Source organism: Providencia sp. PROV261 (assembly GCF_028477945.1).
Classification (GTDB): domain Bacteria; phylum Pseudomonadota; class Gammaproteobacteria; order Enterobacterales; family Enterobacteriaceae; genus Providencia; species Providencia stuartii.
Genome location: NZ_JAMPMC010000035.1, coordinates 1 through 49,426, shown reverse-complemented (window position 1 = coordinate 49,426; position 49,426 = coordinate 1). Strand labels below are relative to the sequence as shown.

The 49,426-nt window shown below is 41.0% G+C and carries 51 protein-coding genes; 26 read left to right on the top strand and 25 right to left on the bottom strand.

What is annotated here, in order from left to right:
• Positions 1–91: 91 nt before the first annotated feature.
• From PR675_RS17240 to PR675_RS17185, 12 genes are all read left to right on the top strand, one after another.
• Entirely contained in the window at positions 92–838 is a 747-nt protein-coding gene (locus PR675_RS17240) for a glycosyltransferase family 2 protein (protein ID WP_032202912.1), read from the top strand.
• Between the two features lie 15 nt (positions 839–853).
• Positions 854–1,801 (top strand): NAD-dependent epimerase/dehydratase family protein, encoded by a 948-nt coding sequence (locus tag PR675_RS17235; RefSeq protein WP_272582822.1) that lies wholly within the window; start codon positions 854–856, stop codon positions 1,799–1,801.
• Positions 1,802–1,845: 44 nt separating this feature from the next.
• Positions 1,846–2,991: a polysaccharide export protein gene (locus PR675_RS17230; protein WP_193450906.1), complete on the top strand. Its 1,146-nt coding sequence runs from the start codon at positions 1,846–1,848 to the stop codon at positions 2,989–2,991.
• A 5-nt stretch (positions 2,992–2,996) separates the two neighbouring features.
• Positions 2,997–3,425, top strand: coding sequence for an arsenate reductase/protein-tyrosine-phosphatase family protein (locus tag PR675_RS17225; protein WP_014657219.1), 429 nt, complete (start codon positions 2,997–2,999; stop codon positions 3,423–3,425).
• A 33-nt stretch (positions 3,426–3,458) separates the two neighbouring features.
• Positions 3,459–5,537, top strand: a complete 2,079-nt coding sequence (locus PR675_RS17220) for a polysaccharide biosynthesis tyrosine autokinase (RefSeq protein ID WP_272582821.1) — start codon at positions 3,459–3,461, stop codon at positions 5,535–5,537.
• A gap of 17 nt (positions 5,538–5,554) precedes the next feature.
• Entirely contained in the window at positions 5,555–6,583 is a 1,029-nt protein-coding gene (galE, locus tag PR675_RS17215) for a UDP-glucose 4-epimerase GalE (protein WP_004924333.1), read from the top strand.
• A gap of 153 nt (positions 6,584–6,736) precedes the next feature.
• Positions 6,737–7,240: a tRNA (uridine(34)/cytosine(34)/5-carboxymethylaminomethyluridine(34)-2'-O)-methyltransferase TrmL gene (gene trmL / locus PR675_RS17210; protein WP_014657216.1), complete on the top strand. Its 504-nt coding sequence runs from the start codon at positions 6,737–6,739 to the stop codon at positions 7,238–7,240.
• A gap of 80 nt (positions 7,241–7,320) precedes the next feature.
• Positions 7,321–7,509 carry a type II toxin-antitoxin system Phd/YefM family antitoxin gene (locus PR675_RS17205; RefSeq protein WP_442959613.1) on the top strand — a complete coding sequence of 63 codons (189 nt, stop codon included), beginning with the start codon at positions 7,321–7,323 and terminating at the stop codon, positions 7,507–7,509.
• A 132-nt stretch (positions 7,510–7,641) separates the two neighbouring features.
• A complete protein-coding gene (tnpA, locus tag PR675_RS17200; protein WP_008914069.1) occupies positions 7,642–7,938 on the top strand; it encodes an IS66 family insertion sequence element accessory protein TnpA in 297 nt (98 codons plus the stop codon).
• The gene (gene tnpB, locus PR675_RS17195; RefSeq protein WP_034167512.1) at positions 7,935–8,279 is read left to right on the top strand and encodes an IS66 family insertion sequence element accessory protein TnpB; all 345 of its coding nucleotides are present in this window, start codon (positions 7,935–7,937) and stop codon (positions 8,277–8,279) included. Before tnpA ends, tnpB begins: the two co-directional genes overlap by 4 nt.
• An 84-nt stretch (positions 8,280–8,363) precedes the next feature.
• Positions 8,364–9,887: an IS66 family transposase gene (gene tnpC / locus PR675_RS17190; RefSeq protein ID WP_272582820.1), complete on the top strand. Its 1,524-nt coding sequence runs from the start codon at positions 8,364–8,366 to the stop codon at positions 9,885–9,887.
• Between the two features lie 14 nt (positions 9,888–9,901).
• Positions 9,902–10,102: a Txe/YoeB family addiction module toxin gene (locus PR675_RS17185; protein ID WP_272582823.1), complete on the top strand. Its 201-nt coding sequence runs from the start codon at positions 9,902–9,904 to the stop codon at positions 10,100–10,102.
• Between the two features lie 108 nt (positions 10,103–10,210).
• Here the strand turns inward: PR675_RS17185 and cysE are convergent, their stop codons facing one another.
• The 4 genes from cysE to PR675_RS17165 form a co-directional block, all read right to left on the bottom strand.
• A complete protein-coding gene (cysE, locus tag PR675_RS17180; protein WP_004924317.1) occupies positions 10,211–11,032 on the bottom strand; it encodes a serine O-acetyltransferase in 822 nt (273 codons plus the stop codon).
• Between the two features lie 23 nt (positions 11,033–11,055).
• Positions 11,056–12,084, bottom strand: a complete 1,029-nt coding sequence (gpsA, locus tag PR675_RS17175; protein ID WP_272582819.1) for an NAD(P)H-dependent glycerol-3-phosphate dehydrogenase — start codon at positions 12,082–12,084, stop codon at positions 11,056–11,058.
• A complete protein-coding gene (secB, locus tag PR675_RS17170) occupies positions 12,084–12,560 on the bottom strand; it encodes a protein-export chaperone SecB (protein ID WP_014657213.1) in 477 nt (158 codons plus the stop codon). The genes gpsA and secB overlap by 1 nt, the downstream gene beginning before the upstream one ends.
• Before the next feature lie 116 nt (positions 12,561–12,676).
• On the bottom strand, positions 12,677–13,114 hold the full coding sequence (locus PR675_RS17165; protein WP_004924305.1) for a rhodanese-like domain-containing protein: 438 nt from the start codon (positions 13,112–13,114) through the stop codon (positions 12,677–12,679).
• Between the two features lie 495 nt (positions 13,115–13,609).
• Between PR675_RS17165 and envC the strand changes: the two genes are divergently transcribed.
• Both envC and PR675_RS17155 read left to right on the top strand, forming a co-directional pair.
• Positions 13,610–14,902: a murein hydrolase activator EnvC gene (gene envC, locus PR675_RS17160; RefSeq protein WP_154625771.1), complete on the top strand. Its 1,293-nt coding sequence runs from the start codon at positions 13,610–13,612 to the stop codon at positions 14,900–14,902.
• A gap of 26 nt (positions 14,903–14,928) precedes the next feature.
• The gene (locus tag PR675_RS17155; protein ID WP_272582818.1) at positions 14,929–15,888 is read left to right on the top strand and encodes a divergent polysaccharide deacetylase family protein; all 960 of its coding nucleotides are present in this window, start codon (positions 14,929–14,931) and stop codon (positions 15,886–15,888) included.
• A 75-nt stretch (positions 15,889–15,963) separates the two neighbouring features.
• On the opposite strand, the gene tdh is transcribed toward PR675_RS17155, so the two are convergent.
• Both tdh and PR675_RS17145 read right to left on the bottom strand, forming a co-directional pair.
• Positions 15,964–16,989 (bottom strand): L-threonine 3-dehydrogenase, encoded by a 1,026-nt coding sequence (gene tdh / locus PR675_RS17150; RefSeq protein WP_036942514.1) that lies wholly within the window; start codon positions 16,987–16,989, stop codon positions 15,964–15,966.
• A 23-nt stretch (positions 16,990–17,012) separates the two neighbouring features.
• Positions 17,013–18,209, bottom strand: a complete 1,197-nt coding sequence (locus PR675_RS17145) for a glycine C-acetyltransferase (protein WP_036942512.1) — start codon at positions 18,207–18,209, stop codon at positions 17,013–17,015.
• Positions 18,210–18,440: 231 nt separating this feature from the next.
• On the opposite strand from PR675_RS17145, the gene rfaD reads away from it, so the two are divergent.
• From rfaD to PR675_RS17125, 4 genes are read left to right on the top strand one after another with little or no spacing between them, the layout of a single operon-like run.
• Entirely contained in the window at positions 18,441–19,379 is a 939-nt protein-coding gene (gene rfaD, locus PR675_RS17140) for an ADP-glyceromanno-heptose 6-epimerase (protein WP_004924289.1), read from the top strand.
• Positions 19,380–19,388: 9 nt separating this feature from the next.
• Positions 19,389–20,435 carry an ADP-heptose--LPS heptosyltransferase RfaF gene (gene rfaF, locus PR675_RS17135; RefSeq protein ID WP_004924285.1) on the top strand — a complete coding sequence of 349 codons (1,047 nt, stop codon included), beginning with the start codon at positions 19,389–19,391 and terminating at the stop codon, positions 20,433–20,435.
• Positions 20,435–21,400, top strand: a complete 966-nt coding sequence (gene rfaC / locus PR675_RS17130) for a lipopolysaccharide heptosyltransferase RfaC (RefSeq protein ID WP_076914814.1) — start codon at positions 20,435–20,437, stop codon at positions 21,398–21,400. Before rfaF ends, rfaC begins: the two co-directional genes overlap by 1 nt.
• Before the next feature lie 60 nt (positions 21,401–21,460).
• On the top strand, positions 21,461–22,321 hold the full coding sequence (locus PR675_RS17125; RefSeq protein WP_004924278.1) for a WlaTC/HtrL family glycosyltransferase: 861 nt from the start codon (positions 21,461–21,463) through the stop codon (positions 22,319–22,321).
• 50 nt (positions 22,322–22,371) lie between these two features.
• On the opposite strand, the gene PR675_RS17120 is transcribed toward PR675_RS17125, so the two are convergent.
• Entirely contained in the window at positions 22,372–23,832 is a 1,461-nt protein-coding gene (locus PR675_RS17120; protein WP_072502666.1) for an ArnT family glycosyltransferase, read from the bottom strand.
• Between the two features lie 207 nt (positions 23,833–24,039).
• A complete protein-coding gene (gene waaA / locus PR675_RS17115) occupies positions 24,040–25,317 on the bottom strand; it encodes a lipid IV(A) 3-deoxy-D-manno-octulosonic acid transferase (protein WP_014657204.1) in 1,278 nt (425 codons plus the stop codon).
• A 215-nt stretch (positions 25,318–25,532) separates the two neighbouring features.
• Between waaA and coaD the strand changes: the two genes are divergently transcribed.
• Positions 25,533–26,018, top strand: a complete 486-nt coding sequence (gene coaD / locus PR675_RS17110) for a pantetheine-phosphate adenylyltransferase (RefSeq protein ID WP_004924268.1) — start codon at positions 25,533–25,535, stop codon at positions 26,016–26,018.
• 2 nt (positions 26,019–26,020) lie between these two features.
• Here coaD and mutM read toward each other — a convergent pair whose 3' ends face one another.
• The 11 genes from mutM to radC form a co-directional block, all read right to left on the bottom strand.
• Entirely contained in the window at positions 26,021–26,830 is an 810-nt protein-coding gene (gene mutM / locus PR675_RS17105) for a bifunctional DNA-formamidopyrimidine glycosylase/DNA-(apurinic or apyrimidinic site) lyase (RefSeq protein WP_004924264.1), read from the bottom strand.
• 18 nt (positions 26,831–26,848) lie between these two features.
• Entirely contained in the window at positions 26,849–27,991 is a 1,143-nt protein-coding gene (locus PR675_RS17100) for a glycosyltransferase (RefSeq protein WP_213537826.1), read from the bottom strand.
• A complete protein-coding gene (locus PR675_RS17095; RefSeq protein WP_213537828.1) occupies positions 27,984–29,012 on the bottom strand; it encodes a glycosyltransferase family 8 protein in 1,029 nt (342 codons plus the stop codon). The genes PR675_RS17100 and PR675_RS17095 overlap by 8 nt, the downstream gene beginning before the upstream one ends.
• Complete coding sequence (gene rfaL / locus PR675_RS17090; RefSeq protein WP_272582817.1) at positions 29,005–30,243, bottom strand: O-antigen ligase RfaL; 1,239 nt, start codon at positions 30,241–30,243, stop codon at positions 29,005–29,007. Before rfaL ends, PR675_RS17095 begins: the two co-directional genes overlap by 8 nt.
• Positions 30,244–30,261: 18 nt before the next feature.
• On the bottom strand, positions 30,262–31,275 hold the full coding sequence (gene waaO, locus PR675_RS17085; RefSeq protein WP_213537467.1) for a lipopolysaccharide 3-alpha-galactosyltransferase: 1,014 nt from the start codon (positions 31,273–31,275) through the stop codon (positions 30,262–30,264).
• A gap of 29 nt (positions 31,276–31,304) precedes the next feature.
• On the bottom strand, positions 31,305–32,102 hold the full coding sequence (rfaP, locus tag PR675_RS17080) for a lipopolysaccharide core heptose(I) kinase RfaP (protein WP_004924252.1): 798 nt from the start codon (positions 32,100–32,102) through the stop codon (positions 31,305–31,307).
• Positions 32,095–33,219 (bottom strand): glycosyltransferase family 4 protein, encoded by a 1,125-nt coding sequence (locus PR675_RS17075; RefSeq protein ID WP_040132603.1) that lies wholly within the window; start codon positions 33,217–33,219, stop codon positions 32,095–32,097. The genes rfaP and PR675_RS17075 overlap by 8 nt, the downstream gene beginning before the upstream one ends.
• A gap of 1 nt (position 33,220) precedes the next feature.
• The gene (gene rfaQ / locus PR675_RS17070) at positions 33,221–34,285 is read right to left on the bottom strand and encodes a lipopolysaccharide core heptosyltransferase RfaQ (RefSeq protein ID WP_004924247.1); all 1,065 of its coding nucleotides are present in this window, start codon (positions 34,283–34,285) and stop codon (positions 33,221–33,223) included.
• Between the two features lie 197 nt (positions 34,286–34,482).
• Positions 34,483–34,650, bottom strand: coding sequence for a 50S ribosomal protein L33 (gene rpmG, locus PR675_RS17065; protein WP_004924244.1), 168 nt, complete (start codon positions 34,648–34,650; stop codon positions 34,483–34,485).
• Between the two features lie 11 nt (positions 34,651–34,661).
• Positions 34,662–34,898 (bottom strand): 50S ribosomal protein L28, encoded by a 237-nt coding sequence (rpmB, locus tag PR675_RS17060; RefSeq protein WP_004924239.1) that lies wholly within the window; start codon positions 34,896–34,898, stop codon positions 34,662–34,664.
• 252 nt (positions 34,899–35,150) lie between these two features.
• On the bottom strand, positions 35,151–35,819 hold the full coding sequence (gene radC, locus PR675_RS17055) for a RadC family protein (RefSeq protein WP_004924233.1): 669 nt from the start codon (positions 35,817–35,819) through the stop codon (positions 35,151–35,153).
• A 181-nt stretch (positions 35,820–36,000) separates the two neighbouring features.
• Between radC and coaBC the strand changes: the two genes are divergently transcribed.
• The 3 genes from coaBC to slmA all read left to right on the top strand — a co-directional run bounded on the left by coaBC (position 36,001) and on the right by slmA (position 38,781).
• Positions 36,001–37,206, top strand: coding sequence for a bifunctional phosphopantothenoylcysteine decarboxylase/phosphopantothenate--cysteine ligase CoaBC (gene coaBC, locus PR675_RS17050; protein ID WP_154625711.1), 1,206 nt, complete (start codon positions 36,001–36,003; stop codon positions 37,204–37,206).
• Positions 37,193–37,648: a dUTP diphosphatase gene (dut, locus tag PR675_RS17045; protein WP_004924226.1), complete on the top strand. Its 456-nt coding sequence runs from the start codon at positions 37,193–37,195 to the stop codon at positions 37,646–37,648. Before coaBC ends, dut begins: the two co-directional genes overlap by 14 nt.
• A 533-nt stretch (positions 37,649–38,181) precedes the next feature.
• Positions 38,182–38,781 (top strand): nucleoid occlusion factor SlmA, encoded by a 600-nt coding sequence (gene slmA / locus PR675_RS17040; RefSeq protein ID WP_004924223.1) that lies wholly within the window; start codon positions 38,182–38,184, stop codon positions 38,779–38,781.
• Positions 38,782–38,994: 213 nt separating this feature from the next.
• Here the strand turns inward: slmA and pyrE are convergent, their stop codons facing one another.
• Positions 38,995–39,636: an orotate phosphoribosyltransferase gene (gene pyrE / locus PR675_RS17035; RefSeq protein WP_004924221.1), complete on the bottom strand. Its 642-nt coding sequence runs from the start codon at positions 39,634–39,636 to the stop codon at positions 38,995–38,997.
• A gap of 116 nt (positions 39,637–39,752) precedes the next feature.
• The gene (gene rph / locus PR675_RS17030; protein ID WP_061064528.1) at positions 39,753–40,466 is read right to left on the bottom strand and encodes a ribonuclease PH; all 714 of its coding nucleotides are present in this window, start codon (positions 40,464–40,466) and stop codon (positions 39,753–39,755) included.
• 122 nt (positions 40,467–40,588) lie between these two features.
• Here rph and PR675_RS17025 point away from each other — a divergent pair, with 122 nt between their 5' ends.
• Positions 40,589–41,452 carry a YicC/YloC family endoribonuclease gene (locus PR675_RS17025; RefSeq protein ID WP_014657191.1) on the top strand — a complete coding sequence of 288 codons (864 nt, stop codon included), beginning with the start codon at positions 40,589–40,591 and terminating at the stop codon, positions 41,450–41,452.
• A 438-nt stretch (positions 41,453–41,890) separates the two neighbouring features.
• Positions 41,891–43,021 (top strand): ABC transporter substrate-binding protein, encoded by a 1,131-nt coding sequence (locus PR675_RS17020; protein WP_014657190.1) that lies wholly within the window; start codon positions 41,891–41,893, stop codon positions 43,019–43,021.
• A 61-nt stretch (positions 43,022–43,082) separates the two neighbouring features.
• Here PR675_RS17020 and PR675_RS17015 read toward each other — a convergent pair whose 3' ends face one another.
• The 3 genes from PR675_RS17015 to PR675_RS17005 all read right to left on the bottom strand — a co-directional run bounded on the left by PR675_RS17015 (position 43,083) and on the right by PR675_RS17005 (position 46,245).
• Complete coding sequence (locus tag PR675_RS17015; RefSeq protein WP_061064529.1) at positions 43,083–44,336, bottom strand: nucleoside permease; 1,254 nt, start codon at positions 44,334–44,336, stop codon at positions 43,083–43,085.
• Between the two features lie 98 nt (positions 44,337–44,434).
• Positions 44,435–45,370 carry an EamA family transporter gene (locus PR675_RS17010; protein WP_061064530.1) on the bottom strand — a complete coding sequence of 312 codons (936 nt, stop codon included), beginning with the start codon at positions 45,368–45,370 and terminating at the stop codon, positions 44,435–44,437.
• Positions 45,371–45,426: 56 nt separating this feature from the next.
• Complete coding sequence (locus PR675_RS17005; protein WP_061064531.1) at positions 45,427–46,245, bottom strand: purine-nucleoside phosphorylase; 819 nt, start codon at positions 46,243–46,245, stop codon at positions 45,427–45,429.
• A gap of 187 nt (positions 46,246–46,432) precedes the next feature.
• On the opposite strand from PR675_RS17005, the gene PR675_RS17000 reads away from it, so the two are divergent.
• Positions 46,433–47,635, top strand: coding sequence for an ROK family protein (locus PR675_RS17000; RefSeq protein ID WP_061064532.1), 1,203 nt, complete (start codon positions 46,433–46,435; stop codon positions 47,633–47,635).
• A gap of 48 nt (positions 47,636–47,683) precedes the next feature.
• Positions 47,684–48,454, top strand: a complete 771-nt coding sequence (gene thiM, locus PR675_RS16995; RefSeq protein ID WP_061064533.1) for a hydroxyethylthiazole kinase — start codon at positions 47,684–47,686, stop codon at positions 48,452–48,454.
• A gap of 29 nt (positions 48,455–48,483) precedes the next feature.
• Here the strand turns inward: thiM and PR675_RS16990 are convergent, their stop codons facing one another.
• A complete protein-coding gene (locus PR675_RS16990) occupies positions 48,484–49,188 on the bottom strand; it encodes a lipopolysaccharide core heptose(II) kinase RfaY (RefSeq protein ID WP_230085198.1) in 705 nt (234 codons plus the stop codon).
• Between the last annotated feature and the right edge of the window lie 238 nt (positions 49,189–49,426).

The window sequence follows — 49,426 nt, the reverse complement described above, 5'->3', positions numbered from 1 at the left end:
AGCTAACCGGATGGTACCTGAAATCGAAGATGTGGCGGATAAAGTGTATACCCGCGACCTATTTGGTAATGACTAATTTGGTAATAAATATATGTCTGAAGCCTCTACTCAAGAATTAGTTTCTATTATTATGCCTTGCTATAATGCAGAGCAATATATTAAAGAATCTATTAATTCTGTAATAAATCAAACTTATAAAAATTTTGAACTGATTATTGTTGATGATTTATCTACAGATAACTCTATTAATATTATCAATTCATTTCATGATAACCGAATAAAATTAATCCAATTAGCTCAAAATGGTGGGGCTGGTGTAGCGAGAAATACAGGTATAGAGGCTGCACAAGGCAGGTTTATTGCTTTCTTAGATAGTGATGACTTATGGCGACCAAATAAACTAGAAGTACAATTAGAGCATATGGTTTCAGGTGGTTATCCTCTTTCTTATACGCAATATCAGAAATTTACTCAAGAAGGGAAAGGTAAAATTGTCATTCCACCAAATACCGTAACATATAATGAATTGCTCTACTGTAATGTGATCGGATGCCTCACTGCCATTTATGACACTAAAATATTAGGTAAACAATTTATGCCCCTCATCCGAAAAAGGCAAGATATGGGTCTATGGCTAAAAATATTATCACAAGGTCATACCGCTTACTGTTGTCCTCATGTACTTGCTGACTATAGAACCGATTCAGGTATGACGCAAAATAAACTTGATGCAGCAAAGTATCAGTGGAAATTTTATCGTCAAGAATTAAATTTTAATTTTATAAAATCAACAAAATACTTTATTGGTTATGCCATTAAAGGCATTATCAGAAAATAAGCGTTAGGACAAAATATGTTAACAATCATCGGTGGCTCTGGTTTTATAGGTACTCGCCTATCTAACCAACTAAAATCCCAAAATATTGATTTTAAAATCGTCGACATTCAAAAAAGTGAAGCTCATCCTGAAAAGTGGGAGTTTGGAGATGTGACTAAACCTGAAACACTTGTTGAGCCATTAAAAGGAAGTGATGTAATCATTAACCTTTCCGCCCAACATAAAGATAACGTTCATCCTATTAGCCTATACTACGAAGTAAACGTGGATGGAGCGAAAAATGTCTGTGATGTTGCTGAACAACTTGGTATTAAACATATCGTATTTACCTCCTCTGTTGCTGTTTATGGATTTGTAGAAAAAGAGACTGGTGAAGATGGTGAATATCATCCATTTAATGATTATGGAAAATCAAAATTACAAGCCGAACATGTGTATGATGCTTGGCAAGCTAAATCAAGTGACAATATACTAGTTACTATTCGTCCAACGGTGGTATTTGGCGAGAATAATCGTGGAAATGTTTATAATCTATTCCGTCAAATTGCTTCCGGTCGTTTTTTAATGATTGGTGGTGGTAATAACCAAAAATCGATGGCATATGTTGAAAACGTTGCAGCATTTATCCATTTCGCTACTACCTTCACTGAAGGTAAACACGTTTTTAACTATATTGATAAGCCAGATTTTACGATGGATGAGCTAACTACCGTCATTTGTAATGCTTTAGGTAAGTCCAAATCTAATATTCGTATTCCTTATTCTATCGGTATTATGGGCGGGTATTGTTTCGATATCTTATCTAAACTGACAGGTAAAGAATTTCCAGTAAGCAGTATTCGAGTGAAAAAATTTTGTGCTAGAACACAGTTTAAGTCAAACTATATTGCTGACACCTCTTTCACACCGCCAGTCACACTGGAGAAAGGGATTGCTAATACTGTTCAGTATGAATTTAAATAAATAAAATATTTTTAATCATCTTGCCAAAGGGATCGCGAGTATTTATGAAACGTCTTTCTGTTATTGCAATCATGCTCACTGCATTAACTGGCTGTACTGTTACCCCTGGTGTCTATATGTCTACCTCGGGGAAAAATGTCGTCGACACTGGCGATCGTGATATTTCTAAATTTGTCGATATCTACCCGATCTCACCAAAACTGTTAGATGAGATGTATACCCCACAGGTTATCGCAAAACCCAACCCAACCCTGGAGAAGCAACTGGCAACCTATGAGTACCGTGTTGGTGTGGGTGATGTATTAACCATTACGGTATGGGATCACCCTGAGTTAACCATTCCTGCCGGCTCTTACCGTAGCGCCGCGGATTCAGGCAACTGGGTACACTCAGACGGCACTATCTACTATCCGTATATCGGTAAAGTGAAAGTCATAGGCAAAACGGTCACTGAAATCCGTAATCTAGTGAGTAACCGTCTATCGACTTATATCGAATCACCACAAGTGGATGTCAGCATTGCCGCCTTCCGCTCACAGAAAATGTATGTGTCAGGTGAAGTGGCTAAACCGGGTACATTACCGATTACTAACGTACCGCTAACGGTTTTAGAGGCCTTTAATAATGCAGGCGGCCTGACTGAAAAAGCCGATTGGGACAATGTCGTACTCACCCGAAATGGCAAAGAGATAAAAATCTCACTGCAAGCATTAGTTCAGTATGGCGACCTAACCCAAAACCATCTGATGCTACCGGGTGATGTACTATATGTACCACGTAATGATGGGCAGAAAGTGTTTGTGATGGGCGAAGTGGGTCAGCCAAACACCCTAACCATTGACCGTGCTGGCATGAGTATTACTGAGGCACTGAGTAAAGCAGGCGGTACAGATCAAAATACTGCTAATGCAACTGGCGTATTTGTCATCCGTCCAATTAAAAACCAAACCTCAGGTGATAAAGAGCTGGATGCCCTACTGCCGAAAAAAATGGCGGCGGTCTATCAGTTAGATTTATCCGATGCCACTGCCATGGTGATGGGAACGGAATTTAAACTGCAACCTTATGACTTAGTTTATGTCACTGCCGCTCCAGTTGTACGTTGGAACCGCCTAATCACCCAATTGCTACCAACCATCGCGTCATATAATCAGTTAACCGAAGGTACTAAACGTATTCATGACTGGTAATCCATATGTTTAATAATATTCTCGTTGTCTGTATGGGGAATATTTGCCGCTCCCCTACGGGGGAGCGCCTATTACAAACCCATTTCCCCGATAAAAAAGTGCACTCCGCAGGCATTATCGCCAAAGAGGATCGCCCCGCTTATGATAGCGCCATCCGTATTGCACAAAACCACAATCTCTCTTTAGATGGCCATCAATCACGTCGTTTAACCAGTGAATTATGTAAAGAAGCAGACTTAATCCTAGTGATGGAAAACGACCATATTGATAGAATCCATCAACAATTCCCCGAGACGCGTGGCAAAGTCATGCTGTTCGGCCAGTGGCTAAATAAAACCGAGATCCCAGATCCACATAAACGCAGTGATGAAATGTTCGAGCATGTTTATCAACTGATGGAAAAAGCCGTTATACAGTGGCAAGGGAAAATTTAATTTTACTATTTGAAGGCTTAACGTTAATTGATTATGAACACGACAAAAACCAGCTCCGCTGCCTCTGACGAAATCGATCTGCTGGCGCTCTTTAAGGTACTCAAATCCAGCTACCTTAAAATCGGCTTTTCTACCCTCTTTTTTATTGTTATTGGTGCCGCTTATAGCTTTCTAGCAACCCCGATCTATCAAGCCAATGCTACACTGCAATACGATAAAATGAGCCAAGTCTCATTATTAGATCAAATGAGTGATGTAATGCCATTTGCTAATAGTAATAGCCAAGTGGACTCCGAAATTGAAGTAATTAAGTCTCGGATGGTGCTCGGTAAAGCTGTCACCGCTCTTAATTTAGATACCAAAATTGCCCCGGCTGGTTTTTTTGATAGGCTTTGGGGAGACAAGGCCTCTGTCACCATTTCCCTCTATTCTTTACCTGAACATCTTATTGGAGAACCTGCTACTCTCACTTATTTAGGCGCAAATAAATATGCTGTTAATATTGCTGAGCAGACCCTTGAAGGTAAGGTGGGTGAACTCCTAAAACAAGATGACATCAGCCTATTAATAACCTCACTCAATGCCGAAGTTGGTCAAGAGTTTACTATTGTCAAAAACGCACGCTATTCTACAATCGAAGATTTACGCAAAACCTTATCTATCGCTGAAGTCGGTATAGGGACTGGCATTATCAGTATGGAAATTAAAGGTGCTGACAAAGCGGAAAATGTGCAGATTTTAAATAGTATTATCCAAAACTATGTGGACCAGAATACTGAGCGTAAAAAAGAGGTTACCAACAACACCTTATTATTCTTAGATGAATATTTACCGAAAGTAAAAACTAAATTGGACAACTATGAAAACCAATTAAATGCTTTCCGTAAAAAGAATGAATCTATCGACCTGTCCTTAGAGGCTAAATCAGCTCTTGATAGCGCCTTACAAGTCGAAGAGAAACTCAATGAGTTAACCTTTAAAGAGGTAGAGATCCAGCAGCTCTATACCCGTAACCACCCTGCTTACCAATCATTACTGGATAAGCGTCAGCAACTGTTACGTGAAAAAGAGAAAATCAGTAAAAATATCCAAAAACTTCCTAATACCCAGCAACAGATTGTGCGTTTAACCCGTGATGTGGAGTCCGAACAAGCTATCTATAATCAGCTAGTGGCCAAACAGCAAGAGCTGAGCGTATTAAACTCCGGGATCACCGCCGATGTACGTATTATTGACTCGGCAGAATCCCAACCCAATGCCGTGGCACCGAAAAAAGCACTCATAATGGTTCTGGCGGCTATCCTCGGTTTTATTGTGGGTTGCGCTTATGTAATTGCCCGTGAGTTATTTAATAATAAGATTAAAGGTACTGAAGATATCGATGCATTGGGTGTTAACGTCTATGCCACTATCCCATTCTCTACTCATGAGAAAAAATTAATCGCAGCGGGGAATCAGCGCCCACTTGCATTGGAAAACCCGGCCGATACGGCAGTAGAAGCCATCCGTTCCCTACGCACCAGCGTTTACTTCTCGGTGATGAACCAAGGGAATAACTTGGTGATGATCAGTAGTGCGTCACCGGGCGTAGGTAAAAGCTTTGTTACCTCTAATATGGCGGTTGTATTAGCTAATGCGGGTAAAAAAGTCCTCTTAATTGATACCGACTTACGTAAAGGTCGTATTCATAAAGCCTTTGGTTTAAGCAATAAAACGGGGTTATCCGAATATTTGGCTCAGCAGGACATTACGCAACCGGTCATCCACCGTGGTGTGATTGAAAACCTAGATGTGATCTGCCGTGGTAAAAATGTCACTCACTCTTCTGAGTTACTGATGGGAGAACGTTTTAAGCACCTACTCGACACGGTGAAAGGGCAATATGATATCGTGGTTATCGATACCGCCCCAATCTTAGCAATCACTGACTCTGCGATTATCGGTAAGTACGTCGGCACCTCACTGCTTATTGCCTACTATGGTGTCAATACGGTGAAAGACGTTGAGCTATCGCTAAAACGCTTTAAACAAAACGATATCGAAATCACAGGCGTGATCCTCAATGGTATCGATGCGAAATCAGACGACTATAACTATGTCTATGAGTACTAGTCGTACAGGAATTTAAAATGAATCATACAAAGGTCTTAGTCACAGGCGGTCTTGGCTACATTGGTAGCCATACCTGTGTGCAGATGATTGAACAAGGCATGCAGCCAATTATTTTAGATAATTTATGTAATGCCAACCCAGAAGTACTCAACCGCATTGAAACCATCACAGGTACAAAACCTGTCTTCTATGCCGGTGATGTACGTGATAACGCTATTCTGGATACGATTTTTGCTGAGCACCAAATCACATCGGTGATCCACTTTGCTGGGTTAAAAGCGGTTGGTGAATCCGTTCAAAAACCGATTGAGTATTATGATAATAACGTCAATGGCACATTAGTATTACTTGCCAGTATGCAAAAAGCGGGCGTCAAAAGCTTAATTTTTAGCTCATCGGCTACTGTGTATGGTGATCCAGAAGAAGTACCATTAACCGAAGACTCTAAAGTCGGTGGTACTACCAACCCATATGGCACCAGTAAATATATGGTTGAGCGTATTCTTGCTGATCTATATATTGCACATAACGATTGGTCGGTTACTTTACTACGCTACTTTAATCCCGTTGGCGCACACCAATCAGGCTTAATTGGTGAAGACCCACAGGGTATTCCAAATAACCTAACACCTTATATCGCTCAAGTAGCAGTTGGTCGTCATAAAGAAGTCATGGTATTTGGCTCTGATTACCCAACTCCAGATGGTACTGGCGTACGTGATTATATCCATGTTATGGATTTAGCTAGCGGTCATATTGCAGCATTAAACAATGTCAGCCATCAAGCAGGCCTACATATCTATAACCTAGGTACGGGTAAAGGAACGAGTGTATTAGAGATGATTGCTGCTTTTGAAAAAGCATCAGGTAAACCTATCCCGTATAAAATTGTTGAGCGCCGCCCTGGCGATATCGCTGAATGTTGGTCTAGCCCTAAAAAGGCCTTTAATGATTTAGGATGGAAAGCACAATATTCAGTACAAGATATGGTTAATGACAGCTGGCGTTGGCAATCTCAAAACCCTAACGGCTATAAGCAGCAATAGCCTTTAATTTGAGATCCTTCACTTAACAGCGGGTTCCTTATCGAACCCGCTTTTTTATTTAGCTTCAACAACTACATGCAACTTGTACCATTTGCGCGTAAAATCCTTCCTCATTGTTCCATCTAACTTGACTGTTTAATACAACCATTCGTTATGCCACATATTGTTTTATTCGAACCAGAGATCCCGCCAAATACAGGCAATATTATTCGCCTTTGTGCCAATACCGGATTTAGCTTGCACCTTATCCATCCGCTAGGCTTTACTTGGGATGATAAGCGACTACGCCGTGCAGGCTTAGATTACAGTGAATTCGCCGATATCAAACACCATCATGACTATTATGCTTTTTTAGATAGCGAAGGCTTAAGTCCTGATAATAACCAATCTGCTAGCGGTGCTCGCGTTTTTGCTTTAACCACCAAAGGTAAGCCAAGCCACAGTAATGTAAGCTATCGGCAAGATGATTATTTAATGTTTGGTCCAGAAACGCGGGGATTACCCCCTTACGTACTCGACAATATGCCAATTGAGCAAAAAATTCGTATCCCTATGTTGGCAGATAGTCGCAGTATGAACCTATCCAACTCTGTTGCAGTGGTGGTGTTCGAGGCATGGAGGCAGTTGGGTTACGCAGGAGCATTATTACGCGACTGATTTAGCAGCCATGCATGCTTGAACTGTCCTTATAACGCCATTATACCTGTACAGAATAAAGTACAAGTATAGGAGGGAAAATGAAAACAATTTCATTTAGTGATGCTAGAAATAATCTAAAATCGATATTAGATAGCGTTGTTGATGATGCAGATACAACTATCATCACTCGTCGTGACTCAGAGGATGCTGTAGTTATGTCTTTAGAGTATTACAATAGCCTAATGGAAACGATTTATTACGCTCACCAGCAAATGCCGAACATTTAAATAAATCAATCGATCAATTTAAAGCCGGAAAAGTAAAGAAAAGAGAGCTTATAAATGAGGTAAGCGGTTAATGAACCACACATACTAAACAAACTCGTCATTTGCCATAGTAGCTTTTTCATTGGAGGGACTATGGAACAACAAAGTAAACGAGAATACTGGGCTGCAATTCTAGAGCAGCAACGACAAAGTAATTTAGGCATTAAGCAGTTTTGCTCGGAGCAAAACATAAGCTATCAGACTTTTCACTATTGGTCGAAAAAGCTCACGCAATCCGAGCCTGAAACCAGGGTTCAACCTATCGTGGTGACAGAGCCTACCGTGAGCACAAGTTGTGTTGTGTTAATTCTCAATAATGGCATTCGAGCAGAACTGCCGGCAACGCTTAGCTCGCAACAAATTAAGACTTGGTTTGAAGCGCTACAATGATACCAACAGGTAAGGTTTTCCTCATCTCTGGAGTCACGGACATGCGTAAGTCCATTGATGGACTATCGTTGATTGTCGCGGAGACTCTTGAGATGGATCCGTTTAGTGAGTCTTGGTTCATTTTCTGCAATCGTACCCGAGATAAATTGAAAATCTTGTTTTGGGATACTAATGGCTTCTGGCTGTACTATCGTCGCTTAGAAAAAGGGACCTTCAAGTGGCCAAGACCCAGTGAGGACGGAGCCATTCATATTACTAAGCAACAACTGGGTTGGCTTCTTTCGGGGTTAACGCTCGAACATGCCAAAGCTCATCGTCCACTTCATAATCTAGAAGTGTGACCGCTGATACTGATCGTCACGTTGGGCTTGAACGATCCTTTTTTGCTGTCATACTTAAGTCATTGAGATGACCAGAGCCCAGACATGACCGACCTCCCTGATGATATCGACCAGCTAAAAGCTATGCTGCTTGAGCTTCACCAACAGAACGAAGCAAAAGATAAACTCCTTGCGGCAAAGCAAGAGGAGGTTGCCGAGCTCAAAACCAAAATTGAGTTGTTGATTGAACAGCTCAATTTAAGTAAGTCAAAGCGCTTCTCATCACAAAGTGAAAAAATACCCAAAGGTACCTTTAACGAAGCGGAGCAACAAAAGAGTACGGCTAAATCCGACGACGACAAGAAAAAAACAGGCCGTAAGCCTTTTCCAAAAGAGCTCGAGCGTGAAGTTCATAAACATGAACTCAATGCCCCTTATTGCGACTGCTGCGACGAGCCTTTACATCAATGTGGTGTTGAAACGTCTGAAGAGCTGAAAATCATCCCACAGAAGGTTAGTGTTATACGTCACGAGCGAACCAAGTACGCTTGCCGGCAGTGTGAAAAAACACAGACTGAAACAAAGATTATCACAGCCCCAAAACCCGCAAGTATGATCCCTAAAAGCCTAGGGAGTGCAGATGCATTCGCCGCTGTAGTCACAGCAAAATACGTTGATGCTCTGCCACTCTATCGCCAAGTGGATATTCTCAATCGCTCTGGTATAGATATTAGCCGCGCTACACTGGCCAACTGGTGCGTTCAGTTAGGAAGCAAAGTGCAAGTCATTATTGATGCAATGAAAAGTGAGTTATTGAAAGAAAAGCTCATCTGCGTGGACGAAACCACTGTTCAAGTATTACGTGAAGAAGATAAGAAAGCACAATCTAAGTCATATATGTGGGTCTATCGTAGCGGTGAGTTCGTCAATAACCCAGTGGTTATCTACGACTATCAAGCCAGCCGCAGAACAGAGTGCGTACAAGACTTTTTAGGTGGTTACTCTGGTTACTTGCTATCGGATGGCTACAGTGCATACGACAAACTTGAGGACGTGACTCAAGCTGCTTGCATGGCGCATGTACGCAGAAAGTTCACTGATGCTCAAAAAGCTTCACCATCAAAAAAAGCGGGCAAGCCAGAAAAAGCACTGAACTTTATTAGCAAACTATACGGTCTTGAAAAGAAAGCCAAAGGGCTTGACGCAAAATCTCGACACCAACTACGACAAGAAGAAGCCAAACCTATTTTAGATGAGTTCAAGCAATGGCTTGACAGTCAAAACGTTCTCCCTAAAGGATTACTTGGCAAAGCCATCACTTATACGCAAAACCAGTGGCCTAAGCTGCTTACTTACCTTGAAGACGGCGATATAAGTATCGACAACAATGTGACCGAACGAGATATAAGGCCGTTCACGACAGGTCGCAAAAATTGGATGTTCTCAACTTCGGTAGGCGGAGCAAAGGCGAGTGCAAACTTGTATAGCCTCGTGATGACTTGCCGCGCTAATGACATGAACCCTTATTATTACTTCCAACACCTGTTTACCGAGTTACCAAAACGAAGTCCGAAAGATGATGTGTCGGATCTCATGCCATGGAACGTAGAAATCAGTGAGGTTGAGTAAAGCTTTACTGGTTCATTAAGCGCTTACAAACGCTCAAACGCATTAATAAGCTCATTGACGATACTAAAAGAACCCCCTTTTATGGGATAGGAAAACCAGAACCACTAAAAGAAAACTTAGCTGGCTTCTGGTCTAGACGAATAGATGAAACAAATAGGCTCATTTATTCAATAGACGATGAGGGTTTAACTATTATTGCTTGTCGTTATTATTAAAAGGTTCAATAAATTGTGATACAGTAACATGAAATAACTCATCTGTATGGCTAGTATATTCATCCATATCTTTTAGCAGTTTCAGCTCAGATAAAATAATGACTCTTCTCAAATCCCATCGCCATCTTCAAAACCATAAATCGAACCATTAAAGTTCTGATCCATCTCAAATGATGGTTTATCACTATTTGGCTTGCCAACCACCCGAGCAGGTACACCCGCGACGGTTGTATGAGGGGGAACAGGGTGAAGAACAACCGAGCCAGCACCAATTTTTGCGCCACGGCCTATCTCAATATTACCAAGAATCTTCGCGCCAGCGCCGATCATCACGCCTTCTCGTACTTTAGGGTGACGGTCACCACAGGTTTTGCCTGTACCGCCTAAAGTCACAGATTGAAGAATAGAAACATCGTTCTCAACAACGGCAGTTTCACCAATCACAATACCCGTGGCATGGTCCAGCATAATGCCACAACCAATACGAGCAGCAGGGTGAATATCCACTGCAAAAGTGACTGATATTTGATTTTGCAGGTAAACCGCAAGCGCTTGGCGCCCCTCTTTCCATAGCCAATGCCCAATACGGTAACCTTGCAATGCATGGAACCCTTTAAGGTAGAGGAGTGGCGTAGAGTATTTATCCACCGCGGGGTCACGTAGACGCACGGCGGATAAATCCATTGCGGCTGAAAAGATCATCTGCTCATCATTACGATACGCTTCTTCAACAATCTCCCTCACTTCCATCGCAGGCATAATGGGAGAGCTTAGCTTGTTTGCTAACATATAGCTGAGCGCACTGCCTAAGTTGTCATGCTTTAGCAGTGTTGCATTAAAAAAACTGGCTAGTAGCGGTTCACAATCAGCAAGCGATTTTGCTTCCTCTTTAATAAACCCCCAGATCCTATCCAATTCTTCTCGCGACATAATGACTCACTTATCTTTTAACTTTAATCTTTCGACGTCGGCGTATAAGCAATTTCATCTTTTGTTGCACGCCCTAATAGAGCCTGTGCAGCCTCTAACACATTTTTATGGCAATAGAGGATTTGATAAATTTGCTCCGTGATAGGCATCTCAACACCAGTACGCTCAGCAAGCGCTTTCACTTCTTTAGTATTGCGATAGCCTTCCACCACTTGGCCAATCTCTTTTTCGGCTTCACTGACACTCCCCCCATCGCCGAGCATCATACCAAAACGGCGGTTACGTGATTGGTTATCAGTACAGGTTAACACTAAGTCACCTAACCCCGCCATACCCATAAAGGTGGCAGGATCAGCACCTAATGCCGCACCTAACCGGCTCATTTCGGCAAGGCCACGGGTAATTAATGCGGTACGCGCATTCGCGCCAAACCCCATACCATCAGAAATACCCGCGCCAATCGCAATGACGTTCTTCACGGCTCCGCCAAGCTGTACGCCGACCATATCAGGGTTTTTGTACACACGAAAACTCTTACCGCAATGGAAAAGTTGTTGCAGTTCATCGCCAAATTGGCTGTCGGTTGCCGCAACCGAAATTGCCGTCGGCATCCCCGCCGCCAGCTCTTTGGCAAACGTAGGGCCAGATAGCACCGCGAGTGGAATTTCATTGCCTAATACTTCACGTGCCACATCTTGTAATAAGCGTCCTGTATCTCTTTCTAAGCCTTTAGTCGCCCAAATAACACGAGAATTGGCTTGGAGATGAGGTTGAATTTGCTTGAGTACATCACCAAAAACGTGGCTTGGTACTACGATCAAGATATTCGGACTCGCTTCCACGGCACGTTTGAGGTCCGCTTCGAGAGATAAACTATCAGGGAAAGAAACGCCAGGCAAAAATGCCTGATTGCTACGTTCTTGTTGTAATGTATGGATATGCTGAGGATCATGCCCCCACAGCACAACCTGATGACCATTACGAGCTAACGTAATGGCTAAAGCGGTGCCGTAAGATCCGGCACCGATGACTGTCATTGAAGCAGTTTTCATTAAGCGTCCTGTTGAGCTTCTGTATCTGGCGCTGATTCACCTTGCTGCTGTTGCAAATAATTCATAAACAGTGCATCAAAGTTAACTGGCGCAAGGTTCAGTTGAGGGAATGTACCACGGCTCACCATGCTAGTGATTGCTTCACGTGCATATGGGAACAGAATGTTAGGGCAGTATGCACCTAAGCAATGTGCCATTTGCGTGCCTTCAATACCTTCGATTGAGAATACACCGGCTTGTTGAACTTCACACAGGAATGCAGTTTCTTCACCCAGTTTTGCTGTTGTGGTAACACGCAAAACAACTTCATAAACACCTTCAGTCAATTGAGTAGAAGAAGTATCCAAATCCAGTTTGATTTCTGGCTGCCACTCATGCTGGAAAATATGTGGTGCATTCGGTGCTTCAAATGAAACATCTTTTGTATAGATACGTTGGATCTGGAATACCATTTCTGAGTTGTTTTGTTCTGACATAGTTTTAATACCTTTTAACTTCCATATGAATTTGACTGTATAGACCCGCCGATGTTCAAACTAACCTGTCTCAAATGAGCATCATTGGATATATGACAATTTACACGCCGGATAAATTATTTCTTACCACGAGCCAACGGCAGGTTTTCACCTGACCAGCCAGCAATCCCTTCTTTTAAGATAAAGACTTTTTCAAAACCGTGCTGGACAAGGTGCTCAGCCGGTTTACCTGATTCCATACCACTTGCAGAGACCACAATAACGGGTTTCTGTTTGTGTTTATCTAGCTCACCTAAATTATTGTCTTTAATTTCAGATGGCGTTAAGTTGATAGAATCAATAATGTGCCCTTTGCGGAAATCGTCACGAGTACGTAAATCCACAACGACTGCCTCTTCTTTATTAATCAGAGCAATCGCCTGCGCGCGAGTGATCACTTTTGATTTAGAGAACAAACCTTTAAAGGTCATTACGACCACCGCGACAAATAGTGCGATCCAAACCAGACTCAATAACATGTTCCGGCTGACGAATTGCATGATTTCTTGCATCATGGGGGGCAATCACTCCCGTTAGTTAAAAACGAATACCAAAGGGTTCAGAGTATACCTTTGTGTTGAGCTAATTACAGCCAGTTAGCGCAAACTACATTGTTTTTTTTGCGAAACACTCCGCAGAAATGGTCTCTAATCCCAACAAAATAGCGTTTATTTATCAATATAGACGAACCATTTTACCATAAGCACAAAGCGTGACAAAAAATTACACTGTTAAAATCAAGCATTCTGTGTGGTGGAAAAAGACACAGAGGCACTAACGAGCACTGAAAATATTTGATTTAATGCTACAAAATGGCGCGATACACTATACAATCAATAGGATGACAAATGATGATATGCTAATTATTACAAGATAATTTAGTTTTCATCAGGTCATAAAACGCGTTTGGTTCGGCGCGATTTGTTGCAATATTCAGAATAGGGTGCTGGTAACTCACGCTATCAGATGAAATAATCAGCTATCGCATTTATTCGAGGTTTTCTATCAGAATGGCCAATACACATAACCGGATGAAAAAAGCAGCTATTCGTCAGGCTATTGCTTCAACCCTGTTCGTTTGTGGATTAATCTCTCTGGTGCCTAATCAGGTATTGGCGGCCAATCAGATCACCGAAAATAAAGATCAGCTCCAAAATTTGCTGCAAAATATCGCTGAAAAAGAAAAAAGCGTCAAAAACCAGCAAGCCAAACGGGCATCATTGCTGAATCAACTCCAACAGCAAGAGAAAAACATTTCTGCGGCAGGGCGTGAGCTACATGAGACACAATCTCAACTTAAGCAATTAGATAAAGAGATTTCCTCATTAAACAGCAATATTAACCGATTGCAAAAGCAAAAAGCCGAGCACGAAAAGTTACTTGCCGAGCAACTTGACGCAGCCTTCCGATTAGGTAAGCACCAAGGCCTATCACTGTTTTTAAAAGGTGAAGAAGGCCAACGGGAAGAGCGTATCCTCGCCTATTACAGCTACCTCAATCAAGCGCGCGAAAAAAATATTAAACAGCTTGAGGCCACCACCCTTGAGCTAAATCAGCAAAAACAGCTTGAGCAGCAAAAACAAGCGGAACAAAAAACAGCTTTAGCTCGCCAACAGCAAGAAAAACGTAAACTCGATAAGGCTCAGGCAGCACGTAAGCAAACTCTTGCGGCCCTTGAAAGTACGCTTAAAGAAGATCAAAAAAATCTTGCCATCATGAAACAAAATGAATCTAGGTTGCGAGATAAGATCGCGCGTGCTGAACGTGAGGCGAAAGCCAGAGCGGAGCGTGAAGCACGTGAAGCCGCACGTATTCGTGCTGAGGTGGCCGAAAAAGAGCGTAAAGCCAAACAAAAAGGCTCGACTTATAAACCTTCAGAGAGTGAGCGTTCACTCATGTCTCGTACTGGTGGCTTAGGCCGCCCTGCGGGGCAAGCACTATGGCCAGTTCGCGGACAGACCCTGCACAACTATGGCGAGGCAATTTCAGGTGAGCTACGCTGGAAAGGTATGGTTATCGGTGCTAACGAAGGCACACAAGTCAAAGCCATTGCCGATGGCCGTGTACTACTTGCTGACTGGCTACAAGGTTATGGCCTCGTCGTCGTGGTTGAACATGGTAAAGGCGATATGAGCTTATATGGCTATAACCAAAGTGCTCTCGTCAATGTTGGGCAAGAAGTTCGCGCTGGGCAACCTATCGCCCTTGTGGGAAGTAGTGGTGGGCAAGAGCGACCAGCACTGTACTTCGAAATTCGTCGGCAGGGTAAAACGGTCAACCCTCGCCCTTGGCTAGGTAGATAGCCAAATAAATAGTTAGGAATATAATTATGTCAAAACGCCGGCCTTTTATGCGACTCATCGGTTTATCTCTTTTGATGATGAGCCTTCAGGCTAGTGCAGCAAAATTAGCGATAGTCATTGATGACTTTGGCTATCGCACAAAAGAAGATAACCAAATATTGGCGCTGCCGACGCCAATCACGATTGCTATCTTGCCTGATTCACCTCATGGTCAGCTTGTTGCCAATAAAGCCCATCAGCAAGGGCGAGAGGTTATCATTCACATGCCGATGAAACCCCTTAGCAAGCAACCACTCGAAAAAAACACCCTTTCACCAACCATGAGCGCCGAAGAAATTGACCGTATTATCAAACGAGCCATTAGCCAAGTACCTTATGCCAAGGGCATGAATAATCATATGGGCAGTGAAATGACCTCTAGTCTTTCAGGTATGCGCCATGTCATGAACTCACTGTCTAAGGCGAACTTTTTCTTTTTAGATAGCGTGACCATCGGAAATACGCAGGCCGTAAAAGCCGCAAATGAATTTGGTGTTCCCGTTGTACGCCGCCATATCTTCCTTGATAACCATCAATCAGAGGAAGAAACTCGCGTTCAACTTAATAAAGCGGTCGCCTATGCACGTAAACATGGCAATGCGATTGCGATAGGTCATCCACACCCTTCAACCGTTCGTGCTTTGCAGAAATACTTGCCGCAACTCCCTGCAGATATAGAACTTGTCTCGGTAAGCGCCTTATTACAAGGAAGTTCGCAACCCTCAGACCAAAAACCGTTAAAAATGCAGCCTGAAACGCCGAATAAACAGCCCACGCCTTCTACAGTCACCCCTAAAGATACGGCGCTGGAGCCAGTTAGGCTCGGGGTATGTGAGTTTACAGTACCAGAAAATACGTCGCTAGAAGGGATTGATTTTCTGATGTTTGTGGTTGAATCAATTTATCAAGATAAGACGCTACAGCCGCTATTATCTGCCCCAAAATAGCCGTTCTTTACACAACAAAAACCCTAACACTGTTTTCCAGTTGCCGCACAAATTCGGCAACTGGAATACCACCGACTAATCCCAATTTAATATCACTTTTCCTGACTGCCCTGAACGCATCACGTCAAAGCCCTTTTGGAAATCATCGATAGAAAATTGATGGGTGATTATTGGTGAAAGATCTAACCCAGATTGGATCAAAGTCGCCATTTTATACCAAGTTTCAAACATCTCTCGGCCATAAATACCTTTGATAAATAGGCCTTTAAAAATCACTTTACTCCAATCAATCGCCATTTCTGAAGATGGGATCCCCAATAAAGCAATGCGACCGCCGTGGTTCATCGTGTCTAGCATAGAGTGAAAGGCCGCGGGAGAGCCAGATACCTCTAAAGCCACATCAAAGCCTTCTTGCATGCCAAGCTCTTTCATCACATCTTTTAGATTTTCACGCCCCACATTCACCGCGCGAGTGACACCCATTTTTTTAGCTAGCTCTAATCGATAGTCATTGATGTCAGTGATAACAACGTGACGAGCCCCCACATGTCGGCACACCGCGGCAGCCATAATACCGATAGGCCCTGCTCCTGAAACTAAAACATCTTCACCAACAAGATCAAAAGAGAGCGCAGTATGAACCGCGTTACCAAATGGGTCAAAGATAGCAGCAATTTCATCTGGAATATTATCGGGGATTTTAAACGCATTAAATGCAGGCAACACAAGGTATTGTGCAAAACAGCCGGGGCGATTTACCCCCACGCCAATCGTGTTACGGCATAAATGCGTGCGCCCCCCACGACAGTTGCGACAGTGACCGCATGTAATATGCCCCTCACCGGAAACACGATCACCGATTTTAAAGCCTTTGACTTCCTGTCCTATCTCAACAATTTCCCCAATATATTCATGGCCCACAACCATTGGAACAGGAATGGTTTTTTGTGACCATTCATCCCAGTTATAGATATGAACATCCGTACCACAAATGGCGGTTTTACGGATTTTTATCATCACATCATTGTGCCCTAGTTCCGGTTTTGGAACTTCTGTCATCCATATACCTGGTTCTGCTTTTAATTTAGACAGTGCTTTCATAGAACGGCCTTATATTATTATCATTAGGAAATGACTTTCAGTTTTTTGCCTATGCGGGTGAATGCGTCTACAACGCGTAAAATATCTTCTTCCGTATGTGCCGCCGACATTTGTGTACGAATACGCGCTTGTCCTTGAGGAACAACAGGGTAGAAGAAACCAGTTACATAAATACCTTCTTCTAGTAATTCATTTGCAAAAACTTGAGCAAGCGCCGCATCCCCTAACATAACAGGAATAATGGCATGATCGGCGCCAGCGAGAGTAAAGCCTGCCGCAGACATCTTTTCACGAAATAGCGCGGCATTACGCCATAACCGCTCACGTAGCGCATCCCCCTCACTCATCATATCGATGACTTTAATCGAGGCCGCAACGATAGCGGGGGCTAATGAGTTGGAAAATAAGTAAGGACGAGAGCGTTGACGTAACCACTCGACGACTTCTTTTTTTGCCGCCGTATAACCGCCTGAAGCCCCACCAAGCGCTTTACCCAGTGTCCCTGTAATAATGTCTACTCGCCCCATCACATCACAATATTCATGGGTGCCGCGGCCATTTTTACCAACAAAACCAACCGCATGAGAATCATCAACCATCACTAATGCTTGGAATTCATCTGCTAGGTCACAAACCGCTTTCAAATTGGCAATAACACCATCCATTGAGAAGACACCATCCGTCGCAATCAAAATGTGGCGTGCACCTGCGGCTTTAGCCTCTTCGAGACAAACCCTAAGCTCTGCCATATCATTATTTGCATAACGATACCGTTTAGCTTTACAAAGGCGTATTCCATCGATAATGGAAGCATGGTTTAACGCATCTGAAATGACCGCGTCTTCGGGGCCTAGCAAGGTTTCAAATAATCCCCCATTCGCATCAAAACAAGAGGAATAGAGTATGGCGTCCTCCATACCTAAAAAATCAGCCAATTTCTTTTCGAGTTGTTTATGGCTATCTTGTGTTCCACAAATAAAACGGACAGAAGCCATACCAAAACCGTGACTATCCATACCCTGCTTCGCGGCTTCAATCAAATCTGGGTGATTTGCTAATCCCAAGTAATTGTTGGCACAAAAATTAACAACTCGCTTATTACCAACAATTTCAATATCTGCATCTTGCGAGGAAGTGATTATCCGCTCATGCTTAAACAAACCAGCAGCCTCTGTTTGGGCTAACTGCTCTTTAATCTGCTGATAAAATAGTTCTGACATGATTTATTCCTGTTATGTGACGATTTTTAGAGTTTAATAATAGATACTAAAACTATCGACTGATGCAGCATAAATAAATTAAGTTTGCAGCCAAGATCACGATCATTCCCCTATAAAAATGTAGCCTCTAGAATGTTTGTCTGCCAGTTATGGTGTCGTCAGCGCGCAGAAATGCTATTATGAAAAACAATTCGTATCCTTTTTGTTCTTAACCCATTTGAGGTATGCCCGATGATCATTGTCACTGGCGGAGCTGGTTTTATTGGTAGCAACATTGTCAAAGCATTAAATGATGCTGGTCGTACAGATATTCTCGTTGTCGATAATCTGAAAGACGGTACTAAGTTTGCCAACCTTGTTGACCTCGATATTGCTGATTACATTGATAAAGAAGATTTTATTGCGAGTATTATCGCCGGTGATGATTTTGGTGATGTCGATGCGGTATTCCATGAAGGTGCTTGCTCATCCACAACTGAATGGGATGGCAAGTACATGATGGATAATAACTATCAGTATTCGAAAGAGTTACTGCATTTTTGCTTAGAGCGCGAAATCCCATTCCTCTATGCCTCTTCAGCGGCAACATACGGTGGTCGTAGTGATAATTTTATTGAAGATCGCCAGTTCGAAAAGCCACTCAACGTGTATGGCTATTCGAAATTCCTCTTTGACCAGTACGTTCGCGAAATTTTGCCAGAAGCACAGTCGCAAATTTGTGGTTTCCGTTACTTCAACGTATATGGTCCTCGTGAGGGTCATAAAGGCAGCATGGCAAGTGTCGCTTACCATCTGAATAAGCAAATTAATGAAGGCCAACAACCCAAGCTATTTGAAGGTAGTGAAAACTTCCGCCGTGACTTTATTTATGTCGGCGATGTTGCCGCAGTCAATTTATGGTTCTGGCAGAACAATATTTCAGGGATCTTTAACTGTGGTACAGGCCGTGCCGAGTCATTCCAAGCCGTCGCCGATGCAGTGACACAATTCCACAGTGATAAAAATGTTTCTGTTGAATACATTGAATTCCCTGAGAAACTAAAAGGGCGCTATCAAAGCTTCACACAAGCAGACATGACAAAATTACGTACGGCTGGCTATAAGGCACCTTTTAAAACAGTTGCCGAAGGCGTAGCTGAATATATGCAATGGCTGAATAAAGAAGATTAATACAACTTTATGAAAATATTGGTGATCGGCCCCTCATGGGTAGGGGATATGATGATGTCACAGAGCCTATATCGCACGCTAAAGGCTCAATATCCTCAAGCACAAATTGATGTGATGGCACCTCAATGGTGCCGCCCTCTATTGGCGAAAATGCCCGAAGTCAATGCCGCCATCCCAATGCCATTAGGCCATGGTGCGCTCGCGATTGGTGAGCGCCGTAAACTTGGCCTTAGCTTACGCCAAAATGGTTATGACCAAGCCATTGTTCTTCCGAACTCATTTAAATCTGCTTTAGTGCCCTTCTTTGCCAAAATTGCCAAACGAACGGGTTGGCGCGGTGAGATGCGTTATGGACTACTTAATGACCTCCGTACATTAGATAAAGCCGCTTTTCCGTTGATGGTGCAGCGCTATGTTGCATTAGCTTATGATAAGCAAAACATTCACAGCGCAGCAGATATTCCAGAGCCTATCTTATGGCCTAAACTGGCTGTTAATGAACAAGAAGTCACTGAGGCTATTAAAGCGTTTAATATCAATACCACACGCCCAATTATTGGCTTCTGCCCTGGTGCAGAATTTGGTCCGGCTAAACGTTGGCCGCACTATCACTACGCCGCGCTAGCGGAGCAGTTGATCAGCGAAAAAGGTTATCAAGTTCTCTTATTTGGCTCACAAAAAGATCATGATGCAGGTGAGGAAATTCGCCAAAGCCTAACGGACAGTGCGCATGAGCATTGTAGCAACCTTGCGGGTAAAACGTCTTTAGAACAAGCCGTGAATTTAATTGCTAGCTGTCAGGCCGTTGTCAGCAATGATTCAGGACTGATGCATGTTGCTGCTGCATTGGATAAACCGCTTGTTGCCCTATATGGCCCAAGTAGCCCTGATTTTACGCCTCCACTATCGAATAAAGCAGAAGTTATCCGCTTAATTAGTGGCTACCATAAAGTTCGTAAAGGTGATGGGGCAAGCGGTTATCATCAAAGTCTCATCGATATTCAGCCTCAATTAGTGGTTGATGCGCTGGCGCGATTACAAATAGGTGTTGCTTGATGCGCGTACTGCTAGTAAAGACTTCATCGATGGGGGATGTGTTACACTCCCTACCCGCACTAACGGATGCACAGCAAGCCTTTCCTCATATCCAATTCGATTGGGTTGTAGAAGAGGGTTTTGCGCAGATCCCCACATGGCACAGCGCAGTCAATCAAGTGATCCCTGTTGCTATCCGCCGTTGGCGTAAAAACTGGTTTTCTGCCCCCATTCGCGCCGAACGTGCTGCATTTCGCCAGCAACTGACTGCAACCCGCTATGATGCGATTATTGATGCTCAAGGCCTATTGAAAAGTGCCTTTCTGGTCACGCGTCTCGCAGATGGCCCTAAACATGGCTATGATCGCCACAGTATTCGAGAGCCTATTGCCAGTTTTTTTTACGACTATAAATACCAAATTAGTAAGCAACAGCATGCCGTAGAACGTATTCGCCAACTGTTTGCCGCGAGTCTTGGCTACGATAGTCCTAAAGCGCAAGGTGACTATGCCATCGCTCAACGTTTTTTACATGTCCCCACAGTCACACAGGATGACTATGTGGTGTTCTTGCATTCAACCACTCGTGATGATAAACACTGGCCTGAAGAGCACTGGCGAGAACTGATTGGGTTAATGGCCGACAGTGGTTTAAAAATAAAACTGCCATGGGGCGCAGAGCATGAACACCAAAGGGCATTACGCCTTGCAGATGGGTTTGATTTTGTCGAAGTTTTGCCTAAATTAACCTTAGCCGAAGTTGCTCTACAAATTGCTAATGCTAAGGCGGTGGTTTCTGTTGATACAGGCCTTAGCCATTTAACCGCCGCATTAGATAAACCGAATTTCACCCTGTTTGGCCCAACAGATCCCGGGCTGATTGGCGGCTATGGTTCAGAGCAACATGAAATTAAATCCGTGGATGGTACTATGAGTTCAATAAAACCTAATGAAGTATTTGAAAAATTGAAATCTAGAGTCTCATGATTTATATATCACTGATTGATTATAACTAAATTTTATACTACGACGGGCTAGCCACATTTTATGAAAGAATCAATAACAATAGTAACTGCTTTTTTTGATATTGGTAGAGGAAACTGGAATAGCCAAAATGGCCATTCAAAATCTTTTGAATGCACCAACGATACTTATTTCGAGTATTTTAGCAGGCTGGCAAAACTTGAAAATAATATGGTTGTTTTTACATCAGCAGATTTCAAAGAAAAAATCCTTTCTATTAGAAAAGGCAAGCCAACCCATATAATTACAATCAACCTCCACAAGAAATTTAACTTTATTCTCAAAAAAATAGCGTATATTCAAAATAGCGATGATTTCAAAAAGCTGATTGATCCCAGCCTATTACATTGCCCTGAATACTGGTCACCTGAATATGTTTTGATCAATAACTTAAAACCTTTTTTTGTTAAAAAAGCCATTGACCTAAAACTTGTTAATAGTGAGACTGCCGCTTGGGTTGATTTTGGTTATATTCGAAATAATAAAGCCCGTTATGGAATAACAGAATGGTATCACCCTTTCGACAAAAATAAGATCCACCTCTTTTCTATTAAAGATAATTTAGACCTCACTGATGAAAAAGCAGTATTAGAAAAAGTTTTAAGTAATGACCCTCATATTATTGGTGGAGTATTGGTTGCTAGTAAAGAAAAGTGGTCTGAATTCTATCAAATGGTATTTGAAACCCAAAAAAAATTTTTATCTTCAGGAATAATTGATGATGACCAAGGTATTTTTTTGACCTGTGCAAGCCAACATCCTGATATTTTTAAATTAAATTATTTGGGACATATGCAGTGGCGTAGTGCTTTAAAGTTATTTAATAAAAATTCAAAATATAACAAGCTACTCCGTTTAGGTATTTACCTAAAACTAATTAAATAAACAAGTTATTACGCAAGGATAATGCCTTATTTAAGGCATTATCCTTATCATTATTTCTCTGGCGCAATAAACCCAAAACACATAGTTTCTGGCTCAGCATCCGGCTCTGAACGATAGATAACCTCTTCTTTCTCAATCGTAAATTGTGGCCAGTACTGACGAACCTTATCAAAGTTCTCATGAGTGCAATCATCATACTTACGACCTAACAGCAATGCACCATGCTGACGGATCTCCGCTTCTGTAATCTTGCGGTTATACACATTCGGCGGCATATGATGTTCAAGAGTCCAAGGCTGGATCACATGTGGCCTATCTTTTGCGTAGATAATAAACCATTGATGTAAATTATCTTCACCACCAACATATTTTAGTGGAACGCCATAACGTTCATGCCAGCGATCTTCACCCTCCGCGATCAACGTTTTCACGCCAATAAATTTTTGCCCTGCGCCCTTAATATTAGCCGCTTGCACAACACAATAACCTAACAGAACCACGACACCGAAAAGGGCTAAACCAATCAGTGGTTTTCTGAGTGATTTAGTCGGCATGACTGTTATAGAGCCAATAAATAGCGGGGCACAAGCTGCCATAAAGGGTTGCAACCATTCGGTAATACGCCCACCGTCATGGAAAGAGAACCAACCATAGATCACCGCTAATGGGAAAAGAACCAAGAAATTCGCCATACGATTTGCTAGCGATTTCGGCCAACCTAATTTCCCACCACAGCTATATAAAATAATGGCGGCAATAATTAAAGGATAAAATACGCTGAGCGCCGCCTTAGTCGTATGCAAATTAAAGCCTGGGTCAATCTGTGAATCCACCCATTTAAAGGCAGAAAAATCACTCGCCATTAACCAAAAGAAATTAGGTAATACAATCGCAAACCAAAGTGCAATCGCTAAATAAAAAACAGGATAACGATAACTTTGGCGAACTTGTTTAACAAATAACGTTAATAAAAATACCGATCCTACCAGCGATAATGTTGAATATTTCCCCATTGTCGCCAAACCTGCAAATAAAGCAAAAAGCAGCCACCAAGCCGGATTTTCATAAACGGCTCGTAAGAAAAAGTAGATTATCCAAGCCCAAAAGGTCACTAAAATATAGTTATCATTGTAAGGAATGATATCAAAATTAATCACACCCGATAAATTCAACATCAACATCGCAAACCAAGCTAGGTCACGACGTGCTGTTAAACGGTATGCTAATTTCCAGACCCCCAATAAACCAAAGGCAACCCCGACAAAATGAATAAAGTACCAGTAAAAACTGTAGGAAATACCCAAATAAATAGCAGGCCACATAAGAACACCAACAAACCAAGGGTTTTTTGGTGACCCCCACTCCCCATTCATCCCCCAGTTAACGGCTTCCACCGTATCATAAGGCACTGTAGGATCTAAGTGAAAGCTGGCTAGAATCCATGCAACCGCATAGCCAATGACCCATAAATAAACATATTTGTTTGATGTTGATTGATTGATTGCTGGCATACTGTCTTAAATAATTGAGTAAAAGTACCCACTATCTATTAGGCAGACTCATCATGCATAAAAATACAAACCTAATAGCACCAATGGAAATTAAACGGCAGATTCTACTATAGTTTATAGCGAATAATAAGAAAGGAAGACAAATAGTCATCATCTATTGTCGTTTTATTCAAGTTCAATATTCTGAATTAGAAATAATCGTTAAAATTATTGCTCTCTCGGAGGCAAGTAAGGTTGTAAAAGCTTTAATAAACGTTGTAACGCCCCCTGATTTTCATGCAAAACTTCCGCAGCATGACGACCATAGTATAAACGGTAATCTTCGTCCGACAGGAGGCTAGTGACGGCTTGAACCATTGAATCGCTATCAGTCACCGTAATTAAGCCATCCGCCTGCTTCAGCTTCCCACAAATATCCTTAAAATTAAACGTATGTGGTCCCATTAAAACAGGTAACGCATGTGCTGCCGCTTCCAACGGGTTATGTCCCCCTGTTTCCACAAGGCTGCCACCAACAAATGCTAAATCCGCAATTCCATATAACAACATCAGCTCCCCCATCGTATCCCCGACAACCACTTGTATATCAGGAGTAGGCACAATACCTTCACTACGACGAATAAACTTAAGGCCTGCTTTTTGGGTGAGTTCTTCTGCTTTGGCAAAACGTTCAGGATGACGAGGAACTAAAATCAGTAATAAATCAGGAAATTGTTTTAATAATTGCTGGTGTGCCGCTAACACGATAGCCTCTTCACCTTCATGGGTGCTAGTGGCAATCCAAACGGGTCGATGTGCCGCCCACTGCCGGCGTAATGTGACGGCTCTAACCGCAAGCTCTGGGGTAACGGAAATATCAAACTTAAGGCTCCCCGTGACATTTAATTGCACACGTCTTAACCCTAGCTTGATGAAACGCTCACCATCTTCTTGGTGCTGTGCAGCAACCATCGTGACATTGCGCAACATACGTTTCACAAAACTACCTAACTTTTGGTAGCCTGCCGCAGAGCGCTCAGACAAACGCGCATTCGCAATCACTAAGGGTATTTGGCGACGATTAAGTTGATTAATCATATTCGGCCATAATTCCGTTTCCATAATAATTACTAATTTAGGATCAACTTGATTAAGAAAACGGCGCATAGAGCACGGGAGATCATAAGGAAGGTAGACATGGTAGACATCATCACCGAATGCCGAAACGACTCGTTCGGAGCCTGTTGGTGTCATCGTGGTTACCGTAATCGGCAATGACGGATAGTGATGCCGTAATGCCCTTACCAAAGGCACAGCGGCAAGGGTTTCACCAACAGATACTGAATGCAGCAGAATACCGCCCGGCGCAACTTTACCAGCACAAAAACCATAACGTTCACCCCAACGCTTACGATACGCGGGAGCTTTGCGACCCCGCACTAATAGGCGTACCCAAATGAGTGGCTGGATAAGATAAAGAAGTACCTGATATAAACGCAATAACATTCGATCTGATTCACTTACCAAAATTGGCGCTATCTTAACATAAACCTTTTATTAAAGTGTGCAGAATATGCACCTAAAAATAGCTTTAAAATTCGCTTAGGGCATCATTAGTCGGTTGCAACAGCACTTAATAGTCGATAATGTTGATAATATGCACATATTACTTAATTTAAATTTTTTAAATTAGCGTTAACAAACAACGAGATATCAATATTATGAAACATAAAGCGATTTACCCTGGTACATTTGACCCTATTACTTCAGGCCATATTGATATTGTTTCTCGTGCGGCGGCAATGTTTGACCACGTATTACTCGCTATCGCTAATAGCCAACGCAAAAGTCCCATGTTTACCCTTGAAGAGCGTGTTGAACTTGCCCAAAAAGTCACCTCGCACTTAAACAATGTTGAGGTGGTTGGCTTTTCTGAACTAATGGCTAATTTCGCACAAAAACATGGCGCAAATATACTTATCCGTGGCGTTCGTTCTGTTGCAGATTTTGAATATGAATGGCAGCTCGCAAACATGAACCGCCATTTTGTTCCTGAATTGGAAACGGTATTCTTACTCCCTTCACAAAGCTTATCTTTTGTTTCATCGTCACTGATAAAAGATGTGGCACTCCATGATGGCGATATTTCTTCTTTCCTTCCGCCCGTTGTCGCTGAAGCGATGCTAAAAAAGCTGAATAAAATTTAAGCTTATTTTTGACATTGAGGACAATAAAAGGTACTGCGTTGGCCTTGTTTGATACTAAGAATTGGCGTGCCACATATCAAACAAGGCTCACCTTTTTTACCATATACAAACAATTCTTGGGCGAAGTACCCTGGTTTCCCATCGGATTGTAGAAAATCTTTCAGCGTGGTTCCACCCTGCTCAATAGAGCGCTGTAGTACCTTTTTGATCTGCTGGACCAAATCAATCGATTGTTCAAGAGTCAATGTGTGCGTGATTTTTTCTGGTGAAATGCCCGCCGCAAATAGTGCTTCATTAGCATAAATATTACCAACACCCACAACAACCTTGTTATCCATCAGCCAAGGTTTAATGGCTATTTTTCGCTTTCCTGCCTGCTCAAATAAATATTGAGCATTAAATTCATCAGAAAGAGGTTCTGGGCCTAGATGGGATAAAACACGACTCGTTTCAAGATCATCACACCATAACCACGCGCCAAAGCGCCGAGGATCCGTGTACCGTAGTACTTTGCCATCTTTTAATACCAAATCAACATGGTCATGTTTTTCTTCAGGCAATTCTTCCAACAATATACGCAGACTACCCGACATGCCTAAGTGGATAATAATCCAACCATTTTTTAGTTCGATTAACAGATACTTAGCGCGCCTTTGTACACTTAAAATCATTTCATCAGATAAACTTTTAATTTGCTCTGATACAGGCCAACGTAAGCGACTGTTACGAACAATTGCATAACAAATTGTATTACCGACTAAATGCGGCTCGATTCCACGGCGGCTTGTTTCAACTTCTGGTAATTCAGGCATATGCAAACTCTTTTTAACTTATGGATACCATTTTTTGATCACACTAAGAAGCTCATCTTTAACAATTTCCCAAGTAAAATTATCATAAGCATATTTTTTCGCATGGCATGCTATTTCTTGACTTTTTGGGTTATTTAATGCATCAGTAATATCTTCAGCCATACTCAAAGGAGAAAGTGGTTCTCTGAAAATAAACCCTGTCTCGTTATGTGCAATAAATTCAACCATTGCACCACGTTGAGATGCAATAACTGGTCGACCCGAAGCCATAGCCTCAAGTGCTACCATACAAAATGGTTCTGGTGCTATAGAAGGTACTGCAATTACATCTGCAAATGAATAATAGTGTCTAATTTTATCAGGGTGCACTCCACCTAAGAAAATACACTGCTCACCCAAGTTTTTTGCGTAGTTTTTGACCTCATCCTGATATTGTGCTAATTCACCTTTCAATGCCGCGTTTGGGTCACCGACAATCACTAGCTTATAGCGTTTATCTTCTTTGAAGAAAACCTGACAAGCCTGCATTAACTCAAGCACTCCCTTGTCTCTAGCTATTCTACCTGCAAATAAAATAACTTTATCTTCTTGTGTCAGTCCAAAATCTTCACGATTGATTTCCGGTGGTTGAGCATAAATTTCACCATCAAATCCATTACGAACCACTTCAATATATGCTTTTGGCAATCGCTCACGGAACCAATCCTTCATAAAACGGCTTGGTACAATAATTTTGATGTCTTCTGGTACGTCTTTAGGTTCAAAAAAGTTATGCATATGCAATACAACATTGCTATGCCCTTCTTTTTTTATTATTTTCTTGAAAGACTTAATATGATTATGCACAAAAATAACGCTTTCATTAGGAATTGGAGCAAATTTATGTTTAATTTTAACAATCCTATCTGCATAAGAATAAGGATCCAGTCTTGTCCATTTTTTAAATAACCTTGTGTACACCTTTCCAAATTTGATGCGTTCAATTTCACAATTTTTATTCACAATAGAATGACTCGAATACCCTTCATTTTGTATACAAACAATACGGTTTTCGATATCTAATCTCTTCGCAACATTATACATCCACGACTCAATAGCAGCCGCGCTTTTCGGTGGTATAGAAAATATTGGAGAAACTGTTAAGACAATTTTATTAATCATAGTATGATTTTCTTTTACCCATGAGTTTTTCAAACGAATACCGAATACCAGACAAGATACCTGCTAAATAGTTACCTTGTTTTAATAAGTGTTTATACTCTTTTTTTCTTTCAACAAATTTAGTTGCAGGTTTTAAGTCATTCGTTGTCCAAGGCGATTGCATCAAAGCCTTATAAAAAGGTTGGGAAGCGGGATAATTTGCCCATGTGTGCCAAGGTTTACTCACACCTGTGTAATGAATTAGGACTGTTTCAGGTGTAATAATCTGTTGATATTTTTGGTGAGTTGAGTCATATAATTCATTTTTTAGTGTATAAACAGTATTAAATCTTTGGCTAAGTAGTTCTAAGTCTTCTCTTAAAATAAGGTTTAACACATCTTGATCAGGATATTTATATCGTTGCTTAGCATTTTCTGCTGATAACAACTCAAAACATTGTTGGGTAATCTGCTTTTCATGCCATTTTTTTAAGTTGACAAACATGACACCAGAATTGAAGTAAGTCTTTGCTAGTGAAGGCGCATGAAGCCTTGTTTCACTTTTCGTTCTTACACCGATATCATCAGCAACGACACCACAGACTTTGTCTTTGATTAAATTAGTCGTTAAATCTAAGATACCATTACACATAACATCCGCGTCTAAATAGAGAGCAAAATCATAATCACTCGACAGATAATCCAAGGCAACTAACCGAAAGTACATCGCTGATGACCAAACATCAGAAGCGGGAAGTGTTTTCAGTAATTTGTTATCTAATTCATAAACATGAAATTCCACTTGAAACTGACTTGCAATAACTTTAAGTTTCTCTAGAAAATCAGAGCTAACTTTATCTAGAAAATAATGGAATCTAAAAAATGTGGTTGGATTATTTATGAGTAAAGACACCGCTGAAACCCCAGCTCCAAACTGATAGTTTTCATCAGAACCATAAATAACATCTAAGCATGATAACAAGGTATTATCAGTTTTACCCACTTCGCCGAGCACATATTTATTTGTTATGAGGTTATTCATAGTGCTTTCTCTTATTCTTTGCTGAACTGTGCCCCATCATAGCAATTAAAAAACCTAAAAGAACACCTAATGGTTTTAGGTCCACTTGCTCAAACATCCCTCGAACCAGATAAAAGCTAATGAGGCTCATTAATAACGCTATAAATGCAAAATAGCTTTTTGATTCATTGACTGTACTTTTGATTTCCTTGAATAAGGAAAAACACATCGACAAAAAAACCGCACTAAAAGCAATCAGCCCTGAGATACCTACACCAAACCAGACATATAGCCAGATATTATGAGGCCCCAATGACTTCTTAAATACCCAATCAGGCTTTTCTGGTACAACACTATTATATTTATCAATGTATATTTTATCACCAAATCCATATCCAATAATTGGATTCTCTAAAATTAACTCAAGTGCTGTTCCCTGTGTACCATTTTTATATCGATGAGTACTATCAGTTTGTTCAAGCTTATAAAATAGAGTTTTAGTCATATCTGGGTAGATTGATTTTAATGAGATCAATGAAATTAACGAGATACATAGTATCGAGCCAATCAATTTCCATGGACGTTTAAAACATAAAAATAATAAACCTGCCATAGCCACAGCAACCCACCCACCTCGGGAAAGAGTCCCTAACAAAACAAATAAAAATACAACACTTAGTATATAAAAATAAATTAGCTTAGATTTAGGCAATAGATACCAAAGGATCGGAATTATAGGAAAGTAAAAAACCAAGGCATCTGAAACACTCCTAAAGTTATAGGTTGTAAATGGTAAAATACCATTCTGATAAGCCTCATAGTACCGATATAGTTCAATAAGTAAAACAACCACTAATGATGCAGAAAAACTAGTCAATAGTAAATTTGAAATCGTTTTTATATTTTCTTTGTAGAGAAGAATCGGTAATAAAAGAGATAGGCTAAGTATCCCATAATTCAAGAAGTTATTATTAATCGCTCTCATTGATGCATTAGGCATGCTTGAGTAACTTATTGAAATATAAAAAACCAATGAAAACAACACGACTAAGTATAAAAGTTTATTATTTAATCTTTTTAGCACCTTTCTTGTGTCTAATGATAAATATACCAAACATGTAGCTATCATTAGGTAGAATAGTATGTGTTTATACCTAGTAACATTGTCCACAAAGAAAAGCACAACAAACATAAAAATTAAAGCTTTATTATACTTCGAAAGAGTATTTTGATTTCTTTCTAAAAAAGACATAATTTACCCAATAATTAATTATTTATTTAATTTAGCCCAAAAGTATTGAATGCTATTTTTGATTCCAGAAAATAATTTACCCTGGTTAAACATATGCTTAGCACTATAACGCAAATGGTTGCTACTTTTTGCTTTTAGCAATGGAATATCCTTCCATGGTGAAGATTTTTTGGCCTCAATAAATGGCTGTGCAGTCGCATAGTTCGCCCACTCATGCCATGGTTTAGTCGGACCAATATAATGAATTAATATCGTATTATCTGTTATTGGGTTCTCTTTTTTATCTTTTTGCAGCTCATAGTTTAGGCTATATTGTGTATTATACTTTCCATCAAGATAAATAACTTTGCCTGTTAGTAATATATTAAGAATATCCTGATCTAGATAGGATATTTTTGCTTTTATCTCTTCTTGAGATAATAATTCCATCGCTTTAGCCGAAATATCTAGTCGAGACCAGTTTATCAGATTGATTAGTAAAAATCCTGCGTTAAAATACCCAGTGGAAATATTAGGAACCCCTAAAGCATCAGCTCTTTTCTGCCACCAAACAGCATCTCTTTCAGGTACAACAGCAGCAACTTGATCATCGCTAAACTTAATATCTAACAATTCATTTAATGAACCCTGACATATAATATCTGCATCCATGTAAATCATACGTTCTAATTGATTTGAAAAATAATCTGCGATAATAAATCGAAAATAGGTTGCGTATGACCAATTTTTAGTACTTGGTAATGACTTTAGTTGCTCACAGTCAACTAGGTAAATGATAATACTAGTATTATACTGGCTTGCGAGTTGTTTAAATAAACCTTTCCATTCATCGTCAAAATAATCAGTAAAAATATGGAAGACAAAATGCATATCCGAATTATTTTTTAATATCGATGCAATAGAGATCCCACATCCATACAAGAAGTTACGGTCTATACCATAAGAGATATGTAAGCTAGTACTAGGGTGTTCCTCACCAGAAGAAGATAGATTTATCTGTTTAGTTACTGCATTTTGTTTATCAAAAAACATATTCTTTTTACTCTCTTTTTCGGAGAATGTTACAATGACTTTCTAATTGTACGCTCTTGGATTTTTTTTGCCTTGCTTCCTGCCTTGAGTACCAAAGCTTGTTCTTCTTTTAAAATTTCTCGTAAAGGCAAATCAAAGTAAACCTTCATAAAACGGAAAATATCTCTGCTTGTTAGGCCGATATTTAATGAAGAAAAGTATAACCCAATAAGATCTTTATCACGCCAACGAGTTGGAACCTTCTTTCTAAGTTGCGCTCGATGTAAATCTATCACCGAGATTTTCAAATCCTGCTCTTCACCTGAGAAAGGCAAGTGTAGTAAAAAATGGCAAATATAACAGTCGCGGTGATTAATACCAACGGCGTGCATTTTACGTACCATTTGAGCAACACGGCGAATAATCAATTGTTTAACTCTAAAATCAGGCGCTAGGCTTGGCCAATTTGCACAGTAATCTTCCAAACTCACCGTTGGCGTTAAATCTTTCGTAATAATAAAGGAATGGCGGCGTAGCGGATTCACACCCTTTTGCCCAAATGCACGGCCATCCATCGTATCCACACCCGCTTTTGTTAGCCGATGAATTGCGTTCCACTCCCTATCAGCCCCCAATACTGGTAGCCTTAATGAAAACAGGTTTTTTAACACCTCTTTTAAGCTTGTACCATAATGGATTTTGATAAAATAGCTCTCACCACCAAGCTCAAAGCGCAATGTTTTGCGACTTTCTAGCTGACGAAAAACCTCACCTTCTAACTGCTCAGTTTCAACAAAAGGATCTTTATTTTTCCATAGCTCACTAAAAGGTGTTTTAAGTTCAATCATCTAGATGTCCTAAAATAATATCAGCCGCTTTTTCAGGTAAACTATATAAGTCCTCTGTATCCGCAAAATGCCGCGCCTTTTCTGCCCAATTTTTTAATTGTTGTTTATTTTGCAGGCTTTCTGAAAGCGCAGAATCTAACGTTTTTTGCTCAAATGGTTCACGGATCACAATACCGCATTGAGCATCAGCAATAAATGAAGCATAACCACAAACTTCCGTAACAATAATGGGTAAACCTGCTGTTATAGCTTCCAGCAACACAATACCCGCCGCTTCTTGGTATGCTGGATGCATTAAGATATCAGCCGCTGCCATTAGCTCAGCAACATCATTACGCCCACTAAAAAAGGAGACTTGTTTACCTATACCCAGTGTATTTGCTAGACGCTGATATTTTTCAGGCTTATCCTGCCCAACTACCATTAATAACGTATTTTTCTTAATCTCCTCAGGCAATGCAGCCATCGCTCTTAAGGTTCTATCGACCCCTTTACGCTTAAAGTCGGAACCGACCTGCAACAACAAATACGCTGACTGAGGTATCTGATTTTTCTCTCGATAAATTTGCCGCGCATTGGGGATTTGTTTATCGTATTTTCTATCTTGCGCAATCCCCGGCGGCAGCATATAAAAACGCGACGCTTCTGTAGCATAGTGTTTTTTAAAATGTGCAATTTGATGAGGTGTTAACATTAATAGCTTAGTCGGCTTCCCTGTCTGAAACACCGCTTTTTCAAACCGGGCATAATGTTTATAGCGAGGCGTCAATTTGTAGAAAAAACCTTTTTCATTGGCGACTTTTTCTGCGTAACAAACATCCGCTGCATAGTAAACATCTAAGCCCGGCATCTTATTAAAGCCAACCACACGAGCTACAGGATGTTGTTTAATATGTGCCTGAACCCACTCACAATACTGCGCATTACGTCCATGGTTGGTTTTAGAAGTCACAGGCACAATGATAATTTCAAACCCTGCAGGTTTATCGCCATCCCATGATTGAGTATAGACGCGGATCTGCTGTCCTCTTGCCTGACATGCTAATGCAATACGCAAAAAATCACGCTGCAAACCACCGAATGGAAAATACTTGTACAGACAAAATGCCAAAATCATCTCAGAGCCTTGTCATTATTGAACGAATATTCATAGGCAGCATTTTTTCTGTTGCCTCAATAACATCAGATGCGGGAATGATAGAAAGATATTTTTTAGTTCTATCGAGCTTTTCTCTTGGTGGCATCGCCTCATAATCACCCGCCCAAAACTGCACAACATTATCACTCCACGGACGCCAAAATACATTATTCGTTGCGCCAAACAAACACACTATTGGTGTATTTACAGCCGCTGCAATATGCATCGGTGCTGAATCAACCCCGATAAATAACGCGGCATGCGCAATTAAGGCACCAAGCTCAGGAAACGTCGTTTTACCTGCCAATTCAGTAATAGGCTTGGTTTGGCAATGAGAAGCAATCGTCTCAATACAGTTTAGGTCTTCTTTACTTGGCCCTGAAGTCAAAACAACCTGATACCCACGAGATTGTAATGCATCAATGACTTGTGCAAATTTTTCATCATCCCAACATTTAAATATCTGCCGTGCGGTTGGCTGGATCACCACATAACTGCTGTGTACACCTAGCTCTAATAACTTTTGATCGATATTTTTCCAATCTTCTTCTGTGTATGACATCGTTAAATTGGTTTTTAGATTCGTTATTTTTAACGGTTCAAGCACAGAAAGATTATTCATAACAACGTGTTCACCATGAGGCTCGGTCAAGTGTGTAAAGCTATTTAGCCAATATTTGGAATCTCGATGACCAAATTTATGGGAGATTTTCATTTGGGCAGGGATAGAACGCACCAGAAGAGACACCATCCATTGGTCGGCTAGATTCACAACTAAATCATACTTATTACGGCGTAGTTTGAATAATAAACGAATAAAATTACATGCTTTACTTAGACCATTAGCCTTTTTACCTTTCATACCATATAAGGCATGAATTTCCCTATTTTCAGACAAAATAGGGATCGTATCTTGATAAAGTAACACGTCAATCTCGGCATCAGGATAGTTTTGTTTTAATGTACTGATGACGGGCGTCGTCAGTAACATATCCCCATGAAACCGCATCTTGATAACAAGAATTTTTTTAAACTGTTTTTTCACCAGACACTCTTAATTATATCTATACGTAAAATGACATAGTTCTTTGACAAAAACTAACACTATTAATTCAATCAATAATAAACATGTTACTACTTTAGTAATAATCGATATAGCTTTGAATGCCTATCGTCATAGTTTTTTGATTTTTAAAATAAAAAAACCCAGCCAAAGCTGGGTTTTTTATAAGAAAACAAAAATTATTTAATTTTTGCTTCTTTGTAGATTACATGCTTACGAACAACTGGATCGAATTTTTTCATTTCCAGTTTTTCTGGCATAGTACGCTTGTTCTTCGTAGTGGTATAGAAGTGACCAGTACCTTCAGAAGAAACCAGCTTGATTTTCTCGCGAATACCTTTAGCCATTTTTTAGCTCCTTAGTACTTCTCACCGCGGGCACGCAGTTCAGCAAGAACAGCATCAATACCCTTTTTATCGATAATACGCATGCCTTTAGCAGATACACGCAGTGTTACGAAACGTTTCTCAGACTCAACCCAGAAACGGTGAGAGTGCAGGTTTGGCAAAAAACGACGCTTGGTCGCGTTTAATGCGTGTGAACGGTTGTTACCGCTCATTGGACGCTTGCCAGTAACTTGGCAGACTCGTGACATGTCTATTCTCCAAAAATCTAATCAGCTCGAGCTTTTTTGTTCTGGGTATGGCCGCCTCGTCAGGCTTAGGAGCCCATCTCAGCAAACTTTATTGACTGAAAAGAATGTTATCATCTTAGTAAAAAAATTTACTGAGATAGGCTCTTCTCGCCAAACCCAAGATCCTCAAAGGTGGCGTAGTATACGCTTTCAATCGTTCTCACTCAAGCCCAATGCGGCAAAAGTTGTCATTTTTTAGTCAAAAAAATGCTTTTACAACCACCCTCGTTCAAGAAACGAAACACAATTTTTATGCCCAACAACAAAATGGTCAAGTAATTTAATCCCCATTAAAGTACAAGCCTCCTTAATACGAAACGTCACTTGCCTATCAGCGTCACTCGGCTCTGGGTTACCTGAAGGATGGTTATGTGCCAATATAATCGCACTGGCATTCATTTTCATTGCAAAACGAATGATTTCTCGAGGATGCACCTCTACCCGATTGATCGTTCCCCTAAATAACTCTTCGTAGCTAATAATTTGATGTTGATTGTTCAAAAATAAGACGGTGAAAACCTCTCTTTCTTGACCAGAAAATAGCTCGACTAGCCTCATTTTTAATAGGTTTGGGTCTGATATCACATCTTCATATAAAAATTGTTCAGCAAAAAACCGGCGTGCCAGCTCACTAATTGCCTGAAGTTGAGAGAACTTACACACACCAATTCCCTTGCATTTCGACAGCTTTGAGTAATCCGCTTGTAAAAGAAGGTATAAAGAACCGAACTCTTTGAGCAAACGTTCCGCAAGTTCAATTACTGATTCCCCTTGCCTACCTGTTCGTAAAAAAATCGCTAATAGCTCTACGTCAGTCAGTGCTACCGCACCATAAGCTAACAGTTTTTCCCTTGGCTGTAAGTTCTCTTCATATTCCATCATCACCCCCCTATTTCTCCTTTTGCGCTCCCACTTTTATATGCAGACGATAGGCACAACAACGCATAACTGGTGAATTTGCGTAGCGCTTCGTAAAAATAAAAGGGTGATGATATATACAGTGCTCTCAACGATATTTCTGATATGATAAGATGCTCTTCACGATAATTAGATGGATAGAACCATGACACAGCTATTAGGTAAAAAAATAGTTCTCGGCATTAGTGGTGGTATTGCCGCGTATAAAATTCCTGAACTAACCCGTCGGTTACGTGATGAAGGTGCAATAGTTCGTGTTGTTATGACCCATGGTGCAAAAGCCTTTATAACCCCTTTGACGCTACAAGCGGTTTCCGGTCATCCTGTCTCTGATGATTTACTTGATCCCGCTGCTGAGGCCGCAATGGGCCATATTGAATTGGCCAAATGGGCAGATATCATCATATTAGCGCCGGCTACCGCAGATTTAATTGCTCGGGTCACTTCAGGTATGGCTAATGACCTACTCACGACAATTTGTTTAGCTTCGGCAGCCCCCATTGCTGTTGTACCTGCCATGAACCAACAAATGTATCGGGCAACCGCAACACAAGAAAATTTAATTAAACTGAAACAACGTCAATATATTATCTGGGGTCCAGATAATGGTAGCCAAGCCTGTGGCGACGTTGGGCCGGGTCGAATGATAGACCCACTCGAGATAGTACGCCTAACCTGCGAGCATTTCCGCTCTCGAACAAACTTACAAGGTGTAAAAATCATGATTACTGCTGGGCCTACTCGTGAAGACTTAGATCCCGTCCGTTTTATCAGTAATCACAGTTCTGGGAAAATGGGTTTTGCAATCGCCGAAGCGGCAAGCCAACGCGGGGCACAAGTCACTTTAATCGCTGGCCCAGTGAATTTAGCAACGCCCTCCGGAGTCACACGGGTTGATGTTATCAGCGCTCTTGATATGTATGAGCAAGTCCACCACACTATTGCACAACAGGATATCTTTATTGGTTGTGCTGCCGTTGCTGATTATCGTGCAAAAACCATCGCAGAAAATAAAATCAAAAAGCAAGGTGATGAAGTTGCCATTACATTAGTTAAAAACCCAGATATTGTTGCGAGTGTTGGTCAGTTAACGCAAAATCGCCCTTATGTGGTTGGGTTTGCAGCCGAAACCCAAAATGTGGAAGAATACGCACGCCAAAAGCGCCAACAAAAACAGTTGGATCTAATTTGCGCGAATGATGTTTCTCTCGCTGATAATGGTTTTAACAGTGATAATAATGCGTTACATCTTTTCGATGCCTTTGGTGATGTCCGTTTACCACACAGTAGTAAACTTGAATTAAGCCACCGTTTATTAGACGAGATACTTCAACGTTATGAAAAAAATTGATCTAAAAATTCTTGATCCCCGTATTGGTAATGAATTTCCGTTACCAACTTATGCGACATCTGGCTCCGCAGGGTTAGATCTACGTGCCTGCCTTGACGCGCCAATTGATTTGGCACCCGGTCAGACTGAACTAATTCCTACTGGCCTCGCTATCCATATTGCTGATGAGCAACTTGCAGCGGTGATCCTCCCTCGTTCAGGCCTCGGTCATAAGCACGGCGTGGTACTCGGTAATTTAGTAGGCTTAATTGACTCTGACTATCAAGGCCAACTGATGGTGTCTGTTTGGAATAGAGGCAACCAGACCTTTACAATAGAACCAGGTGAGCGCATGGCTCAAATGGTCTTTGTACCCGTTGTTCAAGCAGAATTTAATATCGTCGATGACTTTGATGCTACAGAGCGTGGAGCCGGTGGTTTCGGTCATTCCGGTCGTCAATAAATCTGCATAATCCTAATTCAAAGCTTTACTGGTAATATCAACGCTATGTTAAGTGGCGGAATAAAAATAAAATTATCAGTAAATTAACCGGAAAATAGGCGGTGTCGTTATAGTAAAAGGGCTCTGTTACCAGAGGTATTGTTATTCAACCCTCACTTGTTTATCACGACAAAAGATCCGTTGATGCAACGGGTCTTAATAATGCTAACAATAATGATGAGTTGAATGTGTTGTGCTACGTTTGTTTGATATCTCTAACAAAAAACCTCAAGTCTTACCGTATTGAGGGCTGATACGCTAACGTGTTCAGAGGATTTAAAGCGTTCCAACAACAAGGAATAGTTATATCTTCATTTAACACGAAGTGTTACGAGCGTGCATCTAACCATAGATAACAAGAATAGACCTTTGGAATTAATAAGCTCTCATACAAACCGTCCTATTTTATCTTCTTTTTGCCCTTTGATGGCTATTTACTCAGGGCAAAATTTTAGATAGTTTGTTTTGCTGTTTTAGCAGGGGTCTTATCAGACATGGCAGAAAAAGCGATAACAAAAAAACGCAACAGGCGCGAAGAGATTTTACAATCACTTGCGCTGATGTTAGAAAGTAGTGATGGTAGTCAACGAATTACAACCGCAAAACTAGCGGCAAATGTTGGTGTATCAGAAGCCGCACTCTATCGACATTTTCCAAGTAAAACCAAAATGTTCGATAGTTTAATTGAGTTTATTGAGGACTCTTTAGTATCGCGTATTAATCTTATCCTGAATGATGAAAAAGATACGTTAACTCGTATTAAATTGATTTTAGCGCTTATTTTAGGTTTTTCAGAAAAAAACCCTGGCCTAACCCGTATTATGACAGGCCATGCGCTCATGTTTGAGCAAGATAGGCTACAAGGGCGTATCAATCAGCTCTTTGAACGGATTGAGTCACAGCTACGGCAGGTATTAAAAGAGAAAAAAATACGTGACGGTCAAGGCTTTATCCATGATGAATCCCTATTGGCAACGCAATTACTTGCTTTTTGTGAAGGGATGCTATCGCGTTTTGTCCGTTCAGAATTTCGCTATCGCCCAACGGTAGAATTTGAATCTCGCTGGCCTTTAATTTTAGCTCAGTTACAATAACAGATTAAACTACTACTCACCCCGCCCACTCTTTGGGCGAGGGCTTTTTTCTTTTAGTAGGTTATTTCCCTGAGTTAACACTCACTGAAAGCTAAAGTACTGCTTGTAGAGAGAGGCCTGCTACTTCGGCATCTTTTATGCAAACTGATAGGGTAACTATGGCAAGTCACCCTTAATTTCCGGCTCAATTTAAAGCCAACAACGTGTAATACATTAAATACCATATTGCTGGCGATAAGCTTTCATCGCAATAAGGTGTTGCTGCATATCCTCACGTTCAGCCAGATAAGCGATCAAGTCGCTCATGGTGATAATGGAATACACTTTACAGTGATAATCACGCTCAACTTCCTGTACAGCAGAGATCTCACCTTTCCCTTTCTCTTGACGGTCAAGGCAGAGCAGAACACCATTTAGCGTTGCATTGTGTTGCTTAATAATTTCCATCGACTCACGGATAGCAGTACCTGCCGTAATCACATCATCGACCACAACAACACGCCCCTGTAATGGACTCCCAACCAGAGTGCCTCCCTCACCATGATCTTTTGCTTCCTTACGATTAAAGCAATATGGCATATCCACATCATGATGCTCAGCAAGGGCGACAGCCGTGGTTGTGGCAATCGGTATGCCTTTATAAGCAGGCCCAAACAGCACATCACACTCAATCGCACTTTCCTTAAGCGCTTGGGCATAGAAACGACCAACTAATGCCAAATCACGCCCCGTATTAAATAAACCCGCATTAAAAAAATAAGGGCTTTTACGGCCTGATTTCAGCGTAAACTCACCAAATTTTAGTACCTGTTTTTTCATGGCAAGTTCTATAAATTCGCGCTGATAGGCTTTCATGGGTCAATCTCCTCAATCGTTAACATCTATATATTAGGTTGCATATCTCTGGCGATATTTACCAAATCGCCGAACATAAAAAAGGCGACTATTTCAGCCGCCTATTAAAAATAACTTTATTTCAACGCTTCTCGTTGAGCTTCAAAAATCGATCCTAGCCCCGTTTTTGCTAGCGCTAATAATGATAAAAGCTCATCATGGCTAAACGGCTCACCTTCTGCTGTTCCCTGAACTTCGATCATGCGACCATCGTCCATCATCACAACATTCATATCGGTTTCTGCTGCGGAATCTTCGACATATTCAAGATCGCACAATGCTTCACCATCAACGATTCCGACAGAAACTGCTGCAACCATAGATTTTAGTGGGCTTTGTGCAAGTTTACCCTGTTCAACCATTTTATTGAGGGCATCAACCAACGCAACGCAAGCACCTGAAATTGCAGCGGTACGTGTTCCGCCATCGGCTTGTATTACGTCGCAATCTAAGGTAATGGTGTACTCACCTAATTTTTTAAGGTCAACCGCAGCACGTAGAGAGCGTGCTATCAGGCGTTGGATTTCCATTGTACGGCCTGTTTGCTTCCCTTTGGCTGCTTCACGTTGATTTCGTGAGTTGGTTGCGCGAGGTAACATGCTATACTCAGCGGTAACCCAACCTTGACCTTGCCCTTTTAGGAAACGAGGTACACCTTCCTCTACTGTTGCATTACATAACACCTTAGTGTCGCCGAACTCAATAAGAACAGAGCCTTCCGCATGCTTAGTATAGTTGCGTGATATTTTAATCGGACGCATTTGGTCTGCCATTCTGCCTTCTGGACGCATGGTGTTATCTCCATTTTCAACTTAATTGCCGCGCATTATACGTCCTTAAACCGATAATGCCTATCCTGACATCGCGCATAGCGCTATAATCCTTCTAGTATTCATTTTGATAGGAACGAATTATGATCCGTAGTATGACCGCTTTTGCCCGCCGTGACATCAAGGGTGAATGGGGGAGTGCGGCCTGGGAGCTGCGTTCCGTAAACCAACGTTACCTAGAAACATATATCCGCCTACCTGAACAATTTCGAAGCCTTGAACCGGTGATCCGCGAGCGGATCCGTGCACGCCTTACTCGCGGTAAAGTCGAGTGTAACTTACGTTTTGAATTAGATGGTGCAAAACGTGGAGAGCTTATCCTTAATGAGGATCTAGCTCGCCAAATTATTAGTGCGGCTAACTGGGTGAAAAACTACAGCCACGAAGGTGAAATTAACCCACTTGAAATTCTGCGCTGGCCAGGCGTTATGTCCGCTGAGGAGCAAGATTTAGATGCTATCAGTGAGCAGCTATTAGCTGGCCTTGATGAGACCTTAGATGCTTTCATTCAAAGTCGAGAAGCTGAAGGTGCTGCGTTACACGCTCTTATTGAGCAGCGCCTTGATGGTGTTTTAGTGGAAGTAGCCAAAGTTCGTCAGCATATGCCTGAAATTTTACAATGGCAACGTGACCGTTTACAGGCGAAGTTAGAAGAGGCTGATATTCAAGTCGATAGTAATCGTTTAGAGCAAGAGCTGATTTTGCTCGCCCAACGTATCGATGTCGCTGAAGAGCTTGATAGGCTTGAAGCTCATGTTAAAGAGACCCGCAATATTCTTAAAAAGAAAGATGCAAATGGCCGACGTTTAGATTTTATGATGCAAGAATTTAACCGTGAATCCAATACATTAGCGTCAAAGTCTATCAATAGTGAAGTGACTAACTCTGCAGTTGAGTTAAAGGTCTTGATAGAACAAATGAGAGAGCAGATTCAGAATATCGAATAGTATTTTAAAACATATTACCAAGCCAGCCGATACACTGTATTCGCTGGCCTTGATAGTATTAACGTAATCCATACAATCTATTGAAACTAATGCATATCAGTAAACTATACTTACTTTTGCTATAAGGCTAAAAGAAGGTACTACACGCCGAAAAATGCAGGGATAACTTCAACACCCACCTTATTCAACTGCAAATATCATCCTATCATCAGTCGCTTACAGCGTACTTCTCCGCTAATCGAGGTACATTTTTCTCCTCTCTTTCTTAACGCCACCCGAAAACTTATTCAAATGATTAAGATTATAACCTGATGAATTAAATCAAAAAAAACATTAACTCATCAATAAATAGAAAAAGATTATAGGTTATTGTTCCGGATATTTTACATATGATAATGATAATTGTTATTATCTAATCTTGCTCAAAGGGGTCTAAATATGAAGATAGTTAATCACCTGCTCTCAATAACATTTATCACATCACTCTCATTTTCAGCATTAGCAACGACTTATCCAATCACAATCACCGATATGGACGGTCAAAAAATCACGTTAAAGCAAGAGCCTAAACGTGTTGTGCTACAGGATGGCCGAGATATTTTAACCCTTGCTTTGCTTGATAGGGACGATCCATTTAGTCGTGTTGTTGCATGGAACAACAACCTTAAAAAATCTGATCCACAAACAGTAACGTTACTGGAGAAAAAATGGCAAGAGGATATGCAGAAAATCCCAGACATGGGGTTTAATGATAAAGGTGAGGTCAATACAGAAGTGGTTATTGCGCAAAAACCGGATGTATTAATTGCGCAACTGCGTGCAAAGCCAGCCTTAGAAGGTTCAGGTGTTGTCAGCCGCTTAAAAGATGCCAATATTCCTGTCCTATATATTGATACTTTCTTACAGCCCGTCAAAAATACGCCAGCTAGCGTCGATATACTTGGATTAGTGCTCAATAAGGAAAAAGAGGCCAAAGCATATACTGATTTCTACAACACACGCTTGTCTGATATCCAGAAAACGACTGCAAAAATTGAAAATAAACCACGTGTTTTTATTGAAGCCAAAGCGGGCGCAAATGGTAGCGATAGCTGCTGCTTCACCCATAACAACGCAGGTTGGGGTGGGTTAGTACAGGCAATTGGTGCAGATAATATTGGTAGCCAATTCTTGCCTGGCGCTTCTGGTACTGTCTCTTTAGAACAAGTGATTGCCACTAAGCCTGATGTCTATATTGTTACAGGCTCTCGTTGGGTCAATAAAAATAATATTGCAGCACCCTTTGGTTATGGCGTAACTGAAGACGAAAATCAACGTGGTTTTGAACGGCTCAAAAAACGTGTTGGTTTTAACCAAATCAGTGCAGTAAAAAATAACCGCCTATATGGCGTTTACCATAATTTTTATAACCACCCTTACAATATTGTCGGTATGGAGTATCTAGCGAAATTCATCTATCCCGAACAATTTAAGTCACTGAAACCTGAAGAAACCTATAATCAAATCATTAAGGAATTTACGACAATCCCAGTTTCAAAAGCAATTTGGGGTTCTCAAGCTGAACATTAATGATTATGCAAACTGCCCTCCAATTGTAGGGGGCAGTTTATCTCCTATCGAATAAAATACATTACCCTTTTGCTGCTGCAAGTTCACCTTTCCTATCATGATGGTAGTGGAACGTGAAGTAGAAAATAACAGCAAGAACAACAGTATAAGAGGCAAAAACAAGCCAAATGGTATGCCAATCTTTTACGCCATCGACGCTAAAGTAGTCAACGACGAGACCACTTAATATCGCCCCAAAATAAGCGCCGACACCATTGACCATTGTCATAAATAGCCCCTGAGCGCTTGCTCTCATTCGATTATCAACTTCCTTTTCAATAAAAATAGAACCCGAAATATTGAAGAAATCAAAAGCACATCCATAAACAATCATGGATAAGATCAAGAACATTAAACCTATTGCAGAAGGGTCACCAAAAGCAAAGAAACCAAATCTTAATGTCCAAGCGAACATACTTAATAACATGACAGTTTTAATGCCATAACGCTTCAAGAAAAATGGAATGGCTAAAATAAAACCAACTTCTGCCATTTGTGAGATAGACAGTAAAATAGATGGATACTGTACGATTAAACTATCTTGAAATAGCGGGTCACGAGCAAAATCATGTAGGAATGGGCTGCCAAACGTATTGGTTATTTGTAAAACAGCGCCTAATAACATCGCAAATAAAAAGAAGACAGCCATAATAGTTTTTTTAAATAACACCAAAGCGTCAAGGCCCAGTTTACTGACCCAACTACTTGAGATAGCTTTTTTATTCACGGCAATATGAGGTAGTGTCAAAGAATATAGTGCCAACAATAACGAACAACTTCCTGCGATATAGAGCTGCATGCTACTTAATTCAAATTTTAATAAGCTAATGCTCCACATAGCAATAATAAAACCTACCGTACCAAACACTCGGATTGATGGGAAATTAGCCACAGAGTCTAATTGGTATTGGCTTAATGAGGAGTAACTAATTGAGTTGGATAAAGCAATGGTTGGCATAAATGCCATCGCATTAATTAGCATGATCCAGAACATCAATGTCGAGTCAGTAACTGTTGCAGCGTAGAATAAGGAGCCTGCACAAATAATATGGCAGATCATATATAACCGATTCGCGGGAATATATTTATCTGCAATTATTCCGATAATGCCCGGCATCAAAATGGCAGCAATCCCTTTAGAACTATAAACCATTCCGACTTCGGCACCTGAGAAATTGAGTGTTTTCATCATATAGGCACCGAGCGTCACTAACCAGCTTCCCCAGACAAAATATTGCAAAAACAACATAATTTTTAAGCGGGTTTTAATATTCATACAAGTCTCCATTTGGAGTTATACTCGTCATTCTTTAGGTTGGCAGCATTATTGGCTAACTCATACGGGACATATTGTTCGATGAGTTTAAACGTTGATTAACGTGTCGCCTTACTGCGCCTCAGTTTATTCAAGAGCATTTGTTTATTTGTTTTTATTTTCACTTCAGCAATAGTGACACCGAATAAGATAATGGCAACGCCTACAAACTGAATGAATTCGAGAGGTAGATGTAAGACGGTAACAGACAGCAAGATTGTTACAGGTAATTGCATTGAGCTTAAAATTGTCGCAAGGCTCGTTCCGATAAGTGGAGTTCCTTTAGCAAACATCCACATACCAAAAAAAGAGCCAAAAAAGGCTAAGGGTAATCCATAAGAAAAAAAGAGTGAGTTAAATGTTGAGAAATGGCATAAAAAGGTAGGAGGTACAATGACTGAAGTGAGTATCGCTCCCCCCGTTACCATAATTGCGGAACGCATCATAGGATCGGTTTTCACCGCGAGTGCACCACTCACATAGACACGTATCGCATTCGACAAAGCAGCACATAAACCTAATGCAACACCTAACCAATGGAATTGGATATGCATCGTATTAAGCAACCCCGTAGCGAATGTCGTACCAATTAAGATAAATAATACTGACACCAGCGTCATTGCTGTAGGAGCTCGGCGAGTTACAGCCGTATTTATCGCCACCCCCATCCAAGTAAATTGCAGAAATAGCACAACACCTAAAGCAGGAGATAAATACTGCAATGATGCGTAATACAATAGCCCAGTTAATCCTGTTGTTGTCCCCATCAATAACATCAATATTGATTGTTTCTTCGATGGCCAACTGAGTGACTTTCGCCTAATAGCGGAGCCAATCAAAACAAATAGCCAGAGCAAAACCGCCCCTAGCACGGTTTGGCTACCGATGACATCATTCAAAGAAAATCCGGCCTGATAAGCCAATACAACCAATGTTGACAAAATGCCATAGCTGCAAGCGCCCAGTGAAACTAAAACTAACCCTTTTAATTTCATTTCATACCTACCTACATGGTGTTCTATGGCATTCTTTATATTGTTTTGAGAATAAGTTAGAAGCGAGCGATCACGCCAGTGACTAATTTCAAGAATGTCGCCTTCACTTTCTCGGCAGTTTCAATCACTTCATCATGGCTTAATGGTTGCTCTAAAATGCCACACGCCATATTGGTTAAGCAGGAAATACCCACTGTTTTGATTTGTGAATGGTGAGCGACCAGTGCTTCCGGTACGGTTGACATACCGACGGCATCCGCCCCTAACGTTCTAATCATGCGAATTTCGGCTGGTGTTTCATAAGTCGGGCCAGTCCACCAGGCATAGACACCTTGGCGCAGCGAAACGCCTTGTTCTTTGGCAACATCAAGGATCACTTGGCGCAACTCTTTGTTATAAACTTCGCTCACATCCAAAAAGCGAACACCTAATTCAGGGTTATTTGGCCCTATCAGCGGGTTATTAGCAGTTAGGTTGATATGGTCAGTGATAACCATCAGATCACCGGGGTTAAAGTCAGTATTAACGGCACCGCAAGCATTGGTAATGATCAATTTCTCGACACCTAATGCTTTCATCAGGCGCACAGGAAAAGTGACTTGGTCGAGAGAAAAACCTTCGTAATAATGAAAACGGCCTTTCATTGCGACCACATTTTTACCTGCGATAGTACCGATCACCAATTCATTCGCATGGCCAACCGCTTCGGACTTAGCGAAATGTGGGATCTCGCTATACGGGATATGGACTGCATTTTCTAATGTATCGGCAAATGCCCCCAAACCAGACCCTAAAATGATACCAATCGTTGGTTTTGTCGCTGTACGTGATTCAATAAAACGCAAGCTTTCTAAAATATCATTGGTGTTATGCATGGAAATCTCCGAATCGTGCCCAAAAGAGTGAATGAGGTGATGATAAAGTAATTTAAAAACCAATCAGCGATCTTAATCTCATTTTAAGAAAAAGATTCTCGCTATGATCTTATTTAAACAGCAGGATTTTTTGAGCAGATCTGCTAATCTTGGACGCGGCGTGTCTTGATAAGAAAAAGGTGATGACTTGTTACTTACACTATTGAATGAATTTCGCACCTCGAAAAATTCAAAAACTCGTAAACTCAAAATGCTGTATAGGCTAATCCTGAATCATGGGCCAGTAAGAGCAGAAGAGCTATCATCATTAGCGAGTATGAAACCCGCGACTTGTGCAAGACTGCTTGATGAGTTAAGTAAAAGCCAATTAATTTCGACATCGGAATTGGGGGAATCAACGGGGGGACGCAAGCCAATATTGTATAGTATCAACTCGGATGATGGGTATGTTGTTGGGATTGAGATGAGCGATCTCTACTCAACCATTATGTTGCTTAACCTAAAATTAGATATTTTAGGCATGCTGAAAATAAAAAATGAACAGCTAGAGACAGCAGAAAATATGCTGGATCACCTATTGATCAAAGTTGAACAGTTATTATCTGAGCACCAATTAACAATCGAAAAAATACTGGGTATTGGCATCGCCATTGATCATATTCTAGAACGAGATAAGGTCGACTTTACTAAATATGATGAGCAGATCAGTAGCCTATTCAATTATATTGATAATAAAGTGCCCTGTTTTGTGACACTGGGCAGTGGTATCACCTTTGCCGCGCTTGCCGAATACCGTTTAAGGTATCATTCAAAAAGCCAACGTTTTTTATTTACAACTTGTGATACGGACATACGTAGCTGTACCATCATCAATAATACCTTTGCCCCTGCGCCAATCAGTACCGCTCAAGCTTTTGGTCACACGACGATTGATATTCGAGGGCTAAGATGTGAATGTGGCTCTTATGGATGCTTAAAACAATACAGTTCCTTATCGGCCATAAAAGCACGCATTATTCAGCAAATTCGATTAGGAAAATCTTCAATCATTAATCAGTTAGTCAGCACTGAATCGGAGATTAATTATCATACTATTTTCCAAGCACTCGCTATGGATGATAAATTATGTTTAGAAGTGCTAGAGGAAGCTGCCTATTATTATGGCCTTGCGATTGCAAACGCTATTTTAACATTACAGCCGGATGTTGTGGTATGTGGTGGTACATTGACACCTAAAAACCATTTTTTTGCCATGACGAAAAAGTCGATAGAAGCGAAAATGGCTGCATTTCCACATATTAAAACCCGTATTTTTCCAGCAAATGACTCCTATGAAGTCGTCGCTCAAGGTGCGGGTGGAATGGTATTAGAAAATTATTTGGCGGATTAATTTTAGGTTAACAAAGACTGGCGAGATCAGGTGACATAGGAGACAGTGATGCAATTTGAAACGACTTCAGAAGAGCAAATTTCAAAAACTAAGCAGCGATTTATTGAACATTCACCCCTGATCCATTGTATGACCAATGACGTTGTACAAACCTTTACTGCTAATATTTTATTAGCCCTCGGCTGTTCCCCTGCTATGGTGATTGAACCCGAAGAAGCGGAGCAATTTGCTGCTATTGCTGATGGTTTATTAATTAATGTAGGCACATTGACCGCAAACCGCCAAAATGCCATGTCATTAGCGGTACACAGTGCTAAAAAAGCTGAAAAGCCATGGGTGTTAGATCCCGTTGCGGCTGGTGCACTGACCTTTCGCACCCGCTTTTGTCATGAACTGCTGGCTTTATCGCCAACTGCCGTTCGTGGTAATGCGTCTGAGATTATGGCGCTAGCAGGATTTAACCAAGGTGGTCGAGGTGTCGATTCATTAAACACCACGAATGATGCCCTACCTGCCGCCCAATCTCTTGCCCAAGCAGCCCAAACCATTGTCGTGATAAGTGGAGAAATTGACTATATTACCGATGGTCAAAGAACGATGGCTATCTCTGGCGGCCACCCAATAATGACCCGTGTTGTCGGTACCGGTTGTGGGTTATCTGCCGTTGTTGCGGCAAGCTGTGCATTACCCGGAGATCGGTTAGTCAATATCGCGAATACATGTGCCATCATGAAACAAGCAGGCGAAATTGCAAAGCAACGCTGTCGTGGAACGGGTAGCTTTGTGCCTGAATTTTTGGACGCATTATCATCACGCTAAATCAGCGTTAATGGCGTATATCGCGACATTTATAAACGCGTTTTCTTACCACGTATTTTACGCGACCAATGACGAATGTTATTTCGCAACATGATAAATTGGTACATAAAATTCTTTTTATCAGGTTCGATACCATAAAACCGTTTTAATGCAATTAAGTCATTCGCTTTGCAAATCGCGAGATGACCAAAGTCTGATAAATCGATAATTTTAAGTCCATTATCGGTGAGCACCAGATTACCTGCATGAATATCATTCGATGCTAAATCATAAGCATGGAGTTGGTTAATAAGTGCTGCTATTTCGGGGTAATAAGGCGTGATATCGCTGACCTCCGAAAGTACTGTGCCCTCAACATATTCGGCAATAATCCATGTTTCAATGGATTCTCGGCAGCGCATCTTTTCGGCCACAAAATAGATATCATTTGTGATAGTACAACCTTGATTTTGCGCACGCACTAAACGATAAAGTAGGCGGGAAAAATAAGGGCCATGCACCATACGCATAATTCGCTTTTCTAAACGACTATCGCGCTCTTTTTCACACTTAATGATGTAGTTTTTCCCATTAATCGTAATACGAGCGACACTGCGCTCCATATTGCCACTATTGAGATTTTTACCAACAATTTTGCCTTGGATATAATCATCAATGACTTGCCAATAATCTATATCACTCTCTTTTTGATAAACCTGATACCCATTTTTTTGTGACTTTATTATATTTTTCATTGCTCGCCATTTCACCGTACCATCTGTTTCAACCAATGCTAACAATTACCTACATTCATTTCTTAGCGATTGTTGCAGATTATAGTTAAAGAATGGCAAGTATCCACTGTGAGCTAGCCAGCATAACAGCTGGCTAGTGATAGATCAGAAAAAATAAGGGAATTAATCGTTACCAAATAGGTCGCGGGTATACACTTTATCCGCCACATCTTCGATTTCAGGCACCATCCGGTTAGCC

Coding starts and splice junctions, on each gene's coding strand:
- cysE (WP_004924317.1), bottom strand. CDS start 11,032: ATGTCGCGAGAAGAATTGGATAGGATCTGGGGGTTTATTAAAGAGGAA.
- PR675_RS17120 (WP_072502666.1), bottom strand. CDS start 23,832: ATGCCAGCAATCAATCAATCAACATCAAACAAATATGTTTATTTATGG.
- PR675_RS17155 (WP_272582818.1), top strand. CDS start 14,929: ATGTCAAAACGCCGGCCTTTTATGCGACTCATCGGTTTATCTCTTTTG.
- PR675_RS17125 (WP_004924278.1), top strand. CDS start 21,461: ATGAAAGAATCAATAACAATAGTAACTGCTTTTTTTGATATTGGTAGA.
- PR675_RS17225 (WP_014657219.1), top strand. CDS start 2,997: ATGTTTAATAATATTCTCGTTGTCTGTATGGGGAATATTTGCCGCTCC.
- waaO (WP_213537467.1), bottom strand. CDS start 31,275: ATGTTTTTTGATAAACAAAATGCAGTAACTAAACAGATAAATCTATCT.
- rfaP (WP_004924252.1), bottom strand. CDS start 32,102: ATGATTGAACTTAAAACACCTTTTAGTGAGCTATGGAAAAATAAAGAT.
- slmA (WP_004924223.1), top strand. CDS start 38,182: ATGGCAGAAAAAGCGATAACAAAAAAACGCAACAGGCGCGAAGAGATT.
- coaBC (WP_154625711.1), top strand. CDS start 36,001: ATGACACAGCTATTAGGTAAAAAAATAGTTCTCGGCATTAGTGGTGGT.
- rph (WP_061064528.1), bottom strand. CDS start 40,466: ATGCGTCCAGAAGGCAGAATGGCAGACCAAATGCGTCCGATTAAAATA.
- tnpA (WP_008914069.1), top strand. CDS start 7,642: ATGGAACAACAAAGTAAACGAGAATACTGGGCTGCAATTCTAGAGCAG.
- PR675_RS17100 (WP_213537826.1), bottom strand. CDS start 27,991: ATGATTAATAAAATTGTCTTAACAGTTTCTCCAATATTTTCTATACCA.
- trmL (WP_014657216.1), top strand. CDS start 6,737: ATGCCACATATTGTTTTATTCGAACCAGAGATCCCGCCAAATACAGGC.
- PR675_RS17220 (WP_272582821.1), top strand. CDS start 3,459: ATGAACACGACAAAAACCAGCTCCGCTGCCTCTGACGAAATCGATCTG.
- PR675_RS17015 (WP_061064529.1), bottom strand. CDS start 44,336: ATGAATATTAAAACCCGCTTAAAAATTATGTTGTTTTTGCAATATTTT.
- PR675_RS17005 (WP_061064531.1), bottom strand. CDS start 46,245: ATGCATAACACCAATGATATTTTAGAAAGCTTGCGTTTTATTGAATCA.
- secB (WP_014657213.1), bottom strand. CDS start 12,560: ATGTCAGAACAAAACAACTCAGAAATGGTATTCCAGATCCAACGTATC.
- tnpB (WP_034167512.1), top strand. CDS start 7,935: ATGATACCAACAGGTAAGGTTTTCCTCATCTCTGGAGTCACGGACATG.
- radC (WP_004924233.1), bottom strand. CDS start 35,819: ATGATGGAATATGAAGAGAACTTACAGCCAAGGGAAAAACTGTTAGCT.
- PR675_RS17010 (WP_061064530.1), bottom strand. CDS start 45,370: ATGAAATTAAAAGGGTTAGTTTTAGTTTCACTGGGCGCTTGCAGCTAT.
- PR675_RS17075 (WP_040132603.1), bottom strand. CDS start 33,219: ATGATTTTGGCATTTTGTCTGTACAAGTATTTTCCATTCGGTGGTTTG.
- coaD (WP_004924268.1), top strand. CDS start 25,533: ATGAAACATAAAGCGATTTACCCTGGTACATTTGACCCTATTACTTCA.
- pyrE (WP_004924221.1), bottom strand. CDS start 39,636: ATGAAAGCCTATCAGCGCGAATTTATAGAACTTGCCATGAAAAAACAG.
- PR675_RS17165 (WP_004924305.1), bottom strand. CDS start 13,114: ATGATGCAAGAAATCATGCAATTCGTCAGCCGGAACATGTTATTGAGT.
- rfaD (WP_004924289.1), top strand. CDS start 18,441: ATGATCATTGTCACTGGCGGAGCTGGTTTTATTGGTAGCAACATTGTC.
- tnpC (WP_272582820.1), top strand. CDS start 8,364: ATGACCGACCTCCCTGATGATATCGACCAGCTAAAAGCTATGCTGCTT.
- rpmG (WP_004924244.1), bottom strand. CDS start 34,650: ATGGCTAAAGGTATTCGCGAGAAAATCAAGCTGGTTTCTTCTGAAGGT.
- rfaF (WP_004924285.1), top strand. CDS start 19,389: ATGAAAATATTGGTGATCGGCCCCTCATGGGTAGGGGATATGATGATG.
- rpmB (WP_004924239.1), bottom strand. CDS start 34,898: ATGTCACGAGTCTGCCAAGTTACTGGCAAGCGTCCAATGAGCGGTAAC.
- rfaC (WP_076914814.1), top strand. CDS start 20,435: ATGCGCGTACTGCTAGTAAAGACTTCATCGATGGGGGATGTGTTACAC.
- PR675_RS17095 (WP_213537828.1), bottom strand. CDS start 29,012: ATGAATAACCTCATAACAAATAAATATGTGCTCGGCGAAGTGGGTAAA.
- PR675_RS16990 (WP_230085198.1), bottom strand. CDS start 49,188: ATGAAAAATATAATAAAGTCACAAAAAAATGGGTATCAGGTTTATCAA.
- PR675_RS17230 (WP_193450906.1), top strand. CDS start 1,846: ATGAAACGTCTTTCTGTTATTGCAATCATGCTCACTGCATTAACTGGC.
- thiM (WP_061064533.1), top strand. CDS start 47,684: ATGCAATTTGAAACGACTTCAGAAGAGCAAATTTCAAAAACTAAGCAG.
- PR675_RS17145 (WP_036942512.1), bottom strand. CDS start 18,209: ATGTCAGAACTATTTTATCAGCAGATTAAAGAGCAGTTAGCCCAAACA.
- PR675_RS17240 (WP_032202912.1), top strand. CDS start 92: ATGTCTGAAGCCTCTACTCAAGAATTAGTTTCTATTATTATGCCTTGC.
- galE (WP_004924333.1), top strand. CDS start 5,555: ATGAATCATACAAAGGTCTTAGTCACAGGCGGTCTTGGCTACATTGGT.
- waaA (WP_014657204.1), bottom strand. CDS start 25,317: ATGTTATTGCGTTTATATCAGGTACTTCTTTATCTTATCCAGCCACTC.
- gpsA (WP_272582819.1), bottom strand. CDS start 12,084: ATGAAAACTGCTTCAATGACAGTCATCGGTGCCGGATCTTACGGCACC.
- PR675_RS17025 (WP_014657191.1), top strand. CDS start 40,589: ATGATCCGTAGTATGACCGCTTTTGCCCGCCGTGACATCAAGGGTGAA.
- dut (WP_004924226.1), top strand. CDS start 37,193: ATGAAAAAAATTGATCTAAAAATTCTTGATCCCCGTATTGGTAATGAA.
- envC (WP_154625771.1), top strand. CDS start 13,610: ATGGCCAATACACATAACCGGATGAAAAAAGCAGCTATTCGTCAGGCT.
- PR675_RS17020 (WP_014657190.1), top strand. CDS start 41,891: ATGAAGATAGTTAATCACCTGCTCTCAATAACATTTATCACATCACTC.
- mutM (WP_004924264.1), bottom strand. CDS start 26,830: ATGCCTGAATTACCAGAAGTTGAAACAAGCCGCCGTGGAATCGAGCCG.
- rfaL (WP_272582817.1), bottom strand. CDS start 30,243: ATGTCTTTTTTAGAAAGAAATCAAAATACTCTTTCGAAGTATAATAAA.
- PR675_RS17205 (WP_442959613.1), top strand. CDS start 7,321: ATGAAAACAATTTCATTTAGTGATGCTAGAAATAATCTAAAATCGATA.
- PR675_RS17235 (WP_272582822.1), top strand. CDS start 854: ATGTTAACAATCATCGGTGGCTCTGGTTTTATAGGTACTCGCCTATCT.
- tdh (WP_036942514.1), bottom strand. CDS start 16,989: ATGAAAGCACTGTCTAAATTAAAAGCAGAACCAGGTATATGGATGACA.